This is a genomic window from Sporosarcina quadrami (genome assembly GCF_014836615.1).
GTDB lineage: Bacteria > Bacillota > Bacilli > Bacillales_A > Planococcaceae > Sporosarcina > Sporosarcina quadrami.
The window spans coordinates 57,672-115,342 of the sequence record NZ_JACSQN010000011.1 but is presented as its reverse complement, the minus strand read 5'-3'; the positions used below and the strand labels follow the sequence as shown (position 1 = coordinate 115,342).

The 57,671-nt window shown below is 41.5% G+C and carries 59 protein-coding genes, 2 riboswitches and 1 other annotated feature (2 of these 62 cut by a window edge); of the genes, 30 read left to right on the top strand and 29 right to left on the bottom strand.

Annotation, left to right across the window (positions count from 1 at the left end; all coding sequences use genetic code 11):
* The 3 genes in view from H9649_RS12860 to H9649_RS12850 are tightly spaced (at most 41 nt apart) and all read left to right on the top strand, a layout consistent with a single transcriptional unit that may run on beyond the window.
* A protein-coding gene (locus tag H9649_RS12860) for an ABC transporter permease (protein ID WP_225229864.1) crosses the window boundary here: on the top strand, nucleotides 1-482 show its 3' portion. 340 nt of this gene lie to the left of the window's left edge; the window shows 482 of its 822 coding nt (coding positions 341-822); its start codon lies beyond the left edge, outside the window; it ends in the stop codon at nucleotides 480-482.
* Between the two features lie 4 nt (nucleotides 483-486).
* Nucleotides 487-1,275 (top strand): ABC transporter ATP-binding protein, encoded by a 789-nt coding sequence (locus H9649_RS12855; protein WP_191695304.1) that lies wholly within the window; start codon nucleotides 487-489, stop codon nucleotides 1,273-1,275.
* Nucleotides 1,276-1,316: 41 nt separating this feature from the next.
* Nucleotides 1,317-2,390 (top strand): ABC transporter substrate-binding protein, encoded by a 1,074-nt coding sequence (locus H9649_RS12850; RefSeq protein ID WP_404828755.1) that lies wholly within the window; start codon nucleotides 1,317-1,319, stop codon nucleotides 2,388-2,390.
* A gap of 159 nt (nucleotides 2,391-2,549) precedes the next feature.
* Here the strand turns inward: H9649_RS12850 and H9649_RS12845 are convergent, their stop codons facing one another.
* The 9 genes from H9649_RS12845 to H9649_RS12805 form a co-directional block, all read right to left on the bottom strand.
* Nucleotides 2,550-4,559 carry an FtsX-like permease family protein gene (locus H9649_RS12845; protein WP_191695303.1) on the bottom strand — a complete coding sequence of 670 codons (2,010 nt, stop codon included), beginning with the start codon at nucleotides 4,557-4,559 and terminating at the stop codon, nucleotides 2,550-2,552.
* Complete coding sequence (locus H9649_RS12840) at nucleotides 4,549-5,316, bottom strand: ABC transporter ATP-binding protein (protein ID WP_191695302.1); 768 nt, start codon at nucleotides 5,314-5,316, stop codon at nucleotides 4,549-4,551. Before H9649_RS12840 ends, H9649_RS12845 begins: the two co-directional genes overlap by 11 nt.
* Before the next feature lie 52 nt (nucleotides 5,317-5,368).
* A complete protein-coding gene (locus H9649_RS12835) occupies nucleotides 5,369-5,782 on the bottom strand; it encodes a hypothetical protein (RefSeq protein WP_191695301.1) in 414 nt (137 codons plus the stop codon).
* A 170-nt stretch (nucleotides 5,783-5,952) separates the two neighbouring features.
* Entirely contained in the window at nucleotides 5,953-6,966 is a 1,014-nt protein-coding gene (locus H9649_RS12830; protein ID WP_191695300.1) for a sensor histidine kinase, read from the bottom strand.
* Nucleotides 6,963-7,631 carry a response regulator transcription factor gene (locus H9649_RS12825; RefSeq protein ID WP_191695299.1) on the bottom strand — a complete coding sequence of 223 codons (669 nt, stop codon included), beginning with the start codon at nucleotides 7,629-7,631 and terminating at the stop codon, nucleotides 6,963-6,965. Before H9649_RS12825 ends, H9649_RS12830 begins: the two co-directional genes overlap by 4 nt.
* Before the next feature lie 116 nt (nucleotides 7,632-7,747).
* Entirely contained in the window at nucleotides 7,748-8,719 is a 972-nt protein-coding gene (locus H9649_RS12820) for a DMT family transporter (protein ID WP_191695298.1), read from the bottom strand.
* 15 nt (nucleotides 8,720-8,734) lie between these two features.
* Nucleotides 8,735-9,961: a peptidase T gene (gene pepT, locus H9649_RS12815; RefSeq protein WP_191695297.1), complete on the bottom strand. Its 1,227-nt coding sequence runs from the start codon at nucleotides 9,959-9,961 to the stop codon at nucleotides 8,735-8,737.
* A 38-nt stretch (nucleotides 9,962-9,999) separates the two neighbouring features.
* Entirely contained in the window at nucleotides 10,000-10,659 is a 660-nt protein-coding gene (locus H9649_RS12810; RefSeq protein ID WP_191695296.1) for a lysoplasmalogenase, read from the bottom strand.
* A 58-nt stretch (nucleotides 10,660-10,717) separates the two neighbouring features.
* Complete coding sequence (locus tag H9649_RS12805) at nucleotides 10,718-11,614, bottom strand: LysR family transcriptional regulator (RefSeq protein ID WP_191695326.1); 897 nt, start codon at nucleotides 11,612-11,614, stop codon at nucleotides 10,718-10,720.
* A 111-nt stretch (nucleotides 11,615-11,725) separates the two neighbouring features.
* Between H9649_RS12805 and H9649_RS12800 the strand changes: the two genes are divergently transcribed.
* The gene (locus tag H9649_RS12800) at nucleotides 11,726-12,748 is read left to right on the top strand and encodes a YeiH family protein (protein ID WP_191695295.1); all 1,023 of its coding nucleotides are present in this window, start codon (nucleotides 11,726-11,728) and stop codon (nucleotides 12,746-12,748) included.
* 52 nt (nucleotides 12,749-12,800) lie between these two features.
* Here H9649_RS12800 and H9649_RS12795 read toward each other — a convergent pair whose 3' ends face one another.
* Complete coding sequence (locus tag H9649_RS12795; protein WP_191695294.1) at nucleotides 12,801-13,022, bottom strand: DUF2187 family protein; 222 nt, start codon at nucleotides 13,020-13,022, stop codon at nucleotides 12,801-12,803.
* 249 nt (nucleotides 13,023-13,271) lie between these two features.
* On the opposite strand from H9649_RS12795, the gene H9649_RS12790 reads away from it, so the two are divergent.
* From H9649_RS12790 to H9649_RS12760, 7 genes are all read left to right on the top strand, one after another.
* Nucleotides 13,272-13,535: a metal-sensitive transcriptional regulator gene (locus tag H9649_RS12790; protein ID WP_191695293.1), complete on the top strand. Its 264-nt coding sequence runs from the start codon at nucleotides 13,272-13,274 to the stop codon at nucleotides 13,533-13,535.
* An 86-nt stretch (nucleotides 13,536-13,621) separates the two neighbouring features.
* Nucleotides 13,622-14,101, top strand: coding sequence for a DsrE/DsrF/DrsH-like family protein (locus tag H9649_RS12785; protein WP_191695292.1), 480 nt, complete (start codon nucleotides 13,622-13,624; stop codon nucleotides 14,099-14,101).
* A gap of 83 nt (nucleotides 14,102-14,184) precedes the next feature.
* Nucleotides 14,185-14,481, top strand: a complete 297-nt coding sequence (locus H9649_RS12780) for a rhodanese-like domain-containing protein (protein WP_191695291.1) — start codon at nucleotides 14,185-14,187, stop codon at nucleotides 14,479-14,481.
* 51 nt (nucleotides 14,482-14,532) lie between these two features.
* On the top strand, nucleotides 14,533-15,096 hold the full coding sequence (locus H9649_RS12775) for a sulfurtransferase TusA family protein (RefSeq protein ID WP_191695290.1): 564 nt from the start codon (nucleotides 14,533-14,535) through the stop codon (nucleotides 15,094-15,096).
* A gap of 48 nt (nucleotides 15,097-15,144) precedes the next feature.
* On the top strand, nucleotides 15,145-16,272 hold the full coding sequence (locus H9649_RS12770; protein WP_191695289.1) for an MBL fold metallo-hydrolase: 1,128 nt from the start codon (nucleotides 15,145-15,147) through the stop codon (nucleotides 16,270-16,272).
* 30 nt (nucleotides 16,273-16,302) lie between these two features.
* Entirely contained in the window at nucleotides 16,303-16,530 is a 228-nt protein-coding gene (locus H9649_RS12765; protein WP_191695288.1) for a sulfurtransferase TusA family protein, read from the top strand.
* Between the two features lie 62 nt (nucleotides 16,531-16,592).
* On the top strand, nucleotides 16,593-17,366 hold the full coding sequence (locus H9649_RS12760) for a sulfite exporter TauE/SafE family protein (protein WP_191695287.1): 774 nt from the start codon (nucleotides 16,593-16,595) through the stop codon (nucleotides 17,364-17,366).
* Nucleotides 17,367-17,692: 326 nt separating this feature from the next.
* Here H9649_RS12760 and gabP read toward each other — a convergent pair whose 3' ends face one another.
* Together gabP and H9649_RS12750 are read right to left on the bottom strand one after the other, a co-directional pair.
* Complete coding sequence (gene gabP, locus H9649_RS12755; protein ID WP_191695286.1) at nucleotides 17,693-19,117, bottom strand: GABA permease; 1,425 nt, start codon at nucleotides 19,115-19,117, stop codon at nucleotides 17,693-17,695.
* Nucleotides 19,118-19,297: 180 nt separating this feature from the next.
* Entirely contained in the window at nucleotides 19,298-20,926 is a 1,629-nt protein-coding gene (locus tag H9649_RS12750; protein WP_191695285.1) for a PucR family transcriptional regulator, read from the bottom strand.
* A 148-nt stretch (nucleotides 20,927-21,074) separates the two neighbouring features.
* Here H9649_RS12750 and H9649_RS12745 point away from each other — a divergent pair, with 148 nt between their 5' ends.
* From H9649_RS12745 to H9649_RS12720, 6 genes are all read left to right on the top strand, one after another.
* Entirely contained in the window at nucleotides 21,075-22,541 is a 1,467-nt protein-coding gene (locus H9649_RS12745; RefSeq protein ID WP_191695284.1) for a CoA-acylating methylmalonate-semialdehyde dehydrogenase, read from the top strand.
* Between the two features lie 18 nt (nucleotides 22,542-22,559).
* Nucleotides 22,560-23,918, top strand: coding sequence for an aspartate aminotransferase family protein (locus H9649_RS12740; RefSeq protein WP_191695283.1), 1,359 nt, complete (start codon nucleotides 22,560-22,562; stop codon nucleotides 23,916-23,918).
* A gap of 120 nt (nucleotides 23,919-24,038) precedes the next feature.
* Nucleotides 24,039-24,536 carry a GNAT family N-acetyltransferase gene (locus H9649_RS12735; protein WP_191695282.1) on the top strand — a complete coding sequence of 166 codons (498 nt, stop codon included), beginning with the start codon at nucleotides 24,039-24,041 and terminating at the stop codon, nucleotides 24,534-24,536.
* A gap of 44 nt (nucleotides 24,537-24,580) precedes the next feature.
* Nucleotides 24,581-25,006, top strand: a complete 426-nt coding sequence (locus tag H9649_RS12730) for a hypothetical protein (protein WP_191695281.1) — start codon at nucleotides 24,581-24,583, stop codon at nucleotides 25,004-25,006.
* A 354-nt stretch (nucleotides 25,007-25,360) separates the two neighbouring features.
* Nucleotides 25,361-25,948, top strand: coding sequence for an RNA polymerase sigma factor (locus H9649_RS12725; protein ID WP_191695280.1), 588 nt, complete (start codon nucleotides 25,361-25,363; stop codon nucleotides 25,946-25,948).
* On the top strand, nucleotides 25,935-26,711 hold the full coding sequence (locus tag H9649_RS12720; RefSeq protein ID WP_191695279.1) for a DUF4367 domain-containing protein: 777 nt from the start codon (nucleotides 25,935-25,937) through the stop codon (nucleotides 26,709-26,711). Before H9649_RS12725 ends, H9649_RS12720 begins: the two co-directional genes overlap by 14 nt.
* A gap of 109 nt (nucleotides 26,712-26,820) precedes the next feature.
* Here the strand turns inward: H9649_RS12720 and H9649_RS12715 are convergent, their stop codons facing one another.
* The gene (locus H9649_RS12715; protein ID WP_191695278.1) at nucleotides 26,821-27,456 is read right to left on the bottom strand and encodes a glycerol-3-phosphate acyltransferase; all 636 of its coding nucleotides are present in this window, start codon (nucleotides 27,454-27,456) and stop codon (nucleotides 26,821-26,823) included.
* 140 nt (nucleotides 27,457-27,596) lie between these two features.
* A riboswitch (SAM riboswitch) is annotated at nucleotides 27,597-27,712 on the top strand.
* Between the two features lie 116 nt (nucleotides 27,713-27,828).
* Between H9649_RS12715 and H9649_RS12710 the strand changes: the two genes are divergently transcribed.
* A complete protein-coding gene (locus H9649_RS12710; protein WP_191695277.1) occupies nucleotides 27,829-29,127 on the top strand; it encodes an O-acetylhomoserine aminocarboxypropyltransferase/cysteine synthase family protein in 1,299 nt (432 codons plus the stop codon).
* A 93-nt stretch (nucleotides 29,128-29,220) separates the two neighbouring features.
* The gene (locus H9649_RS12705) at nucleotides 29,221-30,207 is read left to right on the top strand and encodes a homoserine dehydrogenase (protein WP_191695276.1); all 987 of its coding nucleotides are present in this window, start codon (nucleotides 29,221-29,223) and stop codon (nucleotides 30,205-30,207) included.
* Nucleotides 30,208-30,255: 48 nt separating this feature from the next.
* Here the strand turns inward: H9649_RS12705 and H9649_RS12700 are convergent, their stop codons facing one another.
* From H9649_RS12700 to H9649_RS12680, 5 genes are all read right to left on the bottom strand, one after another.
* Nucleotides 30,256-31,749: a glycine betaine uptake BCCT transporter gene (locus tag H9649_RS12700; RefSeq protein ID WP_191695275.1), complete on the bottom strand. Its 1,494-nt coding sequence runs from the start codon at nucleotides 31,747-31,749 to the stop codon at nucleotides 30,256-30,258.
* A gap of 239 nt (nucleotides 31,750-31,988) precedes the next feature.
* Complete coding sequence (locus H9649_RS12695; protein WP_191695274.1) at nucleotides 31,989-32,219, bottom strand: helix-turn-helix domain-containing protein; 231 nt, start codon at nucleotides 32,217-32,219, stop codon at nucleotides 31,989-31,991.
* A 46-nt stretch (nucleotides 32,220-32,265) separates the two neighbouring features.
* A complete protein-coding gene (locus H9649_RS12690; protein WP_191695273.1) occupies nucleotides 32,266-32,751 on the bottom strand; it encodes a QueT transporter family protein in 486 nt (161 codons plus the stop codon).
* A 5-nt stretch (nucleotides 32,752-32,756) separates the two neighbouring features.
* A riboswitch (PreQ1 riboswitch) is annotated at nucleotides 32,757-32,801 on the bottom strand.
* Nucleotides 32,802-33,086: 285 nt separating this feature from the next.
* The gene (locus tag H9649_RS12685; RefSeq protein ID WP_404828751.1) at nucleotides 33,087-33,239 is read right to left on the bottom strand and encodes a site-specific integrase; all 153 of its coding nucleotides are present in this window, start codon (nucleotides 33,237-33,239) and stop codon (nucleotides 33,087-33,089) included.
* 176 nt (nucleotides 33,240-33,415) lie between these two features.
* Entirely contained in the window at nucleotides 33,416-35,365 is a 1,950-nt protein-coding gene (locus H9649_RS12680) for a M28 family metallopeptidase (RefSeq protein ID WP_191695271.1), read from the bottom strand.
* A gap of 90 nt (nucleotides 35,366-35,455) precedes the next feature.
* Between H9649_RS12680 and H9649_RS12675 the strand changes: the two genes are divergently transcribed.
* Nucleotides 35,456-35,857 carry a hypothetical protein gene (locus tag H9649_RS12675; RefSeq protein ID WP_191695270.1) on the top strand — a complete coding sequence of 134 codons (402 nt, stop codon included), beginning with the start codon at nucleotides 35,456-35,458 and terminating at the stop codon, nucleotides 35,855-35,857.
* A gap of 989 nt (nucleotides 35,858-36,846) precedes the next feature.
* Here H9649_RS12675 and H9649_RS12670 read toward each other — a convergent pair.
* A complete protein-coding gene (locus H9649_RS12670; RefSeq protein WP_191695269.1) occupies nucleotides 36,847-37,950 on the bottom strand; it encodes a nitric oxide synthase oxygenase in 1,104 nt (367 codons plus the stop codon).
* A 214-nt stretch (nucleotides 37,951-38,164) separates the two neighbouring features.
* Here H9649_RS12670 and H9649_RS12665 point away from each other — a divergent pair, with 214 nt between their 5' ends.
* Nucleotides 38,165-39,025 carry an EamA family transporter gene (locus H9649_RS12665; RefSeq protein WP_404828754.1) on the top strand — a complete coding sequence of 287 codons (861 nt, stop codon included), beginning with the start codon at nucleotides 38,165-38,167 and terminating at the stop codon, nucleotides 39,023-39,025.
* Nucleotides 39,026-39,124: 99 nt separating this feature from the next.
* Here H9649_RS12665 and H9649_RS12660 read toward each other — a convergent pair whose 3' ends face one another.
* The 6 genes from H9649_RS12660 to H9649_RS12635 all read right to left on the bottom strand — a co-directional run bounded on the left by H9649_RS12660 (nucleotide 39,125) and on the right by H9649_RS12635 (nucleotide 44,571).
* Nucleotides 39,125-40,018, bottom strand: a complete 894-nt coding sequence (locus tag H9649_RS12660; RefSeq protein ID WP_225229863.1) for a CPBP family intramembrane glutamic endopeptidase — start codon at nucleotides 40,016-40,018, stop codon at nucleotides 39,125-39,127.
* A gap of 25 nt (nucleotides 40,019-40,043) precedes the next feature.
* The gene (locus tag H9649_RS12655) at nucleotides 40,044-40,604 is read right to left on the bottom strand and encodes a hypothetical protein (protein ID WP_191695267.1); all 561 of its coding nucleotides are present in this window, start codon (nucleotides 40,602-40,604) and stop codon (nucleotides 40,044-40,046) included.
* Nucleotides 40,601-41,479: a hypothetical protein gene (locus tag H9649_RS12650; protein ID WP_191695266.1), complete on the bottom strand. Its 879-nt coding sequence runs from the start codon at nucleotides 41,477-41,479 to the stop codon at nucleotides 40,601-40,603. The genes H9649_RS12655 and H9649_RS12650 overlap by 4 nt, the downstream gene beginning before the upstream one ends.
* Nucleotides 41,480-41,739: 260 nt before the next feature.
* Entirely contained in the window at nucleotides 41,740-43,380 is a 1,641-nt protein-coding gene (gene metG, locus H9649_RS12645) for a methionine--tRNA ligase (RefSeq protein ID WP_191695265.1), read from the bottom strand.
* 54 nt (nucleotides 43,381-43,434) lie between these two features.
* Nucleotides 43,435-43,692, bottom strand: a binding site (T-box leader).
* A 52-nt stretch (nucleotides 43,693-43,744) separates the two neighbouring features.
* Complete coding sequence (locus H9649_RS12640; protein WP_191695264.1) at nucleotides 43,745-43,915, bottom strand: hypothetical protein; 171 nt, start codon at nucleotides 43,913-43,915, stop codon at nucleotides 43,745-43,747.
* A gap of 119 nt (nucleotides 43,916-44,034) precedes the next feature.
* Nucleotides 44,035-44,571, bottom strand: a complete 537-nt coding sequence (locus tag H9649_RS12635) for a hypothetical protein (RefSeq protein ID WP_191695263.1) — start codon at nucleotides 44,569-44,571, stop codon at nucleotides 44,035-44,037.
* Nucleotides 44,572-44,753: 182 nt separating this feature from the next.
* Here H9649_RS12635 and H9649_RS12630 point away from each other — a divergent pair, with 182 nt between their 5' ends.
* The 6 genes from H9649_RS12630 to H9649_RS12605 all read left to right on the top strand — a co-directional run bounded on the left by H9649_RS12630 (nucleotide 44,754) and on the right by H9649_RS12605 (nucleotide 51,775).
* Entirely contained in the window at nucleotides 44,754-45,638 is an 885-nt protein-coding gene (locus H9649_RS12630; RefSeq protein ID WP_191695262.1) for an ABC transporter ATP-binding protein, read from the top strand.
* A complete protein-coding gene (locus tag H9649_RS12625; RefSeq protein ID WP_191695261.1) occupies nucleotides 45,635-46,753 on the top strand; it encodes an ABC transporter permease in 1,119 nt (372 codons plus the stop codon). Before H9649_RS12630 ends, H9649_RS12625 begins: the two co-directional genes overlap by 4 nt.
* A gap of 96 nt (nucleotides 46,754-46,849) precedes the next feature.
* Nucleotides 46,850-48,112: an ABC transporter permease gene (locus tag H9649_RS12620; RefSeq protein WP_191695260.1), complete on the top strand. Its 1,263-nt coding sequence runs from the start codon at nucleotides 46,850-46,852 to the stop codon at nucleotides 48,110-48,112.
* Between the two features lie 609 nt (nucleotides 48,113-48,721).
* Nucleotides 48,722-49,411 (top strand): response regulator transcription factor, encoded by a 690-nt coding sequence (locus H9649_RS12615; RefSeq protein ID WP_191695259.1) that lies wholly within the window; start codon nucleotides 48,722-48,724, stop codon nucleotides 49,409-49,411.
* Nucleotides 49,389-49,571 carry a hypothetical protein gene (locus H9649_RS12610; RefSeq protein ID WP_191695258.1) on the top strand — a complete coding sequence of 61 codons (183 nt, stop codon included), beginning with the start codon at nucleotides 49,389-49,391 and terminating at the stop codon, nucleotides 49,569-49,571. The genes H9649_RS12615 and H9649_RS12610 overlap by 23 nt, the downstream gene beginning before the upstream one ends.
* Nucleotides 49,571-51,775 (top strand): sensor histidine kinase, encoded by a 2,205-nt coding sequence (locus H9649_RS12605; protein WP_191695257.1) that lies wholly within the window; start codon nucleotides 49,571-49,573, stop codon nucleotides 51,773-51,775. The genes H9649_RS12610 and H9649_RS12605 overlap by 1 nt, the downstream gene beginning before the upstream one ends.
* A 105-nt stretch (nucleotides 51,776-51,880) precedes the next feature.
* Here H9649_RS12605 and H9649_RS12600 read toward each other — a convergent pair whose 3' ends face one another.
* Entirely contained in the window at nucleotides 51,881-52,540 is a 660-nt protein-coding gene (locus H9649_RS12600) for a hypothetical protein (RefSeq protein WP_191695256.1), read from the bottom strand.
* A gap of 207 nt (nucleotides 52,541-52,747) precedes the next feature.
* Here H9649_RS12600 and H9649_RS12595 point away from each other — a divergent pair, with 207 nt between their 5' ends.
* A complete protein-coding gene (locus H9649_RS12595) occupies nucleotides 52,748-53,788 on the top strand; it encodes a potassium channel family protein (RefSeq protein WP_225229862.1) in 1,041 nt (346 codons plus the stop codon).
* Here the strand turns inward: H9649_RS12595 and H9649_RS12590 are convergent.
* Entirely contained in the window at nucleotides 53,757-54,407 is a 651-nt protein-coding gene (locus tag H9649_RS12590; RefSeq protein WP_191695255.1) for a CPBP family intramembrane glutamic endopeptidase, read from the bottom strand. The two genes, H9649_RS12595 and H9649_RS12590, sit on opposite strands and share 32 nt — an antisense overlap.
* A 142-nt stretch (nucleotides 54,408-54,549) precedes the next feature.
* Between H9649_RS12590 and H9649_RS12585 the strand changes: the two genes are divergently transcribed.
* On the top strand, nucleotides 54,550-54,891 hold the full coding sequence (locus H9649_RS12585) for a hypothetical protein (protein ID WP_191695254.1): 342 nt from the start codon (nucleotides 54,550-54,552) through the stop codon (nucleotides 54,889-54,891).
* Between the two features lie 156 nt (nucleotides 54,892-55,047).
* Nucleotides 55,048-56,913, top strand: a complete 1,866-nt coding sequence (locus H9649_RS12580; RefSeq protein WP_225229861.1) for a mechanosensitive ion channel — start codon at nucleotides 55,048-55,050, stop codon at nucleotides 56,911-56,913.
* A gap of 67 nt (nucleotides 56,914-56,980) precedes the next feature.
* On the opposite strand, the gene H9649_RS12575 is transcribed toward H9649_RS12580, so the two are convergent.
* Nucleotides 56,981-57,613 carry a response regulator transcription factor gene (locus tag H9649_RS12575; RefSeq protein ID WP_191695252.1) on the bottom strand — a complete coding sequence of 211 codons (633 nt, stop codon included), beginning with the start codon at nucleotides 57,611-57,613 and terminating at the stop codon, nucleotides 56,981-56,983.
* A protein-coding gene (locus tag H9649_RS12570; RefSeq protein WP_191695251.1) for a sensor histidine kinase crosses the window boundary here: on the bottom strand, nucleotides 57,588-57,671 show its 3' end. The gene runs 960 nt beyond the window's last position; the window shows 84 of its 1,044 coding nt (coding positions 961-1,044); its start codon lies off the right edge, out of view — the gene reads right to left on this strand; it ends in the stop codon at nucleotides 57,588-57,590. Before H9649_RS12570 ends, H9649_RS12575 begins: the two co-directional genes overlap by 26 nt.

The window sequence follows — 57,671 nt, the reverse complement described above, 5'->3', positions numbered from 1 at the left end:
GGCATTTTGTCCAACCGATTGTCATGGCGCTTATGCCGATTCCGACATTGGCGTTATTGCCGATTATCATTATCCTTTTCGGTATTGGTGATTTGTCGAAAGTCGTCACGATTGCGGGAAGTGTTTTCTTTCCTGTTGTTATCAATACCGCGGCGGGCGTGCTTAATATCGATCGGATCTATTTAGACGTTGCGAATAATTATGGAGCCGGAAAAGTACAATTTTTCTTCAAGATTGCGTTACCCGGGGCTCTCCCGGTCATGTTAGAAGGGATTCAAATGGGGCAGGCAATTGCCCTGCTGACAATTGTGGCTGCAGAAATGATGGGGGCTACATCGGGAATCGGTTATTTAATATGGACTTCATACAAAGCTTTCTTGTTGAAAGATATGTATGTCGGACTTATACTGATTTCATTTTTCGGTTATCTATTCTCCTTGTTGCTTCGCAGTTTGCAGAAAAAGTTGTTACCTTGGAGGTGATCGGATGAGTAAGGAATCGAAAATTGAGATTAGAAATTTAACAAAAGCATTTTATAAAAAACAGGCAAGTGTAACGGCACTAGATGATATATCTCTTACAATTGAAGATGGCGAATTTGTCTGCATCGTCGGACCAAGCGGTTGTGGTAAGACGACACTTTTACGCATTTTGGCAGGACTTGAACAACCAAGTGTTGGAGATTTCGAAATTCATTCTGAAATGGAGGGACGCCCTCTCCAATCAATGGTTTTCCAGGAGAGGGGAGTCATTCCCTGGCTTACGGTGAAAGAAAATGTAGCATTCGGACTAAAAATGAGAAGGATGCCGAAAGCACATATTAAAGAGAGAACAGATTATTACTTAAAGAAAACGGGACTCGATCGTTTTTCTCATCTCTACCCGAAAGAGCTGTCCGGTGGAATGAAACAACGGGTGAGTATCGCCAGGGCATTTGCCAATGATCCTGAAATCCTGCTCATGGATGAACCGTTTGCAGCGCTAGATGAGCAGAATAAATTCATCTTGCAAGAAGAACTGCTTTCCATCTGGGCAGAAACGAAAAAGACTGTCGTTTTCATTACTCATAGCATTGATGAAGCATTGCTATTAGGGGATCGGATATTACTAATGAGTGCGCAACCTGGCAAAATCATTGAACAGATCCACATCGATACCCCCAGACCGCGAACTATCGAGGATATCCGTAAAGATCCAATAATGGCAGGGAAATTCGTTGATATATGGACTCATCTGCAACATGAAGTGCAACTTTCTAGAAAAGAATACGGTTGAAAAGAGGAGAAAACGTGAAGAAAGGTATCCTATATGGCTGGATGATGATATTGGCGGCTGCCTTATTGGTGATGGGTGCTTGTACTAAGAAGGAAGTCGTAACCGAACCTGTTATCGAGACAAAACCTGTAGATACAGTTGTAGAAACTCCTTCGGGTGACTTGGAACCGCTGGAGACACGCGTGAAAATCTTAATTGCGGAAGACGGGGCTGCTTCAGGCGCAGGCTTCTATATTGCAAAGGAAAAAGGCTATTTCGAGGATTATAACATCGAAGTCGATTTTGCGGATTTCGCGAACAGTGACGACATGTTGCCAGCACTAGCAGCAGGTGAAGTCGACATTGCAGGTGGCGTTTCTACCGCTTCTTTCTTTAATGCAATTGCACAAGGGATTGACGTTCGGATTATCGCGGATAAAGGACATAATATGCCAGGAAAATCCTATTTTTCCTTTGTTATTGGTAACCATATGGTAGATGAAATTAAAGAATATGCAGATTTCCGTGGAAAGAAGATCGGGGTGTCATCCCGCAACTCGATTGATGGGTATATTTACGAAGAGATGTTGAAGCATGCTGGTTTGACAGAAGAAGATGTTGAATACGTTCATATGGCTGACTTCGGTTCAATGCTTGGCGCAATAGATGCTGGAACGATTGACGCTGCGCTCAGTATCGAACCGCTGATTGCACAAGGAATTGCTAACAAGTTTCATGTGCGCTTCGGCGATACGACAGATTTTGCGCCAGAGTCACAAATCGCGATGGTTCTTGCATCCCCTAAATTTATGGAACAGGATGACATTTCCTTACGCTTCATGGCTGCCTATTTGAAAGGTGTTCGGGATTACAACGACGCGTTTTTCAAGGATATAGGAAAAGATGAAATCATCGATATAATGGTCATGCATACTGCGTTAAAAGATCATGAATTGTGGGAGCGTGTTTTTGTCACAGGACTTGATCCGAATGGAAAGATGTTTGTTGAGGATATTAAGAAGCAATATGGCACCTATAAAGCGAACGGTGTTATTTTAGGCGATATCGATTTCGATAAAGCTGTTGATACGTCGTTGACGGAAGAAGCGGTAGAAGTTATTGGCGTATATGAGTGATTTGCAAGGGTAAGTAAATAGTATAAAGACCGCTTACTTGTAAACTCCAAGTAAGCGGTCTTTATCAATTACAGCTTGTTTAGGTCTCGTAGACAAGCTCTTTTTGTTCAACTAACGCATCCGATTGTTGAAGGTCAATCAATATATATATACTTAGAATTAGTTACTGTTATTAATTATATTTTTAACACCAGCGTACGTTGCATAAAAATATGCGCCATATATTATTAGAAGGAGTGAAGAACTCACTATTATACTTTGGTAATGGAATGTAAAAATATTATTAACAGCACTAATTCCAACGATCGAATGGATAACAGCCAGACCTAGTGGTAATAGGAAATAGATTAAGCTTTGTCTCAATATTGCTTTGTTTATTAATTTTTCAGTGACACCGATTTTCTTTAGAGATTTATATCTTTCCAAGCTATCACTTGCATCAGATAACTGTTGCAATGCCATAATAGCCGCGCTGGAAATTATAAAAATGAGACCCAAAAATAGACCAAGAAAAACAATCAATGCTGCAAAACCATTGTCTTTATCTTGTATTTGATTCTTTGTACTCCCGATAACTAAAGCTGGGTTAATATCTCTATATTTGTCTTCGAAAAGGTTATTAAATAGGTTTGAAAATTTCTCTTCCGAGTTCTCATAATTATTATCATCATAAATCACATTAAAACTTGTGAACTCTAATTGCAAATCTCCACTAAAATTATCAGGAATTACGAGATAAAAGAATTCGTTACCTCCAGTGACCTTTATATTCTCTTCTATAGGAGCTTGATTTTTGATGGTGTATGCCTTGTTTTCTATGTTAATGATGTTTTCATTTTTCATATAATCAGGCAAAGCACTATTTACGCGACTGTAGTTAGATACAACTAAAACTTCATTTTTCTTTAGTTCAATAGGGTCGTATCCATTAAGTTTTATAATTGAATTATAGTCTGATATTGTAATAGCCGATATTTTACCACCCAAATAATTTTGCTCTAAATGGATTTGCTCTTGCATGCTTAAATACTTTGACAACAAGTCTTCTATAGTAATATTAAGTTTATATTCACTATAAAAGGCATGTTTTTCATTAGTACTAAATTTAAAGTTTATTGCATTTAAATATTCTTCTATATCATTCACCATTGTGTTTTCGTTTTTGTTATCAACAATGAGAAACGCGGAAGCATCATAATCTCTATTTCCCGCTGAATTTCTATCAATAGTTCCTTTTAAATCAAAGGCAGCAAAAAGCAGAGTAATCGTTACAAAAAGCATAAGACATATTAGAGTCATGGACAGAAAGTTCGTATTGATCTTGTTGTTTATCTGTCTTATTATAAATATATTTATATCTTTTAGGTAGATTCTTTTGCTCTTTTGCACAATGTGGACAAAAAAATTGGAGAGACTAAAAAAGAATAACAGAGTTCCTATAAAACCTATCGTGATAGTGACTAATAATTCTGTGTTGTCGGCATTTAAGCCGGTTTTTAATATCCTAGTGTATGCAATTGTTAATAGTACCATAGATAACATAAATAACAGCACTGAAACAAAAGCATTCTTTAGCTTTACTTCTTCATTTTTCTTTGCTGCATTAAGCATGTCAATCAGTTTGTATTTCGAAATTGTAAACTGATTGAAGATCATTACTAGAAGAAAAATTATTCCGAAATATAGTATTGATTTAATCACTGCACTTGATGAAATAACAAACTTATATTTGTCCATATCAACCGATAATATGTTGGCCACAAGGATCGACAGACCCTGTGATCCGATAATCCCGAGTAAAATGCCTGCCACAAGGGACACCGTGCCTATTAAAAAGGTTTCGAAAAGCAAGATTATTGAGATTTTCCCTTTTGACATACCTAACGTCATATAGATGCCTAATTCTTTTTTTCGCTTTTTTATTAAGAATTTGTTTGCATAAATGATTAGCCCACCAAGAACAAAAGATACAAATATGGATGTTCCAGCTATCAGTTTATTTAGTGTTAACATAAACGTGGCATTCTTATTTAATTCTAATATTGCATTTTGGGATTCAATCGAATTGAAACTATAAAAGATACATACTGCAAGGGTCAATGTAAGGAAATATATTGCATAATCCCTGAAGCTCATTTTTACATTGTTGATTGCTATTTTAGAGTACATTGCCAACATCGCCTCCAAGTAAAGTAACAACTTCAATAATCTTATTGAAGAATTCCTTTCTCGTATCATTTCCACGTATTATTTCATTGAAAATTCGGCCATCTTTTATAAACAAAATTCTATTAGCATAGCTGGCCGTAAAGGAGTCATGGGTAACCATCAGTATCGTCGACTGATACTCTTTATTCAGCTTCTCAAATGAATCCAAAAGTAATCTTGCGGACTTTGAATCCAAAGCGCCAGTAGGTTCATCGGCTAGAATAAGGGAAGGATCGGTAACTAAGGCCCTGGCACATGCTACTCTTTGCTTTTGTCCCCCTGATAATTGAAAAGGAAACTTGTTCAGTATCTCTGTAATTTCAAGTTTTTTCGCAACGTTTTTAATCAGGTGGTCTATCTCTTTTACATCCCTCTTTTGTATCGTTAGGGCTAAAGCTATATTTTCGTAAGCACTCAGTGTATCAAGAAGATTGAAGTCTTGGAATATAAAACCCAATTCATCACGTCTAAATTCTTCCAGAGCTTTTGCCTTAAGGACTGTAATGTCTTTGTTATTTATAATAATTTTGCCAGTTGTTACGTTATCGATTGTTGAAATACAATTCAAGAGGGTAGTCTTACCGCTACCTGAAGGGCCCATGATTCCTAAAAACTCTCCCTTACTTACCCTAAAGCTTATATTATCTATAGCTTTTGTAATATTTCCTTTATTACCATAATATTTTTCGATTTTTTCAACGCTTAAAATATTTTGCATTCCTCTTCCTCCAAGCTTTCCTATTTTATTTTTATTTATCATTTTAAATTTTTTACTTTACGTTAAACTCAGCTTTAGTCTCGATAATTTTCGAGCCTTTTACATAAATAGTGACACCGTAATGACCTTCTTCAAGACCCTCTGGAACAGTTAGTTTTGCTAAGAAATATTTCCCTTTGTTAACACTAACTTTTTCCTCGACTAAAAATCTGTTCTCTGGTGCGATTTCTCCTTTATACCATACGACCTTCGCTTTATTAATCCAGAATCGGTTTCTCTTTGCAGAAAAATAAACCGAATCCTCTGGTGCAAACGTAGTAGTTACTTCTAGAGGTTTTCCTTTATCATCTAACTTTTTTGACATAACACCATCTACAATTTTTGGTTCAGTAACATATTCATACCCAAAGTAAGTTCCCACTAATAAAAGAATGACTACTAGTACTGTGCTAACTGTTTTTTTCATTTCTAATTCCTCCTAAAATTTATAACCTAAATGCATCTTATCAGTTGTCATTAGAGAGACATATGTGTTTATATTTTATTAAAGTTACATTATTGCAAGGTTATAAATAAAAAACGGATTTCTAGCTACTGCAGTTTGCAATAGCTAGAAATCCGTTTTTATAAGATGAATTAGTGTATTAAGTTAACGCTTCCTAAAGGAAAAATTATACTAACTTTTGTTCCTTCGCCAGTTTTAGATGTTAATGTAAGTCCTAGACCAAGCTGTTTTGCAAGTTTTTTGCATAAATAAAGTCCTATACCGGTAGACTTTCCAAACTTCCTTCCATTCTCCCCGGTGAATCCCTTTTCGAAAACTCTATTTAAATCGTTCTCGATAATCCCAATGCCATTATCTTCTATGGTAAGTACTATATTATTTTCGTTTTGAATAGTGGATATTGTTACCTTACCATTTCTATCCTTTATGTATTTAATGGCATTTCCTATCACTTGATTTAATATGAATTCCAGCCATTTGACGTCGCTGTACACAGTGCCTTCAACAGCATTAATATCAATGGAAATATTTTTGCTAATAAAGTCTCTAGAATTTTTCTTAACGATGCTTCTTACGAGGGTAGCTAAAGAGACCTCTTTAATAATATAATCTTTGCTTACATTATTACTTCTTGAGTAATACAATACTTGTTCGATGTATTCTTCAATTTTCTTTATTTCTTGATTAATGTCTTTGGTAATCCCATTTTGATTATTTTCTATAATTAACCTTGCTGATGCAATAGGGGTCTTAATTTCATGTACCCAAGTTTCAATATACTCTCTATATTCATGTTCCATATCTCTATATTTCTTTACATGCTCATGCATATCCTTGTTTGTCCGTTTTAATAAATCATGTAAGAACTTACCCTCTATAAATTCGGGTTCTTTCACAATTTCAGACAGCAGATATTTTTTATCCAAACTCTCCATTAGGTTGTTTAACTCAGTGTAAAAGATTTTTTGTTTAATGAATTCTACAAATATATAAGAAAGGATGGGGAGAAACCATATGCAGAAAATCAGGAAAATTATTTTACTGTTACTGTTACTTAGTAATATAATCCCGCATAAGATGATGAATAATGTGAAATTGATTAGTAAAAATAAAGTTCTATCTTTTAAATAATCCTTTATGCTCATGGCAGTATATATCCTAATCCACGTCTTGTTTCTATATTCTCCTTCATGCCCAATCCTTCAAGTTTTTTTCTTAATCTCGTAATATTAACAGATAAATTATTATCATCCACAAAAACATCAGAGTTCCACATAAAGTCCATTAGATCGTCCCTCGATACGATCTTTCCTTTGTTTTTAATTAAGCAGGAAAGTATTTTAAGTTCATTTTTAGTTAGCTCTGCTGTTATCCCATTGTAAATAACGGAACCATTGGATAAGTTTAGCTTTAAATCATTATAAACAATAGTATCTCTGATGTTGGATCCGTGAACTCTTCTTAATATAGTTTCAATTCTAGCCAAAAGAATTTGAGTGTTAAATGGTTTTGAAATAAAATCATCTGCACCTAAATTCATACTCATAAGTTCGTCCATCTCGTTATCTCTGCTTGTGACGACTATTATAGGTACATCGGAAGTTTTTCTTATTTCTCTGCAAATATAATATCCATCAAATATGGGCAGGTTAATGTCTAAAAGTATTAGATCAGGTTCTTCCCTCAAAGTCTCATGAAAAATATTTTCAAAATTTGTTGGCGCTATAGCATCATATCCATATCTGATTAAAAAGGTTTTAAGTTCTTCTCTAATCTTTTCCGTATCTTCTATAATAACTATTTTTGACATAGTCTTTCACTTCCTTTTCAATATTTATGGATACCTAATTGTACTTCATATTTCGGTGGTCGAATAAAAGATATGAATACTTTGATAAAAAAATGATCCCAAGATATTGGGATCATTTACCTTGTCCTGCCGCTATATGTTAACTCTTTTTTTTCGATACTCGTCTGATAACTATGCAGCCCCATGCCAATTATAATGACCACTACCCCGATAAGTGAGAGCGTGCCAGGTAGGGCGATATGTAAAATGAGCATCTCACCAATCATAGCGAATAGAAGCTCTGTCGATTGTGTCGCTTCCACTGCGGCAAGTTTGCCCTGGTCGTTTTGGACAAGATCTGTTGCCATGAAAAACAGTGTCGTTGCAATGACGCCGGAACTGATCGCGACAATTAATGACTGACCTACTTGTGCCATGGAAGGGGGTCCGACTGTCACTAACGCATAAATCGCAAAGCCAATCCACACCGGTATCGTCATTAATGTCATTGCCAACACGCGTTGAAACGTATCGAGCCGTCCTTGCAATAAATCCATCATTTTACGATTGCCGAGCGGATAGGCAAAGGCTGCAATGATGATAGGAAGTATACCGAGCAATAAAGTCTGAGTATCTACGCTGTTCGCATTCGGAATTTGGATAATGACAACACCGGCAAAAATAATGAGTGTAATGGCTAATGAAATGAGCGGAATTCGTTGGCGAATCCGCTTCTCGCCGTCTTTCGTCTTCACGACGATGACAAACAACGGTGCCAATAATACCCCGGCGACAATCGTCAATTGCCAAGTACCTGCAAGTAACCAACCAGGGCTATAACCTGCTGAAAACGTGAGTGGTGCGTAGAAAAAGACGAAAGCGACAACACTCCAAATGAAGAAAGGGATTCGTGTCGCGCCCATCACTTTTCCTGTTTCACGTAATCCTTTGCGGTACGCCACAATGGCAAATAGGAAAGGCACCATGAAGAAATAGCGGAGTGAGGCGCTCCATAGCCAACTACCCCCAGATAGTTCCATAGATCTGTTTAATACAAATGTTACTGCGAAAAATAACGCAGAGATGATTCCTATCCAAATAGCCTTCATAGGAAAACCGCCTCCTTATGCGCGTTCTTCGTATAGCTTGACCGCCTCGATCATTACTTCTGTCGCTTTCACCATGTTGTCGACGGAAATATATTCATATTTGCCGTGGTAGTTTTCGCCACCCGTGAAGATGTTTGGTGTCGGCATGCCCATGTACGAAAGCTGGGAACCATCCGTACCACCTCGTACAGGTACAATATTCGGCTCAATATCGAGCTTGCCGAACGCATCTGAAATGATATCGACGATTTCCATGACAGGCTCGATTTTCTCGCCCATATTGAAGTATTGATCGCTAATTTCCACTTCGATTGCATGCTCGCCGTGTGTTTTTTTCAGTCGCCCGACAGTATCCACCATCAATTGTTTTCGCGCTTCAAACGTTTCGCGGTCGAAATAGCGAATGATATAGCTCAGTTCCGTCTTTTCGACAACGCCGTTTATATCCATCAAGTGGACAAATCCTTCATAGCCATCCGTCAACTGTGGAATGTCATTCGCAGGCATCGCTGCTTGGAATTCATTGGCGATCAGGATGGAGTTGACCATCTTGTTTTTTGCGGAACCAGGGTGTACATTCGTTCCATGGCAAGTCACTTTCGCACCCGCTGCATTGAAGCTTTCATATTGAAGCTCTCCGATCGGCCCGCCATCCATTGTGTAGGCATATTTTGCGCCAAAAGCTTCCACATCGAATTTATGCGGGCCACGACCGATTTCTTCGTCAGGCGTGAAGCCGATTCGAAGCTTGCCGTGCTTGATGTCCGGATTTTGGATCAGGTATTCCATCGCTGTCATGATTTCAGCGATTCCCGCTTTATTATCAGCGCCAAGCAAAGTCGTGCCATCTGTCGTCAACAATGTGTGCCCGACGTAATTTTTCAATTCCGGGAATGTGTTCACAGACATGATCGTATTCGCATTCAACTGCACATCGTTTCCGTCATAATTGTCGATTCGCTGCGGATTGACGTTAGTGCCTGTATAGTCTGTCGCTGTATCGACGTGCGCTAAAAAACCGATGACGGGAACGTCTTTATCCGTCGTTGCTGGTAATGAAGCAAAAAGATAGCCATTGTCATCCAATGTAATCTCTTCCATGCCGATTTCAGCGAGTTCCTTTTCAAGCATATGGAGCAGGTCCCATTGTCCGGGTGTGGACGGAGTAGTTGAGCTATCTGCATTCGATTGTGTATCAATTTTAGCGTAACGTGTAAGTCGTTCAATCAATTTTTCTTTCATTCCAAAACCCCTCCTATTAATTAATCTAGTACTATCTTCTATCTTATCAGATTACTTCGCTTCACGGAATATTTAACGACACGGCTTCCGATACTTGCTGCTATGAATACTTGTGCAGCATAATACGTCACCATGACAAAAGCATCGCGGTACGGAATCTCATATACGAACCGGTCAATGGCAAGTACCGAATCGGAGAACATGAACAAAAGCGCGCCAATAATGGCAAGCTTCAGCCGGGTTTTAATAGCCATCCAGCCCATCGTGAAAATAACTGCAATATAGGCGACTATCGCAATGCCAAGTACAATTTGTCCTTCTGCGAACTGAGATCCGGCAACCAAAACTGCGAAACCGACGCTGTATAACAATAACAAAATGGCGGCCCATATTGGAACGGGTTTGCGGCTTGCGCGCCTAAATGCGGCAATATAAAATAAATGACCAATGAAAAAAGTGACTAATCCTGCCATGAACCAATAGATGACACCGTCAGCAATCATACATACGAATAACCCTGTTAAAAGTATTTTTTTGTATGTTGTCGATACAAGCGGCGGCGTCATCGCAGCAAATAGAAGGATAAGCGCCATAGGTATTAGCTTCATAGTGATCTTAAAACTAACGGGTTCAGCTGGGATGAAAAAGATATAAATGGCTCCTATGATGACGATCGACGCCAATACGAAATTTCTCACTATATGTACAACTCCTTTCCCTACTAATTCATTTCGAGAAAGAGGTGTGAAATCCCTTTTAATCGAGTGTCGTCAATAATTTATTCGTCCGCAACACGTCAATGAATACTTCGAGCGCTTTCGTTTGGAAAGGAGTACTTGTCACAATGGAGAATTTTCGTGGATATGGAAGTCCAATAACAGGAAGCACCCGCAAGTCGCCACTTTTCAATTCTTTTTTCAATGACCAGTGGGAAAGCAAGCTAATGCCAAGTCCTGCTTCCACAGATTCCTTAATAGGTTGTGTACTGCTGAAATTCATGAGGCGGGTAGGAAAAATTTTGTGACATGCAAATAAATCATCAATTGCCGCCCGAGTACCTGAACCGCGCTCGCGCACAATCCACATCTCCTGTTCCAGTTCTTTTAGATCGATTGCTTTCGTCGTACTTGCAAGTGGGTGTGTGTTAGCACATACAATGACCATGGCGTCTTCTGCAAAGTCTTCAACAATCAATTTCGCTTCATTAAAAGCCCCTTCAACTATACCTATATCAAGCTGATGACTGGCGACAAGCTCCGCAACTGTTGCGGTATTGCCAATTGTCACTGTCGGCTGGATGTCGGGATAGGTGTGCTTCATATTGGCAATAATACGCGGAAGGACATACTCTCCGAAAGTGTAGCTTGCTCCGATTGCTAATGGGCCACTCGCTTTATGTGCCAAGTCATCTACAAGGTTCTGCATTTTCGTATATAAGGCAAGAATCTCTTTTGCGTGATGATAGACGATTTCCCCTGCTTGATTGAGCCGGACATATTTATTTGTTCGTTCGAGAAGTCTTGAACCGATTTGCTCTTCAAACTGTCGAATATATTGGCTCACTGCAGGTTGCGTCATATGATGTTCTTCCGCGGCACGAGAAAAGCTTTGTTTTTCCGCCACAGTGACGAAGATTTCAAGTTGAATATCGATGACGAATTCCTCCTTCTCTTTCGTATAATGAAACACTTATCATACCTATTACTATAAGTTATTTTACTTATCGTATCTACGGGTTTATTCTACAACTAGGAGGTGTTCGAGATGGCTCCGAATACTATAGGTAAAAAGGATGGCAACAAGACGGGCTTATGGCTTGCTGGAATTGCCTTTACATTTTTCATAGCATTACTTGGGTATTTATTAGCGAAAGTGCCAGGGTTCGATCATATCGGACAATTGGCGAGCGCCATTATTATTGCTGTCGTCATTAGACAGGTTTTCGGCTATCCGGAATTGCTGCGTGCTGGAATCGTTTTTTCATCAAAGAAGTTGCTTCGATTGGCGATTATTCTATATGGATTGAAGTTAAATATTGATGTTGTGTTCCGCGATGGATTAGGTTTATTAGCAAGAGATGCAGTCATCATCGCTTTTGCAATCGGCGCAATGGTGTTACTTGCAAAATGGATGAAAGCTGATAAAAATATTTCTTTGCTTCTTGGAGTCGGAACGGGCGTATGTGGCGCGGCGGCAATTGCTGCGATTGCTCCAATTGTTAAAGCGAAAGATGAAGATACTGCAATTGGTGTCGGTATTATCGCTTTAATGGGTACAGTATTTGCAATTGGCTATACGATTATCGGTCCATTATTACCGCTGATTCCAACAGACTTCGGTATTTGGTCTGGTATGAGTTTGCATGAATTGGCACACGTTGCGATAGCGGCAGAACCAGCTGGCGAGGATGCATTGGCGATTGCGTTACTTGCTAAATTGGGCCGCGTATTCCTTCTTGTGCCGCTGTGCTTTATCTTCATCTATATTATGAAGCGCAAAAGTAAAGGACAGGGAGATGAACAGAGCAAGATTGAATTCCCATATTTCCTTCTTGGTTTCATAGCTCTCAGCATCTTTGGCAGTTACGTATTAGGCCACTCCATCCCTGTAACAGACGGAGTGATGGCTGGCATCAGTACAATAACAACATGGTTATTGACTGCTGCAATGGTCGGTCTCGGATTGAATGTGAGCTTGAAGGACTTACGCGAACGTGCCATGAAACCTCTGCTTGCTATGACAATCGTATCCATTTTAGTTTCAGTATTGGCCTATTTCATCATCTGACGAAATGAAAAAGGGTTCTCCAGATTTATGGAGAACCCTTTTTACATATGATTTAGTTTACCGAATAATTCTTGTGTGCGACGACTGTTAGATTGGATGCGACTCCAATCAAGTCAGCATCTTCTTCAGAAATCTTCACGATAACCGAGTTTTCGAGAATTTTGAAGATTGTCCCATTCACTTCGTGATCATTGCGGACAAACGAAATCTCTTCATCGATATGACGAGCTGCGACAAAATCAGAAACGTCTTTCTCCTTACGTGGAAAAGCCAATCGAATCCCTCCTATTGTCATTTTTCATCACCGTTTTCTATTGGAAAAATGCTTAGGCATGTCCTAAGCAGATAGAAGTCATGATGAAACAACTAGTCGTTAGCGATGAATACCAAGTTGTCTATTACTAGTATACCATAAATTGTCGAACTTTGCAGAAACCTGATCTTGGAAATTGATTTAATTTGACGCAATACCTGAAGGGGTATAATATACAGAGTGAATGAGCAATGAAGGGAGCAATGTGAGATGAAATATGATGATAAAGTCGTCAATCGTTTAAAGAGGATTGAAGGTCAAATCAAAGGCGTATTGCGTATGATTGAAGAAGGCAAAGACTGTAAAGAAGTTGTCACTCAACTGTCAGCATCCCGTTCAGCGATCGATCGTACAATCGGAGTCATTGTCAGTTCGAATATTATTGAATGCATTCAGAATGCAGATGACAAGAATCCGATGTCACAAGAAGCGATTGTCAAAGAAGCAGTAGACTTGCTAGTAAAGAGTCGATGAATGGATTGACTCTTTTCTTTTTACATGGTAATATACCCTACGGGGTACGGTAATTTAGTAAATATGATATAGAGAGGGAGATAGCATTGTCAGAAACAAAAAAAACGACCATTGTTTTATTCAGCGGAGAGTATGATAAGGCAATGGCCGCCTACATTATTGCCAATGGAGCTGCCGCATACGATCACGAAGTGACGATATTCCATACGTTTTGGGGTTTAAATGCGTTGCGTAAAGAAGAGCTTGTATCTGTAAAAAAAGGTCTCCTTGAAAAGTTGTTCGGCAAGATGATGCCACGTGGAGCAGATAAAATGGGTATTTCCAAAATGAATTTTGCGGGTTTTGGACCTAAGATGATTAAGCATGTCATTCAAAAGCATAACGCAATGACGCTTCCGCAATTAATCGATCTGGCGCAAGAACAAGATATTAAGTTAGTAGCATGTACAATGACGATGGATTTATTGGGCCTTCAGCAAGAAGAACTAATAGAAGACATTGAGTACGCCGGCGTAGCTGCTTATTTAGCGGATGCACAAGACGGCAACGTGAATTTGTTTATTTAAAACAAGAGAATGATGGATGCTTAAAGTGGCCAGTTCATGATGGAATGGTCCTCACAAGAAACAATAATAGGAGGTTGTTAAAAATGAAAGACATCATTGCAAGTGATGTGGCAAAAAAAATGGTTGAGAAACAACCAGTGCATATAATCGATGTGCGTGAAGTGGATGAGGTAGCGCAAGGGAAAATTCCTGGGGCGGTTCATATTCCACTCGGTTTGTTGGAGTTCCGAATGCATGAATTGGATAAATCGGTGGAATATACAATGGTTTGTCGTTCGGGTGGTCGTAGTGGAATGGCGGCACAATTACTTGAAAGTCATGGCTACAAAGTGGTCAACATGACAGGTGGAATGATTGCCTGGAAGGGCGACATCGAGTAACAAAATTTTTTATTCAATAATATACCCCCACGGGCATTAAGGAGAGCTGAAATGATACAAACAGATATGGTTGTGGATGCGAAAGGATTAGCATGCCCAATGCCGATAGTGAAAACGCGGAAAGCAATGAAAGAATTGGCGTCGGGCAATGTCATGGAAGTTCAAGCGACTGATAAAGGATCAACGGCAGATTTGAAAGCATGGGCAACGAGTGCTGGGCATCAGTACTTAGGCACGACTGAACAGGATGGGACACTCACACACTATGTAAGAAAGTCGAATTCTGATGAAATACAGGACAAAACGTATCCCTATGTTGTTTCAAATGAAGAATTGGAGACGTTGCTTACGAATCGGGCGGAAATTGTTCTTTTAGATGTTCGCGAAGAGGCGGAATATGCTTTCGGACATATTCCCGGTGCAAAATCCGTACCATTGGGTGATCTTGATGCCGATTTGTCGATGGATAAAGATTCCCTGATCTATGTGATTTGCCGAAGCGGCAGTAGAAGCGATTTGGCAGCACAAAAACTGACGAATGCAGGGTTTGTGAATGTGATAAATGTTGTACCTGGTATGAGTGGTTGGAATGGAGTATTGGAAAAGTCTATGTAATGTGTGTTGATTTACAAACGAAACGAAACGTAAGAGGAGGATATAAGCATGACGGTTACAGCTATGACAGCAGGAGAACTTGCTAAAAAGGTAATTGCAAAAGAATCATTTTTCATCTTGGATGTGCGTAATGAAGATGCATTTGAAGATTGGAAAGTGGAAGGCGAAAATATTCAATACATGAACGTCCCTTATTTCGATTTGTTGGATGGAGTCGAAGACGTTCTTGACCAAATTCCGACGGACAAAGACGTTGTGGTCATTTGTGCGAAGGAAGGCTCTTCAATCTTTGTCGCAGAAATGCTTTCTGAAGAAGGAAGAAATGTTCACTATTTACAAGTTGGCATGAAAGCTTGGAGTGAGCATTTGGAGCCTGTTAAAGTCGGTGACTTGAAGGACGGGGGAGCCATTTATCAATTCGTTCGTATCGGTAAAGGTTGTCTTTCGTATATGGTCGTCTCTGACGGAGAAGCGGCAGTTATCGATGCAACGAGAATGACAGATGTGTTTATGAACTATGCAAATGAACTGGGGGTAACGATTACAAATGTGCTCGATACTCATTTGCATGCGGATCATATATCCGGTGGACGTAAAATTGCGGAGGCGGTCAATGGTGTTTATTGGCTTCCGCCAAAAGACGCAACGGAAGTGGTTTTCGAGTATGAGCCGTTAGAAGACGGTCGGACAATTTCAGTAGGAAATACAAAAATTGATATTCAAGCGTTGTATTCACCAGGTCATACAATCGGTTCGACGTCCTTTATCGTCGATGATGCGTACTTACTTTCAGGGGATATATTATTCATCGACTCAATTGGACGGCCAGATCTTGCAGGGTTAGCGGAGGATTGGGTTGGTGATTTACGTGAAACGTTGTATCGCCGTTACCGTGAACTTGCGGAAGATTTAATGGTTCTACCAGCCCATTTCATGATGATTGAAGAGTTGAATGCGGATGGTAGCGTTGCTGAGAAGTTGGGCACTTTATTCGCAAAAAATCATGGATTGAACATTGAGGATGAAGCGGAGTTCCGTGAAATGGTAACGGGCAATTTACCGCCACAACCCAATGCTTATCAAGAAATTCGACAAACGAATATGGGTAAAGTTGTGCCAGACGAAGAAACACAACGCGAGATGGAAATTGGTCCAAACCGTTGTGCAGTTAGATAAATCATACACACAAAAAGGAGCAGATTTTGAATGAATATAGCAAAAGTATTAGATGCAAAAGCGTTGGCGTGCCCAATGCCGGTCGTACGTGCAAGAAAGACGATGAAAGAAATGGAAACTGGAGAAATTCTTGAAGTCCTTACAACGGATAAAGGCTCGGTTGCTGATTTATCCGCATGGGCAAAGTCCAGTGGTCATGAAATGCTTGACCAAAAAGAAGATGCAGGTGTCTTCACGTTTTACATTAAAAAAGGTTGAGTAGAAGGGGGGAGGGTATCTGTGTAGGTACCCTTTTCCGAATGAAAAGGAGGAACAAGTAGATGGATATGGCGTTTATCATTACCATTTTCCTCATAGGGTTTGTAGGATCGTTTATATCTGGAATGGTTGGAATCGGTGGCTCGATTATTAAATATCCGATGCTGTTATACATTCCGCCATTACTCGGATTTGCGGCATTTTCTGCACATGAGGTGTCGGGAATCAGCGCTATACAGGTATTTTTTGCAACGATTTCAGGCGTGTGGGCGTATCGGAAAAGTGGTTACTTGAATAAGACACTTATCATATATATGGGTACTGCGATTTTAGTCGGTAGTTTCATCGGTGGATATGGCTCTAACCTGATTTCTGAGGGTTCAATCAATCTAGTCTACGGGATATTGGCGACAATCGCGGCGATTATGATGTTCATTCCTAAAAAGGGTCTCGATGATATCCCTGCGGATCAAGTCGTGTTCAATAAATGGCTGGCAGCTGGACTTGCATTTATTGTAGGAATAGCGGCAGGCATCGTCGGCGCAGCTGGTGCATTTATATTAGTGCCAATCATGCTCGTCGTATTGAAAATCCCGACGCGCATGACGATTGCAACGTCTCTTGCGATAACGTTCATCTCATCAATCGGCTCAACGTTCGGGAAGATTGTCACGGATCAGATTCTATATGGACCGGCAGCAATTATGATCGTTGCCAGCATAATTGCTGCACCGATTGGAGCGAAGTTAGGGCAGAAGATGAACACAAAGGTATTGCAGATGATATTAGCTGTGTTGATATTAGGAACTGCTATTAAAATTTGGTTGGATTTTTAATAAAGTGAGAAGCGATGCAGAGGGGAATCCTTTTGCATCGCTTTTTTTCGGTTATAGGGGTAATGGTGTTTTCCATAATATGGGCGAGCGGTGATGGAATGGCTTTAAGCGGTGATAGCAGGTGAATAAGCGGTGATGGAATACATATAAGCGGTGATAGACTTTTTTAAAAGCTTTAATATGGCGTTTAGTTAGCTGTAAAAAAGCGAGTCGGTGGTAAACGGCGGAGAGTCGGTGGTAACCCACTCGTAATGACAACTGCGCTGAGTTTAACGCCACAAAAAAGCACTGCAGAAGGTTATTTCCCTCTGCAGCGCTTCGTCATTTCATCGAAGTGTGCGAGACGTCGCTTGAATCATGCTATCTTTCACATGCTTCGCCGTCTTTTTCCTCTTGACGAATAGGAAGTAGGAGGCGACTGTGATTCCTGCTACGAGTAATGTGAGCACTGCTTGGACGCGTAGTGATTCGATAATGAGCATGGCTACGAAAATTCCGATGATCGCGATGATGGAGAAGTATGTGAGATATGGATAGAGCCACATTTTAATCTCCAATGCTTCAGGATTTTCCCTCTCCATTTTTTTACGCATGCGCAATTGCGAAAATGCAATGACGAGATACACTAAAAGTGCTACTGCGCCTGACGAATTGATGAGGAATAAGAAAATGACATCAGGTGACGTGTAACTGAAAATGACCGCAATGTACGAGAAAATCGTACTGAACAAAATTGCACGCACTGGCACACCTTTTTTGCTTAACTTCGTAAATGCCTTCGGTGCATCACCCTTTTTCGCCATTCCAAAAAGCATTCGTGAGTTTGCGTAGAGTGCCGAATTCAAACAAGACAATACAGCAGTCAATATGACGAAGTTCATAATTTGTGCAGCTGCCGGGATGCCGACATAGTCAAGAACCGCTACGAACGGACTGACGAGAATATTGGCAGAGTTCCAAGGTAGCAACGTGACGACGATTGCGATGGATCCGATGTAAAAAACGAGAATTCTCCAGATTACGCTATTCGTCGCAATCCGTACCGCTTTTGTCGGATGGTCCGACTCTCCAGCAGCGATAGCGACAATTTCGGTCCCCATGAATGAAAAGATGACAACCGTAATGCCTAATAACACTGCTCCAAATCCAGATGGCATGAACCCACCTTCACCAATTAGGTTAATTGTCCCAGGTGAATCAATGCTTGGGAACCAGCCGAAGATGACAGCCAGTCCTAGAACGAGGAACAATGCAATACTCACAACTTTTATAAGTGAGAACCAGTACTCAAACTCACCGAATGACTTGACGGAAAACATGTTTGTCATCGTCAACAACACAGTAAGAATCAGTGCCATTAACCAGACAGGCATACCAGGAATCCAATATTGGATGATGGCTGCACCGGCGATTGCTTCGATGGCAATGACGACTACCCAGAAAAACCAATATAACCAGCCGATTGTAAAGCCTGCCCACGGACCAATCGCCTCCGAAGCATATGTAGAAAAAGAGCCGCTTGTCGGATTGGCAGACGCCATTTCCCCAAGCATCCGCATAACCAATACGACGAGAAATCCTGCAAATGCATACGATAAGATGGCACCTGGACCGGTTGCATTGATGACCGCGCCACTTCCTACGAACAGTCCTGCACCGATGACACCCGCAATTGAAATCATACTAATATGGCGTATTTTTAAATCAGGATTCAACTTCTTCTCTTCCAATTCTTGTGGTTCATCAGACATGTACTAATCCCCCTCTTTCTTTTTAAATTCAGAAATTCTGTAAGCGATTACAAAACGACTATATGAAAATTTCTGATTACTTAAATACATTCTACATAATTAGTTCGGCTGGCGAATTGGACAAACTGTAATCGTATGCGCGTCTGTATTTCACTATTTGTTAAAAAGGGAGGTAAATAGTTAATTTTTCATTTGAATGAACCGCTGAGCATGTACCGCAACTTCGATTGCCAGTCGATTTGTCGGTTCCATGAAGTCGTTGCCTAAAATCGTTTCGAGTTTTTCCAGCCGATGATAAAGCGTTTGGCGAACGATGAAAAGGCGTTCTGCGGTCTCTTTTTTCGAACCGCCACATTCTAAATAGATACTCAGTGTTTCAAACAGCTCACTATCCATTTCGGCGTCATATGCAATGACGGGTGCTAAATGGTCGTCTATAAATGTTTGCAACTGCTCTGTCGTACTAAGTTTTGAAAGCAATCTATAAATACCAAGCTTTTCATAAAAGTACGTATTGATAAGTTTCATTTTATGTAGCGTTAATACTTTTCTTGACTCTTCGTACCCTTTTGGAATGTCGACGATAGATTGATAGACGGAGCTAATACCGAATTGGCAGCGACTTCCGATTAAGTAGTCACCATTTTCAAGTCCTTTAATTTGTTGAATTAATAGAATGAAACGCTCTGTTGATTTCATATATTCAGTAGCCGATAAGAAAGATGCAATAATGATCATTTCATTCTTCACACTTGAAACAGCCGGGAAAAATCCGTTTCTATTACATAAGGCGCGTAGTGTCATGGATCGTTGTATGCGTATTTCTTCCCAGTCGTCTTCATCTATATCTGTATTTGGTTCATTCACATCAATCGTTATAATTCTGTAATACATATTGCTACTAGGAGTTGGGAGAAAAGCACTTATTTCATCTTGATCGACAGGTCTTCCATTCAACAGATTTCTGACAAACTCACCTTCACTTTTTTGCTTGCGTTCTGCGATTGTTCTGCTTCGCAATAGCACTTGAGCAATGGCGAGTGCTGCGCGGTCCAACAGTAAAAAGGTCATATCAGCAGTTCTTGGTGGAATGAATTCCAAGCAAACAAATCCAAGTAATTGGCCAAGACCACGTATAGGCATGCAGGCAAACCATCTATTATTTGCGTTAATAAAATATTCATCAGTATGGGATTCTGTAGGCGTGCTATTGAGCTGGCGTTCAAGTTCCCTTTCTACTCCTTTCATTTCAGAAGGATAATAATACGATTTTTGAAGATCGCCTATATAGAGCACTCCTTGCCTGAAAAAGGCATGCATTTCTTGTAGGATCTTCAATATGCCGTTAGGTGATAACGACAGATCGATGAATTTTCTTGATAATGTATCGAGTTGGGACAACATATGGTGATGTTGATTGATGATTAATGTATGTAAGTCTTGCGTAATATCGACGAATTTTACAGTGTTTTCGAATACGATAATCGGGAAATCGTATTTATCCGCCAAAGTGATGATGTCGGCAGGTATTTCAGTGAAATAAGGACCGAGTTCGATACAAATGCAAGCGACTTCCTTTTCAATCAACCGTTTCACATATTTCAATTGAGTTGGCAAATCAAGTTGAAGGCCGACACCTGTCGTCAAAATCAGCTCTCCCCCATTAATGAGAGATTCAAAGTCTTTTACTTCCAGAACATGCACCCATTTTACATGCCGGTTCAAACCATCATGTCCTGCAACCACTTTTGCATTTCTGAATAAAGGCCGATCGAGCACTTTTGTTATCGGTATGTGTAATTCTTCCATTCTGCGTCCCTCCATAACGTAAAAAAAGAGTCTTCATCATTTGACATAATGTAAAGTGCCAAGAGAATGAATAGTTTGTAAAGTATATGGAGAAGTGTAACAGAAAATTGATTTAAGCCGCAAGTATAGATTAAGAGGAGGAATTGGGATGCAAACAGTGACTGAAAAGAAAATGCTTTCAAATTTTGTAAATGGACAATGGGTAAAATCAAAGACGGATCGATATGAAGAAGTACCAAATCCAGCGACAGGAGAAATCCTTGCAGAAGTCCCCATTTCAACAACAGAAGATTTGGAAGAAGCGGTAGCGGTTGCAAAGGAAGCATTTAAAACATGGAAGAAAACACCGGTTCCACAGCGCTCTCGTATTTTATTTAACTACCAGCAATTGCTTGTGAAGCATTGGGATGAGTTGGCAAAGCTGATTACGCTGGAGAATGGTAAAAACTATACCGAAGCATACGGTGAAGTGTTGCGTGGCATCGAATGTGTGGAGTTTGCGGCAGGGGCACCTACATTGATGATGGGGTACCAGCTTCCGGACATCGCTTCCAATATCGAATCGGGTGCTTATCGTTACCCGATAGGTGTTATCGGTGGCATCACACCTTTCAATTTCCCGATGATGGTGCCTTGCTGGATGTTCCCTATGGCGATTGCGACTGGGAATACATTCATATTGAAGCCTTCGGAGCGGACACCGTTGCTTGCGAACCGTCTCGCAGAATTATTGACTGAAGCAGGTCTTCCTGACGGTGTATTCAATATTGTGCATGGTGCGCATGACGTCGTAAATGGCATTTTGAATCACCCAGACATTCCTGCAGTTTCGTTCGTAGGATCCCAGCCGGTTGCAGAGTATGTATACAAGACAGGGACGGCAAATGGTAAGCGTGTCCAAGCTTTAGCCGGTGCCAAAAACCATACTATTGTTTTACCTGATGCAAATATGGAGTTAGCTGTAAAAGATATTATCAATGCTGCATTCGGTTCAGCTGGTGAACGTTGCATGGCGTGTTCGGTCGTCGTAGCAGTAGGGGATGTGGCGGATACACTTGTTGAGAGACTCGTAGAAGAATCCGATAAATTAACGATTGGAAATGGCATGGAAGAAGGGATTTTCCTCGGGCCAGTCATCCGCGACGCTCATAAAGACCGTACGCTTTCGTATATCGAAACGGGCTTGGAAGAAGGCGCGAAACTGTTACGTGACGGTAGAAACGATAAGTCTTCTTCAGAAGGCGGCTACTTTGTCGGACCGACAATCTTCGACAATGTGACGAAGGAAATGAAGATTTGGAAAGATGAAATCTTCGCGCCAGTGCTATCCATTGTCCGTGTGAGCACATTGGATGAAGCAATCGCTTATGCAAATGAATCCGAATTTGCAAACGGTGCGTGCTTATTTACAGACAGTGCGAAGGCGATCCGCCAGTTCCGCGAAGAAATCGATGCAGGGATGCTTGGCGTTAATCTTGGAGTACCAGCACCGATGGCATTCTTCCCGTTCTCGGGCTATAAAAAGTCGTTTTATGGAGATCTGCATGCAAACGGCCGTGATGGTGTCGAATTTTATACACGTAAGAAAATGCTGACAGCACGTCATTCCTACTAAGAAACGGAGATGGAGAAAATGACATCAGTACATGAGCAAACAAAATCGTTAGTTGAAAAAGACCGTGAAAACATTTGGCACCATATTTCTGCCTACAATGAAAAAAATCCACCGATGGTTATCGAAAAAGGTGAAGGAGCTTGGATTACAGACCATAAAGGCGACCGTTATTTGGATGGAATGGCGGGCTTATGGGCAGTGAATGTTGGCTATGGTCGAGAAGAAATGGCAGAAGCTGCGTATGAGCAAATGAAAAAGCTGGCATACGTTCCGATGACACAGAGTCATGGTCCTGCGATTGAACTTGCGGAGAAAGTGAATGAACTGCTTGGCGGGGACTACAAAATCTTTTATTCGAATTCAGGATCTGATGCGAATGAAGTAGCTTTCAAGCTGGCACGCCAATTCCATCAACAAAATGGAGAACATTCACGCTATAAATTCATCTCCCGCTATCGTGCGTACCACGGCAGTTCGATGGGAGCTCTAGCAGCGACAGGTCAGGCATTGCGTAAATATAAATATGAGCCACTGGCACCAGGCTTCTTGCATATTGCACCTCCTGATAATTATCGTCGGCCGGCGGGTCAGTCCGTAGGAGAGTACAATATTCAACGGGCGCAAGAATTTGAAGAGAAAATCATTTGGGAGCAGAAAGAGACGATTGCGGGGATTATTATGGAGCCGCTAATTACGGGTGGCGGTATCTTAATTCCCGATCCGATTTACGTAGAAAAGGTCCAGGAAATTTGTACACGTCATGGCGTATTGCTCATTATTGACGAAGTGATTTGCGGCTTCGGACGAACAGGGAAAATGTTCGGTCACCAGCATTTTAAGTGCAAACCGGATATCGTTACGATGGCTAAAGGGTTAACGAGCGCGTACTTGCCGCTGTCGATTACGGCGATCCGTAAAGATATTTATGACCAATTCGATACAGGAGAAGACAATAGTCATTTCCGACACGTCAATACATTCGGTGGGAATCCGGCAGCTTGTGCGCTCGCGCTTAAGAATATTGAAATTATCGAACGTGAGCGACTTGTTGAACGATCTGCGGAATTGGGCGAGAGGTTGCTCAAGGAATTGGCGGAATTGAACGAGCATCCACACGTTGGCGATATTCGCGGATTAGGCTTCCTTCTTGGCATTGAGCTTGTGGAGAATAAAGACACGAAAGAGCCTGCCACGAATGAACGGATGGCGAGAATCATGGGTGCTTGTAAGGCGAACGGCCTGATAGTCGGCAAGAACGGCGACACCGTAGCAGGGTACAATAATATCCTAGCATTGAGCCCGCCATTATCCTGTACAGATGAGGATTTTGACTTTATTGTTGCTGTGTTGAAGAAAGTATTTAACGAGAATAAGTGAGATTGAATTTACCCCAGTGCCATATAAGTATGGTTGCTGGGGTTTTGTGGTTTTGATGGATTTGACGGTATACTAAAAACAACAAGATACACGTAACGAAAGGGTAGGGGGAGTATGAAAATGAGTACTACACATTTAATCAAAATAAGAGACATCAGCATGGAGGATTATGAAGCCGTTTTAAGTTGGAGTAAGGACGAAGCTTTTTGTTCTGCGAATGGATGGGAGCTGAATAGAAGCGAGGATGAATTGCATAGATGGTGGATGTATTGTGTAAATCGTGAATCTAATGATTTTATTCGCAAGGCGATAGAATTGGAAGGCAAATTAATAGGTTATGCGGATTTAGCCGATATTCAAGGTCAGTCAGCTGAATTAGGCATCGCAATTGGTGAGAGTGGGCTTTGGGGTAAGGGGATTGGAGCTCACTCTATTAGAAGTATGATGAGCTATGCAACTGCAACGTTAGGCATTACAGTGTTCTACGCAGAAACGCATGAAGCGAATATACGAGCACAAAAAATGTTGGAGAAAGTAGGGTTCCTAGAAGTAAGTAGGATTGGAACAGAAGAATATTTAGGACAGGAAGACCGACTATTTCAATTTAGATTCGAATAAAATATGATATGCAAACAATAAATCGACAGGAGGGTGGCACTTCGTTGAAGAAAATCATTGGATTGCTTATGTTAGTTGGAATATTGCTATCGGGTTGTGCGGACAAAGATGCTCCTAATTGGGAAGTGAGCCCTGTATTTACGGATGACAACAACAAGACTTTCCATGGTGTCGAAGGGAAATTCGGTTTGTTCAAAGCAAATGGTGAACCGGATGAACCGGAGTTTTCTGCTGGTCAAGGAAGGCTGTATGATGTGTACTTTCTTGAAAGTGCTGCCGATTTTGTAGGTGAAAGATACAAGATGACTGCTACACATAAAGAGAGTGGTAAAACTGTGGAACTGTATGAATGGGATATTAGCAATGCTCAAAGTGGTGCGAAATTTGGATTTGATGAGTCGGGGGTATGGAAAATCGATGTGGCAGTAGATGACAAGCCCTATACTAGTTTTGTTATTGAGGTAAAGTAATACTATCTTAACTGAAAATGTAAATGCATAATATGAAATTTAAACAAGCCCAGCGCCAATATGTTTTGGTTGCTGGAATTTTTTTAGTGGCATGCAAACCTCGTCGAATTCATCAGAAATAGAGAGAGTCGGTGATAAAGTGTGGCAAGTCGGTGATAAGTAGTCGAGAGTCGGTGATAAAGTCGCTCAAGTCGGTGATAACCATCTCCAAGTCGGTGATAACCACATCATTACTGTTAAATGTCGTTCTATCGCTCCCTCTACGAGCCTACAAATGACCTCTACTCCTTCCCCATAATTTACGGTATGATGGAAATATGAGGAATAAAGTAGATAGATAATGAGGTGAGCCGGTTGTTGAAAAAGATTTTCCATAGGGAACGAAAGATCACACCCGAAGTGGAGAAATTGATCTTTGAGAAATATTATAATCGTGTTTACCATACAGCTTATTTCATTGTGAAAGATCCTGATTTGGCACAAGATATATTACAGGAAAGCTTTATGAAGGCATTTCGTAATATTGAGCGTGTGCATGAAATCGAAAAAATCGGGGCTTGGCTTGCGACGATAACAACAAGAACCGCCATTGACCACTTAAGAAAAATGAAAAGATGGAATGATTACGCTGTAGATGACGTCTTACTTACTAAAGAGCTACTCAATGCAGAAATCGACCAGATATCTGTCGTGGAAATTGCTGCTGAAAAAAAGCTGATCAAGAAAGTTATGTGGGAAGAAATCGACAAGTTAACGCCTGCTCATAAGGAAGTGTTGTACCTGTATTATTATGAAGACTTGACGTATGAGGAGATTTCTGTCTTATTGGATGTGAAATTGGCAACAGTGAAGACACGAGTGCACAGAGCTAAGCTGAAGTTAAAGGAAGCATTGGAACAACAAACGGAATTGATGGAGGTGGTGTTAGATGTCAAGAGCTGAAAAGCATGAAGTAGATCACATCATCTGTGAAGCATTAAACGAGCAAATAAGTAAACAACCCGCGTCAGAAATGTCAGTTGAAGATGCTTGGACAATTCTTGAGACAAAGCGGATTGCAGAAAAAGCAAGTCGACCAGTCCGTCGAAAGTTCCCTAGTAAAAGCTTGCTTGTAGTGGCTGCTGCATGTCTTCTCTTTTTTATAATCTTGTCTCCTCAGCAAGGGGCTGCATTTGATAATTGGGTTACATTTTATCAAAAGTTCCAAGGGTCAGTAATTCAGATATTTGGTGGGAACACAACGCATACGGCTGATATAGATGCACCTCATGCGGAGGGTGAAGACTCGGCTTTTCAAGTGATGGACGTTGAGTATGTGACCGAACAATTAAATCTGGAAGAAGCTCAGAAAGTAACAGCATTCACTATTAAGTCTCCGATCGTCCCTTCAGATTACCAGCTGACAAGTGTTACTGTCATCAGAGAGGAAAGTCAATTGAGTTCCGAAATCACCTTGAATTATTTAGGGAATGGCAAGCGAGTACGAATTGATCAAAAGCTACTGGAAGGCGAGTTTGGCTTAGGCATGGTCGCAGATAGAGAAGATACAAAAGTGAAAGAGTTGTTCATCAACGAACGACAAGCGACCTTGATACTATTTAAAAATGGAGTACGCCAATTGATATGGACAACGCCAAGCCGCTATTACAGTATTGAAGGAAATGTAGAGGAAAAGGAAATCGTAGCACTTGCAAAGTCGATGTAGACATAAATAGGCTGTTCTATAAAGTCGTGTTTGATGACTATATAGAACAGCCTCCTATTTTCCTGTGAAGTATCCAACACGTAAATAGTAAGAAATGATTACAGTAAATTTACGTTGAACTTTTCTTCTTTTTGAAAACCGCACTCACCCTAGGCTCCGTCCGTTCGCGAATTCGTTTAATATTTTCCCGATGTTTCCAAACAGCCATTGCAAAAAGTACCAGGGCAATAATAATCGGCCAGTAGCCAACCATCCAAATGGCCCCTGCGAGAAAAGTTACGTAGAGCATAAAAACACCGTACACAAGAATATCGGTCATCAGTGCAACGAGGATGAACAACACAAGACCTACAAGGCCAAACCGCCAATCAAGAGCGAACAGTACACCGATAACGGTAGCGGTCCCTTTACCGCCATTGAAGTTCATATAGAACGGAAAGTTGTGCCCGAAAACGACTGCTACGCCGACTAGAAAAAGCATCGCGGTCAAATGTTCAACGGGAAGGCCAAATTGTTCAGCGGCAACACGAACTGCTAAAATAGCAAAAGCCCCTTTGCCTATATCTATAATGGCGACAAGTGCACCGAATCGCTTCCCGAGAACAATCATTGCGTTAGACGCACCTGCATTCTTTACACCCGTTTCTTTCAAATTAACTCCTGAAAACCACTGCGCCACCGTGGATCCATGTAAGCATCCTATGAGATATCCAAATACGATAACGCCAATTATCCATATCCCCATAAAAATTCCCCCAATAAAAATATATACTCATCATAACACTCTGTGTACAAACAACCTTCAGAAAAATTATACATAAGTACTTGACAGATGAAAAGAAGAGCCCTATACTTTAGCACAAGATGAATAACTGAATATCCAAACTCTTATCAAGAGCGGCGGAGGGACTAGGCCCTGCGATGCCCGGCAACCGGCAAGTGATGAACTTGCAAAGGTGCTACTTCCTACAGACTTGTGCAAACGGTCTGAAAGATAAGGGGGAATAAGCGAAAGCGTAACCCTCTTCTTAGCGAACGGGGTTATTTTTTATTCCCAAAACCCCCAACGCCTCCGCATTGCACGTTCATCTTAAAAAAACTACTGGAGGTAATGACAATGACGAACAAATCACTTCAACCTGAAACTCTACTATTACACGGTGGCCAAAAGCCGGATCCGACAACGGGTTCACGTGCAGTGCCGATTCACCGTACGACCGCATTTGTCTTCCGCGATACTGAACATGCCCAAAACTTATTTGCTTTGCAAGAAGCAGGCAATATTTACACAAGAATTACGAATCCGACCGTCTCTGTTTTTGAAGAAAGAATGGCTCTGCTAGAAGGTGGGACTGCCGCTGTTGCCTTATCTTCCGGAATGGCTGCCATCGCTTTCTCTGTATTGAATATCGCAGAAGCAGGTGATGAAATTGTCGCGGCAAGCAATTTATATGGTGGTACGTATAATCTTTTCGCTGTGACGCTTCCGCGCTACGGTATCAATGTAAAGTTCGTTGATGCTTCTGACCCTGAAAACTTCCGTTCTGCAATCAACGACAAGACGAAAGCTATATTCGTAGAAACCATTGGTAATCCAAGTCTTCAAGTGCTAGATATCGAAGCAGTCGCAAACATCGCTCATGCCAATGATATTCCACTTCTCATCGATAATACATTCGCATCCCCATACGGATCGAACCCTATCGAGTTTGGAGCAGATGTCGTTATCCATTCCGCAACGAAATGGATTGGCGGTCACGGTACGACAATCGGTGGTGTCGTTGTAGATGCTGGGAAGTTTGATTGGACGAAAGGGAAATTCCCAGGCTTCACAGAGCCGGACGTAACATACAACGGATTACGTTATGGCATTGACACGGCAGCCGCTGCATTTGCGACCAAACTGCGTGTTCAATTACTACGTGACTTCGGACCGTGTCTCGATGCAGACAGTGCATTCAATTTCCTGCAAGGACTCGAAACATTGCACTTACGCGTTCCACGCCACAATGAAAATGCACAAAAAGTAGCAGCATTCCTACAGGCTCATCCGTCTGTTGAGTGGGTTACGTATGCAGGACTAGAAGAACACCCGACGCATGACAATGCGAAGAAATATTTGAAGAATGGCTTCGGCTCTGTCATCGTCTTTGGTATTAAAGGTGGCCGTGAAGCAGGTCGCAAAGTGATTGACAACATTACGCTCTGGTCTCATGTGGCCAACGTCGGTGATGCAAAATCACTTATTATCCACCCTGCTTCTACAACACATCAGCAACTGTCAGCGGAAGACTTGAAAAACTCAGGAACACCAGAAGAATTGATTCGCTTGTCTGTAGGTCTTGAATCACCTGAAGACATTATTGCGGATCTGGAACAGGCAATTGCAAAAGCGGTTCCCGTAACGTCAGCATAAAAGCGAACAGCAAGTTAGGACGCGCGTTTTCTAAATGAAACATAATGTAGTATATACCAATCGTATGGAAATGGTCTTATGGAGGTGGGCGGCATGCCGTCAATGAAAGCCGCTATAATCGGCTTCGGAACTGTCGGTGAAGGCGTTTATAAAATCGTGAACGAAAAAAAAGAACAACTCAAAAAGCAAACAGGATATACAATCGAGATTGCAGCCGTGCTCGTCAAGGATGTAACGAAGAAACGAGACCTCTCACCTGACATCGTTGTGACAGATGCGTTTGAGGACATTCTGAACACTCCTGATATCGATATTATATTTGAAGCAATAGTCGGCGAAGAGCCAGCGTACACATATTTATCACAGGCAATTGAAAAAGGAATTCACATTATCACTGCAAATAAAAAGATGTTCGCAAAGCACGGTCCTGCATTATTGAAGCACGCTGAATTTCGAAACGTGCATGTCGGTTATGAAGCGACGGTTGCGGGTGGTGTACCTATCATTCGGACAGTCGAGAATCTCTTGGCAGGAGATCGCATCAAACGGATCCAAGGAATAGTAAACGGGACGTCGAACTTCATTCTCACAGACATGAGAAAAGAGGGTGTATCTTTTAAAACGGCATTACAAGATGCAAAAGCAAGGGGATTTGCTGAAGCGGATCCCACTGATGACGTCAGCGGGGGAGATGCATTCTATAAACTGATGATCTTAAGCTCATTAGCTTTTGGCAATCAGCCGGAATGGAAAAAGGTCTCTGTCGTCGGTATTGATCATATCCAAGCCGATGATATAGTGGAAGCGACTAATGCGGATTTTCGTTATCGCCATGTAGCTGACATTCGCAAGAACGAAGATGGAAGTATAACGGGGAAAGTCGGTCCTGTCCTACTCGAGCCGGATCATCCGCTATACAATATTGACGGCGTAGATAATGCTGTCATCATCGAAACGGAGTATTTGGGCGCCTTGACCCTGATTGGTCCTGGAGCAGGCATGTACCCAACAGGAAGCGCAATGGTCGCAGATTTGCTGCACATCATCCGTCAGCAAGCGACTGAGCTTATTCTGAATTAAAATGTAACAACGAAAGAGCCATCCCTCATCTGGGATGGCTCTTTGCATCTATTTTTTCATACGTGTTGATTTCAATTCCCTGTTCAAATCCTTCAATAAAGAGAAGATCATCAGAAGGATGATAAAGGAAAACGGCAATGCTGCGATAATGATCGTATTTTGCAAAGCGTCAAGTCCATTGACGGACAGCAAGATAAGCGCGATTGCAGACTGGATGATCCCCCAAATGATCTTGACGTTGTTGGGCGGGGTCAATGAGCCATATGTTGACTGCATCCCGAGCACGAATGTCGCTGAATCTGCAGACGTGACGAAGAAGGAAGCGATCAGCAGGATAGCGATCAATGAAATGAAGAATGACCACGGCATTGTGCTGAACATGTTGAAAATCATCAGCTCTGTAGAAGCTTCAGCTAAATTTGCCAAACCCTCACGCTGGATATTGATAGCGGTAGTTCCGAATGAGGAAAACCAGAACGCACTCAATAGTGTCGGTGCTAATAAAACCCCGATCATGAATTCACGGATGGTACGGCCTTTTGAGACGCGGGCGATGAACATGCTTACGAATGGTGCCCATGAAATCCACCATGCCCAGTAGAAAATCGTCCAGGCATCCAGCCATTCCCGGTTCCCTTCATTCAGCGGGGCAGTCCCGAAACTCATTTGCACAAGATTCGCTAAATAGCCGCCCACTGAATCCGTGAACATATTGAAAATAAGCAGTGTCGGTCCAAGAATCACGACAAATCCGAGCAGAGCCAGTGCCAATACCAAGTTCGTATTGGACAAGTACTTGATGCCTTTGCTGAGACCGGACCAGGCGGACATGATGAAAAGGACAGTGACAATCGCAATGATGATGAATTGGGAGCGAATTCCGATCTCGAAGCCGAACAGATAGTTCAGGCCTGCGTTAATTTGAACAGCACCGAAGCCGAGTGATGTTGCAACTCCAAAAGCGGTTGCGAAAACGGCAAGTACATCGACAAGGGTGCCCCACGGACCTTCCATCTTCTTGCCGAAGATCGGCTTCAATGTTGCTGAAATTAACCCCGGTTCCCCTTTGCGGAACTGGAAATATGCGAGCGCGAGTGCGACAACTCCATACATGGCCCAGACGTGGAGTCCCCAGTGGAAGAATGATTGTCTGAGTGCTTCCTTGAATGCTGCGTTTGTGTTCGGCTCGGTTGTTGCCGGGCTAATGGCATAATGTGATAGCGGTTCAGCTGCCCCATAAAAGACGAGACCTATTCCCATACCGGCAGAAAACAGCATGGCGATCCAGGAGATAGTAGAGAATTGCGGCTGATCTGTATCTTTCCCCAACCGGATTTTCCCGAACGGGCTGAATATGAAAAAGACACTGAGTGCAAGCAGAAGGGACAGTAACATCATATAATACCATCCGAATGAAGAGGAAACGAAGTTTTTAATTGTGCCTGTGACGGTCTCGAAACTGTCTGAAGCGAGAACGCCATAACCGACGGCCAAAATGATGAGACCGATTGTGATGTAAAATACATTTGATATTTTTTTCATGTTTCCCCCTATGGAACTCCAGTTTTTTAACGACTATAAACTATACCAACCATTTTGTAGGAAAGCAAAAGCAAGGGCTACCTTGTAAAAATGCTAAATAGTATACTTTACTTTTTCATTAAACCGTATAATCTACATAGCACCAACAGTTAGAAGGTTATCCAGCCGTAAGGAATTGATAGGCAAAACCATGCGGATAAATAAATTAATGGGGTCTTTATAACTATCTGCCGAGAAGTTTAATCTTCATCTTTTATATCCCTGTCAGGTGGAATTTGTTCATTCAAATAATCCTCAATTTGACGTTTTACGGTTTCCAATTGCTTGAAATAAAGTTCAAACTGAGATTGATTCACTAAATATTGTTCTCCATCATGTATCCCTTTTATACGCCCTTCCAAAACATAATTCTGTACTTGGCGGACAGGCATTCCTAGATAGTCAGCAGTCTCTTCGATTGTCATGTACATAATAAGCCTCCTAGTAAAAGAAAAAGGGACGGAATTCCGCCCCTTTTTAAATCAGTTTATCAAGATGTAAACGTTTATTCAACGCGATCATTACAGGAATTCCAATCAGCATGACAGCAAATTCTCCAACAGATACGAAGAACCATGTCAATAGGAAAGGAAGTTTCAACACGATATTCAATTCCCATGCGATGATAAACATCGTGAAAGTGAATACCGCAGTATTGAACAGCATCCTAGCATATATTCCTTTAATGAACTTCGCTGAGAAAATCGTGATGGATAACGCCAACAAGGATTGTCCGACACCAAAGACCAAATCGATCGGTCCAAGTTCAGAAAACAGCAAGTTTGAAACAAATACACCAAGCACAATCCCGATTATATATTTTTTGTTGAAAACAACAAGATGATTGAACATCTCAGACAAGCGGAACTGGATGTTTGTGAAGCCGAAAGGGGCTATCAAAAACGTCACAACGACATACAACGCAGCGATAATACCGCTCGTTGCCATAGTTTTAACTTTCATATGCATTTCTCCTAGTTTTTTTTCGTGGGATGGTTACGAACCACGTTTAACAAGAGCTATAATACCAGTGTTTATAAGGATTTGTAAATAGCAATGTGTAAACCATGTGTGAAATGGTTTTAAATCACTTCAAAAATATCCATCGTTTCTGCTCATCGCGCTTCTTCATTTCTTTGATTAAGTGAGCATAATCTCGAATGGAGATTCCTTTATATAACGAGACACTGGCGTGCGTGTGCCTTAACCCATGAATTGAGATGTGATCTATTTTCAATTCATCCAATATTTTTTTAGTGCTTTGTTTGGAGTAGTATCGAAATAATCTTCGAAAAGAATCATTGTTTTTTGTTGATTTCAATAACGCGTTCGGAAGCTATAGATTTTGTTTCTTGCTCACCATCGCCCATATTCGATGAGTAACCTCTTGCCTTTGAAATAGTCATCAAGTTCTTCTCGAAATCGAAGTCTTTTCTTTTAAGTGCAATCATTTCGGAAAACCTCATCCCGGACACAAATGCCAATAACAATAAATATAGCACTGGCCGTTTCTTTACTGCTATTTTATCGAGCACTCCCTCGTCTTTTTCTATCAACTGCTTGCATAAAAAAAAGAGAGAGAGTCGCTCCCTTTTTTCGTTTATCCTATAGCTTCTCTAAATGATAACTAGAAGGATTTTATAGTTTTTTGAACGAATTCATGAATTTTGATATCCTCAATTAAGCCTCTAATACCTTCCTTAGTCAATGTCGTCTCCATACCTGTTGTTTGGCGGCCTTCGAACTCACTAACTACCTCTTCTCCTTTTACAATGCTTACCACATAAGTAAGCCCATTAACTTCTTGGTGATATGAAAACCCCAAAAGATAGTCTTTGTTTGAACTGTAAAGAAGTGTATATGGTATATCCTTAATAACCATCACTTCATCAAGCTCCGTGTTTTCCCTTGAAGTTTCCTTGCTTATATCTACATGAAGCTTTTGCTTCTCATCATTAATGCTTGAATATCGAAACGAAAACAACAATACATCGTCAGAACTCAATTCCTGCGTGTACACTTTTTCTTCTTCCAATTCACCCATGTCAATTCCTTCGCTATATAAATTGAAGACACTTATAGAATTTATATGATATTCATCAATTATTGGATTATACTTAATCTTTGGATAGTATTTCTTGAATTCCAGAAGATCTGTAAATGTGTAATCCTCATTTGCTATAAAGTAATAAATATCATTTTTAGGGTTTTGCTTATACACATATTCATTGTGATTCAGTTTCGCCCTTTCTGTTTGATAAAATTCACTATGAATTTCCTCGTCTTCTTGAGAAAGATTTTCGTGATCATGGTCGTGGTCATGTGAATCGGGGTATTCTTTATGGTGACAATCATTGATGAATTGGATGATACTATCGGTTATCTTCAATAATGAAGGGAAATCAATTTCTTCAATTGTATCCAAGGGATGATGTATTTTTGGGGTCACATTCTGGCTGGAAATCGTCAAGGCATTAATATGATTGAAGAGGAAGTTGGAATGATCGCTAGTTAACCCTCCACTCAAATCAGTGTTGAGATCCACGCTATTTTCTTTTAAGACAGAAATCAGGTCTCCCAACAAATCATCTGAAACTTCACCCTCCCGTGAAACAATACTTATTGGAGCTTTATACAAGGAATCTAAATTAATGTTATAAATGCTATTATATTTGTCGCTCAACTCTTTTGCTAAATGATAACTACCTTGAAGCCCTGATTCTTCACCGTTAAAGGCAACTATGATAATATCACTATCAAATTCTTCTGGAGAGCTTCCTAATGCTTTGGCTATTTCAAGTAGCACTGCAACTCCGGACGCGTTATCAATGGCACCCCGATAAATGGAATCACCCACAGTTCCTACATGATCAAAATGAGCAGACAGAACAATTGCATTATCATTATCTTTACCAGGAATTTTACCTGCTATGTTGAATGCATCTATCATTTCTTCTTCAGTAGACATATTTATCATAATTTGTCCGCTAGAAATCTTTTTTAATCTGTTGTACACATCCTTAGAGATTTGAATAATGGGTTTGTCTACAGTGTCAATTAATAATGACTTGGAAAAAGCTTCTTCAACAATAAATACCCCTTGAGATTTCTCAAAAGCTTCCTGGAAACTATTTCTGTCTTTCACTACAACGTAAGCTTGCTCTATTTCCGGACTTTGAACATCAAAGGTAAAGGGCAAAGTTTTTTCATAGCTGCTATAACCGGTCCTCTCCAAATAATCAACGCCACGTATCATATCTGTTGCGTCTCCACTGTCGGAAATCATTTGTATTTGAAATTTAGCTTTTTCCAAATCATGAAATTTATGAGGATACTGCAATAGTAGCGTCTCAGCATCCGCAATAAGAGGCTCTAACCCTATTTCTCGGAACTTTTCTTCAATGAAGGATAGAGCTAGGTCATTTCCTTTTGTCCCGGTGAGACGACCATCCATTTCATCAGATGTGAGGATTTTTATTGTTTCTTCTAATTGTCCATAGTCAGATTCTTGACTGCACCCCACTAAAAAGATAGTCATTAAAATTGAACCAATTAAGATACTGCGTAAATTCATCATATTTACCCCCAAAAAATAATTTTTGTTAAATTTCCCCTTGTCTAAATCTACTGACAATAGTAGTATAAATATAGAAAGGAGGTGTAGTCAATGAAAAATACACTATTTGTAGAAATTGATGGAATGAGCGGTATAAAAAAACTATTGATCTCCCTTTTTGTTGCTGCTCTGTTCATCACAGCTCCATCAGCTAGTTTTGCTTCAGAAGACAAAGCGGATGTCATTAGCGAAGAGACTGATGAGTTTTTTGACAGCATTGTAAATCCTATGTACATTCCATGTAGCTACTGGCCTGATGAACATCATAGGTATAACGCAGGGAAGGTTACTACTAGAGAAGAGTATATGGGCCTGCATACTCATGTAGTGAGTGAGAATATCACAAAATTAAACTGTAAACAATATTGGACATTTAGAGTGACCGATTATGTTTGTATTTGCGGTGACCGATATGAGCAGAAAGTCAAAATTAGCGACAGACACGTTTGGTAATAGTAAGTCAGTATGTTCATTAAAAAGGTTGTCCAGAAAGTCAGTTTTACTGACACTTGGACAACCTTTTTTAGCTGATTTTATATTTTTCGGGATATAGTTGGATTGCAACATAAAAAGGGGATTGAGAATTCTTGTTCGAGACGCCTTGAACCCATCCACCTCTTTGTGTTTCCTTTCCAAGATAAAAAGTGCCATATCGGCTAGTTCCATGATCAGATTATATTGTCAATATTAGGTGACCACCAGGAGTGTTTAGAAAATATTGAGGAAGACCCCATTATGATGAAAAAGTGATTGTTTATAATTGTTATAGCTTTAATGCTCGTGACTTTGTTCGGAACATATATACCTAATAAAGCAGAAGCGATTTGTAGTCCAACGTAACTTAAACATGAATATGAGATGTTTTTTTTTGTTTTTGAACCCGAGTGTTGGTTCTGTGCATGGTGCTTAAGAAGAAGGTGATATCGTACTCATCCATGGTGATCAAATAGTCAAAATGCTTGAGCGATAAACAGAAGACAAAAACGAAAAAATTAAACTAGCTTACTTGAAAAACTGAAAACAAAAAAAGAGGGACTGAAGCCTCCTCTTTATATTTATCATTTTAATCTTATGTGTAAAAAATGTGTAAAATGAAATCGGTTTTCAGTTTACTTTATTCGATTCTAGTTGAACTATTATTCTCATGAAATACCATTCAAACCTTGATACGACAGATTTCAGAAGTAAATGTTGTTTTTTCATCTGACTTTGAATAATTCGATTTTTTTCGTGGGATGGTTACGAACCACGTTTAACAAGAGCTATAATACCAGTGTTTATAAGGATTTGTAAATAGCAATGTGTATAATAGTGTTCTGTATATGAATCAGGCATCACTACTAGCATTATTCTGTCGTGAAAAAAATTACTTTTATAGGTGAGTAAATTGACCGTATGGCTCTACTAACTGATGGCTTTTTCAATGAATCTGAAGCATCCGACTAGTCTTCCTGTGGGTCCGGTTGATAAAAATAGTTCGGAGTTAGAATTTCATTGTTATAAGGTTTATGGTAAATATGTGTTGAAGCCGGTGATAGTGGAGGAATAAGCCAGGGCCAATTCCCTGTAACAGAGCGTCCGTTTTTTTCTTCGTTTTCTTCAAAACTATTGAATTGCTTTGCAGCTGTATGGTGGTCAATAATGGTCACACCCGACTGTTGATAAGAATGCAACACCGCAATATTTAATTCGACTAAAGCTTTATCTATCCACAGTGATCGGTTTAGCTTCGTATCTAAACCCATTAGTTCTGCAACTGCTGGCAATAAATTATACCGATCTGAATCTGCCAAGTTTCTTGCTCCAATTTCAGTACCCATATACCACCCATTAAACGGAGCCATTGGGTAATCAATTCCACCAATCTCTAAACGCATGCTTGAAATAATTGGAACAGCATACCACTTAACACCCAACTTGTTAAACCCGTCAAGATGCGGGTGGATAATAGGCACTTCTTTAACAAGTTCATGAGGAATCGTAAATAATTTAGGTTTTTCACCGAATGCTTGAATGACAAGAGGAAGAATATCAAAGGGAGTCTTATTTCCTTGCCATCCCAATTTTTCACACATTCTTGTGAAGTTGAGTGATGTTGAATCGCCAATTATGTTATCGCCTTCTTTGTATCCAGCATAACGCAGCAATTGGTGGTTCCAAATTCTAAGAGGATCTTTTCCATTATTACGTGGAGGGAAAATGGTGATTACAGACCGGATTTTCCCGTCATTTGTTGCAAATTCAATATGATTAACTAATTTTTCATATGCAGCGTCTGCTGTATGCACATCTCGCGCATCAAAAATATGTAATGTATTCCAAAGTAATCTCCCTATACAACGATTACTATTCCGCCAAGCCATTTTTGCTCCATGTGCTAATTCAAACGATTGATGAGTATAAGTTCCAGTTGTGTGTATTTCGTGTTTGATTTCTTCAATACGTTTCAATTGTGTTTCTTCAGATTCGCCAAGTTCGTCGTAACAATTTTTTATAAATTGCGTTGCTTCCATTAATAATTTACTTGCTGCAGTAGATTGAACCATTCGTTGCAACTCCTTTTATTTAGTTTAACATAGGACGTAAAATCTTCGGATTATATATTGAGGAAATTAGGTGAAAGTCTGGAAGTAGCTACTCTCTCTCAAATATGAAGTTGTAAAAGTAGATTATTTTTCTCTGAAAAGATGATATATTCAATGTATTGGGGGGATTACTTTGTCAAAGCGAATTGCCTATTTGACGGTCCTGCTTGGCGCCATGCTATGGGGTACTACAGGTACCGCTCAAACATTCATGCCGCAAACGGTTCATCCGTTGGCAGTCGGCGCTTCGAGACTAGCGGTAGGTGGATTTACACTGCTCTTCATTATGCTCATATTACGTAAAATCAATTTCCGTGATTGGCCATGGAAATCGACAGTCTTAGCGGCATTGGCAATGGCGATTTTCCAATACTGCTTTTTTACTTCCATTCGATTAACCGGTATCGCCATTGGAACAGTAGTCGCTATCGGAAGCGCACCGATGTTTTCTGGTCTTATAGAATGGCTGATTCTCAAAACGAGGCCGACAAAGATCTGGCTCACTGCAACATCCATGGCAGTTGTCGGATGCATTTTACTGTTTTCAAATAAAGAAGGGCTTGTTGTGAATCCTATCGGGGTATCACTGTCTCTTTTCGCGGGTCTGTTATTCGCTTTTTACACCTTATTTAACAAAGAGGTATTGAAAAAAGCAGAAGCAATCCCGTCGGTGGCGGTCATCTTCTCAATAAGCGCTTTCATGCTTATGCCATTCTTATTCTTATTTGAAACGAAAGGATTGGTAACGGTGTCCGGCATTTCGACAGTGGTTTACCTCGGCATTTCGACAGTGGTTTACCTCGGCATCGCGACGACGAGCATCGCGTATATTCTATTTTCAGTCGGTCTTCGGAAAATCCCATCTTCATCAGCTGTCACACTGTCACTGGCTGAACCGCTTACGGCAGCTGTTTTAAGCGTAGTAATTGTCGGAGAAAGATTGGATCTTCTATCCTGGACAGGAATCACTTTATTGCTCGGAGGCATCCTCGTTTTGACGTTCAGCGGAAGACGAAAAAAGGCTGCCGTTGAATAGGCAGCTTTGTAATAGGAAATGAAACTTCTCCTGGATGGTTTTTTCACTTATCGCTTGGATAATTGTATATATAAAATTGGGACTGTCACATTAGTCCAATTACGCTTGTACCTTGTTCTTCGCATACATTCTTGTCACGAAGTACCCCAATACAATGAGTAATGTCGCCAACAGTCCGCCTTCGAGTCCAAATGCGCCCCCTGTCAATAAATCATTGCCGCCTTCAACAGACACATTATAAATGCCATGTGGCGTTATTCCACTGACAGCGAATCCGAACACATTCCCTTGGAAGTAATTCCATGTAATATGGTACCCGATCGGCAGCCACAAACTATTTGTCGCAATGAACATATAGGCGAAAAGAACACCGACTAACGCAATATTAACTAACCCTAAAATACTGACATTCGGATTCATCCCGTGTGCCAAACTGAATACGACGGCAGAAACGACATACATGAGCCAACGCGGATTTCCCCGATTCGCCATCGTCGACATCACATACCCTCTGAAGAACATCTCTTCAGAGAAACCGACGATAATGAACAAAATGAGGAATGTAACTGTATACGTAGAGAATTCAGGGGTTGTGAAGGTATTCAGCAACTTGGCATTCCCTGTCACATACAAGAGAACGAAAATGACGAAAATGGACAACGCGCCAAGCAACAGACCGAAGCCCAGATCTTTCAGAATACCTCTGAATCCAAGATCTTTCAACGTTCTTTTATTCATGAACTTCCATAATAATAGGGTAATGAGCATTCCGCCAATTGTACCACCCCCTTGCGTCAGAAGGAAAATCCACGGGTGACTATCGAGGGAATTCATGACTTCCGCTTCTGAACCGCTCCCCAAGCTTGAAAAGTCAACGAGCATCAATGCAAATATACCTGGTAAAGCAAACAACTGTTGAGCAATGAACATCGCTACGAATGTAATCAGAATTAGCCAGCCGGCTCTTACTTGATTTCTTTCATTTTTAAACAAATTATTAACCCCCAAAATTTTCTTTTTAAATTGTAACATCAATTCGAACACTATCAGGAGCAACCTTTCGAATCGCCCTCAGTAGAAATAAAAACAGGATATCCATTAGAAGGACACCGATTGTTGCAATTATATTCAAAACTATCCAGCCATCTCCGGAAGTGTTGACGTAAAAGGACATGAGTGCGAATGCGGTTAGATGAAATCCTATCAAGTACTTAAATGTATTCCGCGTTCTATGAATTAACGCGGGTTCGCTGAGTGTATTGACGATTTCCATTAACAACAAGAATAAGTAATAGGCTGCAACCACTTTTATAATGAATAACCCGATACTGTATACCGACCAACTATAGGCAAGGGTAGGTTCTGATAAATTCACAAAGACGGAAGGGATGGAAACGACCATTCCGACAAGTGCAACGGCCATCGGTTTCTTCGACTGAGGATAAGCAACGGCCATTTTCTTGCACCCTGAATAAATCAATAAGTAGCCGACCGGGTCCATAAGTAGATCAATACCAATATGGATACGGGAAAAAATGAAGAGATAGCCCCAGAAAAATCTCTGCAATGCACTGTTCAATCCGCATCCCTCCTTGTTTTAGCCTGAATAATCGAATTGACATCACTTTGCGTCAAATACGGCTGATAGTTGTACCAGGCAGACGTTGTGAATGCCTTTTCTTGCTTAGTTGTTCCGGAAATTTCGAGGAAGAATGCAATCGGATTTTGAATGTATTTCTCTTCGCGGGTCTTGAAGTTAATTCTAAGTGTTTGCCCCTTGTCAAGATAGATGGGGTACACAATATCTTCTAGATTGACGTCGGTTGAATTCGAATCCGACCTTCCCGACCGGTTGCTTGTAATCGATATATGCTCTATTAAGTTCTCGTAAAAAGGATATGATATGGCTTCTATTGTCAACGGTTCTGTCGCAACATATCTATAATTGCTGTTCCCTGATGTGTCCATGCTGGACGATGTGCTCATAAGCGGCAAATCTCCGGAAATTGAGTTGTCTTCTTTTGGATGAATAACAACTTCTCCAATCGCAGCATTTATTCCTGTACTATCGGAGAATACCGCAAATACATCCGAAAAAATAAGATCTTCATCAGGGTAGTGATAATCAAAATCAATACTGCTCAGATTGATTGTTTTGCTTCTAAGTACATGATGCGTGAACGTCTGTAGATTATATGGCGTATCTGGCAAGTAGATGAATTCATTTTCCGCATAGGCACTCAAGCCATTGATCGTAAAATAATTGAGATGCCTCTGGTCGTTTTTATTTGCCAAATAATAAAAAGTGAGATTATTATAGTCATCCGCTGTCGTCTCGATATAATGATCGAGAAAAATAGGCTCTTTCAATTGTTTGGATTGCGCATAGACGGAGTTGGTAATCCAACTGATACCGATAAGCGCTAGAGCCAACCAAAAATAACGTTCCTTCACCCGAATCCCCCTTTCCAACCTTTTCCTGTATACACTTATTGTCTCAAAAAGGTGCGTGAATTGCATGCATTTTATGAAATGCTTTTTTGGAAGGTGGAATTAGTCTGATTGGCATGGGGTGTAGGATTGGAAAGGACTTTGCCGACTTTACCACCGACTCTCACCGATTACACACCGCCGCTCCAAAATCTTGCCCAAATCCGCTCTGTCCACCCCTAAAAAAAAGCCTCCACTCCTAAGAGTAGAGACCCATCCAACCATTATCCGATTTTCCCACTATGCAGTCTCTCCAATTCCTCCTCAATCCGCGCAACGTCAATCCGCTCGAACAACGGTGACACACCTGGCAACACACGACTACCGACCGTCACTTCTTGCCATTCAAACTGTTGTATTCGCAGCATTTTCCCTACATCCTCACTTGAAAACGGCAGGAAAGGGGAGAGGAGTTGCGCAAAGTTTGCAATGAGATAGACGCATGTCGCCATTGTTTGTGCACAGGTTGCTTCCTCGTCCTTAATTTGAAGCCATGGCTTTTCATCATCAAAGTATTTATTCGCCTTGCGGATCGCTTCGAAAATAATTTCAATAGCTTCTTTGAAATGGCCTTTTTCAATTTTCTCTCCAACGATCGGATAAAGGCCTATAATCAGGTCTTTCATCGCCAGATTGATTTCAGCCTGCGGCACAACACTCGCAAATGATTTTTCGATGAACTTCAACGTCCTGTTCACGAAATTCCCGTACGCGCCAAGCAACTCGGAGTTATGACTATATATGAACTCGCGCCAGGAAAAATCAGCATCGCGATTTTCAGGCGCATTGGCCGTCAAAAAGTAGCGCAGGGAATCAGGATGGTAGCGGTCCAGCATATCTGGCACCCATACCGCCCAGTTTTCGCTCGTCGACAATTTACGTTTTTCCAACGTCAAGTATTCATTCGAAATGACATGTGTCGGCAAGGCGTTATCCTGGTCAATCCCCATAAGAATTGCTGGCCAGATGATTGTATGGAAAGGGATATTATCCTTACCATGCACGTAATAGGAAACCATCTCTTCGTTCCAATACTCATCGAGATCGGTCCGATTCAAAGCAGCCCATTCACGGCTTGCGGAATAATAACCTGTGACGGCCTCAATCCACACATACACTTTTTTACCTTCGTAACCAAGAACGGGAATATTGACGCCATTCGCCAAATCCCTTGAAGCAGCACGGTCATGAAGTCCTTCGCGCAAATAGCGTTCCGACTGGTTGATGGCATTGTCGCGCCATCTGTCTTCCTGTTTGGCTTTCGCAACATACGTATCGAGTTGCTCCTGAAAATCACTTAATTTAAAATAAAAGTGTTCCGTTTTCTTCGTGGTCGGTTCATTGCCGCAAAGATTACATGTTCGGTTAAGCAGTTCGGACGGATCCAATAGTGACCCGCAATGATCGCATTGATCGCCACGCGCCTTACAACCACAATGCGGACAAATCCCTTCGACGAAGCGGTCTGGAAGAAATCTTTCGTCAAACTCACAATACGTCTGATCCGTTTCTTTCTTGAAAATTAACCCCCGATCCACCAGTTTCAAAAAGACTTGCCGGACAATCTGGTGGTGGAACGTCCCGTCTGTTCGTGTATAAATATCGTACGTGAACCCGAGTCTCGCGAATGAAACAACAAATTCCGTATGAAAACGGTCCGCAATCTCCTTCACTGTAACATTCTCCGCATTGGCCCGTATCGAAATCGGTGTCCCGTTACAATCACTGCCTGACACATATAAAACTTTTTCACCTTTCAATCGGTAATACCTTGCTAAAATATCCCCTGGCAACAATGCCGCGATATGACCAAGATGTAATGATCCATTCGCATACGGCCAAGCGCCTCCAATAAAAACAGCCATGTCCATTCCCCCTAAATTGAGTACAAAAAAACCCCGCCCCTATCGATAAAAATCGATAAGGACGGGGTCTTTACCCGTGGTACCACCTTACATCACAACCAGTTCACACTGATCATCTCCAAAAGTACGCGCCGAAAAATCGTATACTCTGGCGTAGATAACAAGTGCCAACTCTCGTCGCAGCCTACTGGTCCGTAGATGTTCAGTGCGAAGCTCAAGGATCATGTTCGGATGATTTGTCCGCTTCATTTCCACCGTCAGAAGCTCTCTATGCGACATCCTCTTCCTACTTTTCCCTCTCACAGCTTTTGTAAGATGTAGTTGTTTTTATTATAGTCACTTTATTTGAAGAAATCAATAGTTATCAATTTGTAGGCGGTCGATTTTTCTCCGGCTCCTTCACTTGTTCCTTCTGCTTGGCAGCCTGGTTGTTCTTGCCGATGACTTTCAAATCATCCGTACTGATGTCGAATCCGTACCCGAACTCTTCTCGATCCAACGAATTGCCCTTTTTGATCTTCTTTTCTTTAGCCATGCCCAATCACCTCCCGTTATAGGGGAAGGATGTTCATTTTAAGAAGGATTATTCAGAATGATAAATTTGAAACGAACGGAATAATCAAACTCTCGACAATGAATCATTGAAAATACTGATCACTCTTTGACCATCAGTGAAAACGCATAAATCGTTTCACCTTTCAACTCACTGTCCCATATCGCTTTGACGGACATGTAATATTTACCCGGGGTCAGAGGTGCTTGGATAGTATTGTTTTTAACTTCTATCGGTTTCATCTCATCACCTTCTTGCATATATGCGATAAATGAATCAGGAGTGGGGAAATCGAAGTCATTCCCCGGGACGGCGAACTGGAATAGAATATCATCTCCAGGTTTAATAGGATTAACGATATAACTGTCCAAGAATTCTGAAGGAAGCGTAGGCTCAAGGGAACATTCTTTGTCTTTTTCTTCCCAGCAGTGTTTATCTCGGGATGCCCTTGCGCCTCCTTTATCAAAACCAATCATTATGTCAATTTCAGGTCTTATCGTAATCGTTTTATCCACTTCTGCTTCCTCAGGGGGCAATGCGATGATTTCTTCCTCTTCTTTTTCATCATCCACACAGCCTGCGAGCAGTAAAGCAATCAGCAAAAAATACAGCAACAACAATTTTCTAATTGGAATCAATCCTTCCCTTAGTTCCGTAAATTCGAGTGAAACAATCTTCCTAAAATTATCCCAGTAATTCTTACAGTATACCATTGGCTTTTATTTTTCAATATGTTATATTCAGATAATTGGAGATTTACATACTATTTTAAGTTGCTAGGGTAGAAGTAGGAACTGAGATAAAAAAGGGGTGTGTGGGCATGATTGTACAAGTGAAAGGATTGAAGAAAAAGTATAAGAAGGATTGGGTGTTAAAGGGGATTGATATTACGATTGATGAGCCGCAAATCATTGCACTTGTTGGGCCGAATGGTTCAGGGAAGACGACACTATTGAATTGCATGATGAATTTATTGACGTTCAACGAGGGGAGTGTCGAGATTTTGGGAAAACCAAATGGTGACCCTTCCCTATTCAATGAAATTTCATATTTGCAGGATAATCGAATCCTTTACGGGAATCTGACTGCTTACGATCATTTGAAATTCATTTGCCGTGTACAAAAGATTTCTTTTGACCGTATTCAGGAAGTTGCCGAAAGGGTTGGAATGACAGGCTATTTAAAAAGACGCGTTCGGAGTTTTTCACTCGGGATGAAACAGCATCTATTGCTTGCCATGGCCATCCTCAATAAACCCAAACTGCTCATTATGGATGAACCTTTGAACGGGCTTGACCCGACGAGTGCCATTAATGTACGGACCATTTTATTGGAATTATATAAAGAAGGGACGACAATCATCATTTCGTCACATGTCCTTGATGAAATTGATCGATTGACGAATACGATTTACTTCATGAAAGACGGAGCTTTGCTGAAAGAGTCACTGGAGAAGTTGACCGTCACCAACTATGAACTGACTGTTAGTGAACCGGAAAAGGCGAAAAGGATATTGGACGAGTCCGGACTGCCAGTTACAATGAACGAGCTGGGCCATCTAAATTTCAAAGAGACAGACGTTCCCTTACAGACAATCATTGATGTGCTCTACCGGCATGATGTTGTAATCGCTTACATCGATAACCATAAAGCCGGTGCAGAGAAGCGGTATCGCGAACTGTTCGAGGAGAGGTCTCCGGTATGATGCAATTTGCGTTTGAACTGAAGAAAATCATTTTCAGCAAGAAATTGCTTTATATCTATTTGTTGCTCATCGCTGGGGTGGCGCTTCTCTTCGTCCGGAATGTGACGTTTCAGTCGTATATTGAAAAAGAGGAAACCGAGCGAATTGGTATACTCGTTCAGAACTCACAGAATTTAAACCGGATGTATTCAAGCACATTAGAACAGGATCCTGAAGACAAAGACACACAAAAGTTGAAAGTCATAAACTCATCGATGCTAGAAAAGCTGTACGAACTTCGCGGTATGAGCATGGATAAGTGGAAAAATCGTGCGACGATTGAAAACGCATTTTTGGAACAAGTACTCCATTTCAAAGAGGAGGGAGGGGCATATGACCTTCCTGTCGGGGAAATTAATAAAATGCTTGCCAAGAATGAAAAACATCTTGCGGAAAATATTAAGCCCCGACATGCGACTTATAGTATGGCACTGCCAAATTTCTTGAAACTCGTAGTAGATCTGTTTATGAACTTTGGAGCAATGATCATTCTTGTCATTCTAATCGGAGAGATTTTGGCAAGCGAGTTTGAGACGTATTCCATTAACTTTTTGTACACGCAGCCTATAAAAAAAGGGACTATTATTACGAGCAAGTTTTTCAGTTCGGTTCTCGTTTATTTCCTGACGCTTTTTGTGTTGCTAGGTGCCGCGGCATTGGTCGGCCTGTTCGGCTTTAAAGGGAAGTATAAGTATCCCGTTATGATTGAACGGAACGGGGAAGTCGATTTTATCACGATTGTGCAGTATATGGTCCAAGGACTGACGGTCGTCAGCGTTACAGTTATCATGGTGATTGCACTCTTACTTGTGTATAGCCTACTGTTCAAACATACGCTGTCCACAGTGTTTGCTTTGCTTGCGACGATGCTTGCCGGTTATGGACTTTTCGCTTTCATAAAATGGCCATCGTTCTTTTACTGGCTGAATCCGTTCCAGTATCTGTTGCCGGAAGAACGCCTATTAGTGAGGAATGCCGGTGTCGACTGGTACCAAGGTATTCCTGTCATCTTGCTATTGACAGTCATACTGCTTTTAATTGCCAGGAAAAAGATTGAAACGAGCCGGATCAGTTGAGGACGCCTTTATGTCAATTCGTCTATCAAAGCATGTCAGATCATAGCAGAAAGCAAATGGATAGAACAGAGACAGTTCATGTTTGGAGGGGAAGTTATGTTGCCGCTTATTCAGTTTGAGGCGATCAAGACAGTCAAATCCACTTTTTTTAAGGTGGTTCTGTTAGCACTTACTGCGTTCATCATCGGATATTACGTGTTTGTTTATATGAATACTACTAGAGCGGAAGATTTATTGGCAGAAGCGGATGAGTGGCTGTTCATGACTCAAAGTCAGTTGGAAGAGTTGGAAGCAGCCGCTGCATCCGGCCAAAGGGACAAGGATAGCAAGGAATATAAAGAGGAAAAAAAGATGTTGGAGGAGTTCTGGTTACCACGTTATATGGATGAAGTAGAAGCGTTCAAAAATAAAGACTACAATCGAATGCTAGAAATGGAAATTGAACATCGTAGAACAACCCTCGTGCAGAGACTTGCCCAAGGGGATTACTGGTCGACACTATGGCCATCCCTCTTTACAGACGAGTCAGGTTCTGCAAAATTAGAATGGATGTATGAAAAACACATCCAACCTGTTTTGCCGATCAGCGTGTTTGCTGACTTAACGCTTCATGATAAGCATTTTGATGATCCTCAAGTCGGGGAAAGCATCAAAAAATTCAGCGTGCGGTACGCTTCAGACGGCATCCACTTCATGGAGCATTTGACGACACTTCTGTTTGGCGTATTTGGTGCAGGCATTTTCATTTTCCTGTTCGGAGATATCGTGACGAGGGAAGGTCTCGGAGAAAATGGGCCAATCCATCTGTTGCGGACTCAGCCGATTCGTGGCTATCAGATCCTTGCCAGCAAATTCATCATGGTGCTCGTTGGTACCGTTTTGTTGCTTGCTTCCATAAGCGGGTTGGCATTGTTGATTGGTACAGTGTTTGACAGGTTTGGAGACATGGATTATCCGGTACTTATTTACGGTGAAGACTATGCTTTCACATTTATGGAGATGAGTACATTCCTGCTGAAATCAGCTGCCCTCTTTTTCATGGTGCTCGTATTTTGTTATTCTTTACTCTTCTTATTCTCGCTACTCGTTAAGAAAACGGCTGTTGCCATCGGACTCATGCTCGTCACCTTGTTCGCCGGCTTGAAATGGTCAGAGCAATCGGTCGCCTCCACATGGGCCCATTACCAGCCGTTCCAATATTTCAGCGTTCCAAAAGTTGTGACAAACGAACTTGCCCTCACAGCCGGAAACTTTGCATTTTCATTCTCAAACGGCTTACTTGTATTAGTCGTCGCAAGCGCGGTCGTTTGGGCAGTGATTATTGCTGTTTCAATGCTTCAATATCGTTTTGCGCGATAGGGATGGATAGAGTAGTTAGCTGCTCGTCGGACATAGAGTCGATGGGCAGTTTTTTTGTGGAGAAAATAATTATCACCGACTTAGAGGGGGATATCACCGACTTGAGGACATATATCACCGACTCGACCGATTTTAGACAATTTCATCAATGAATTCCGCTGAGAATCTAGACTTGAACCATCCCAAAACCGTTACCACCGACTCTCAGCAAATTACCACCGCCTTTCGCCCATTTACCACCGACTTTCCTCTGTTTACCACCGACTCGGCCAAATCGAGGCCATTTCGGAGGGGAAATTCAATAGAAATCTCTATAGAGCCAGGCGAAAACCCGCTATCACCGCTTGTCACCGTTCTATCACCGGTTATCGACATTCTATCACCGCTTAAGCCGTGTCTATCACCGGTTATCGACACTCTATCACCGCTCAACTCGTTTCTATCACCACTCGCCCATTTATTAGGAGATATATCCGCCTCAAACAAGCAACTCACACACACAACGAAGCCCAATCCACCCATCTTAAGAATTTCTTCATAATTCCCATCATCAAATGTTAAGATTTAAGCACTACAATTGGTATCATAGAGGAAAGTGAGGTGCGGACGATGGCGAAGTTTACGGTTCTGGTGGCGGATGACGATAAAGAGATCCGCGATGGGATTGAAATCTATTTAAAAAACGAGGGGTATGCTGTGCTGAAGGCAGCGGATGGCAAAGAGGCGCTCGATCTGCTTGCTGCAAACGAAGTCCATCTGCTCATTCTCGATATTATGATGCCGAACATGGACGGAATTACGGCGACATTCAAAATCCGGGAAGCGCAAAATATCCCGATCATCATGCTTAGTGCGAAGGTGGAGGATTCTGACAAGATCCACGGATTGTCGGTCGGCGCGGATGATTATGTGACCAAGCCGTTCCATCCTCTTGAACTGATGGCGCGCGTTAAATCGCAGCTTCGTCGATATGTCCAGCTAGGCACATATGACGGTCAGAAAAAGATCGAAATTGACGGGCTTGAATTGGACGAAGAGGCGAAGGAATTATCGGTCGATGGGAAACCGGTGAAACTGACGCCAATTGAATACAAAATCACGGAATTGCTCATGAAAAACGCAGGGCGTGTATTTTCCATCAATGAAATTTACGAACGCGTGTGGAATGAACAAGCGTACAACGCAGAAAACATCGTCGCGGTCCACATAAGGAAAATCCGGGAGAAAATCGAGGCAGATCCGAAAAATCCGAGGTATGTAAAGGTGGTGTGGGGAATTGGCTACAAAATCGAGAAGTAGTTTCCTGCCACTGTTCATGTCCATCGTAGCAATCAGTATCGCGCTTATCAGCATCGGTTATTGCTTTCCTCATATAATCGACATCGTGACGGACGGATGGGAACGTTCGACACGCACAATTGCCTATTTCACACGCATAATTAGAGGGGGCACGGCTTGATGAAAAACAGATCACTACTATATATATGGGCGGCGCTCGTCGTTATTGTGCTTGTATCGATTCTTTCATTGAACAGACAAGGATTTACTATGATTGGGCAAAGTTTCTCTGAGTCAGAGCATGTCCGTTGGGGAATGGAAGAATTCTATTCCAAAATCGGTCCGGCAAAACTGAATCCTGTTAACATAGAAGAAGCGAAAAAGCAGATTACGATTTCGGATGAGGAAATTGAGGAACACCGGACGCGATATGGATCGCTATCCAACCAGCTCGAAGATATCCATGGGCAGTATGTGGACAGGATTGAAGAAGCTAAGAATGAGAAGAATGAAATCGTAAGAAAAGCGCTCATCGAAGAACGGGATATGAAAATTGAAGACATCAAGATGAACTTCAAAGATGATGCTCATATCGAAGCGAAAATCCGTCAGGAAAAAGAACAGTCACTCACTCAATATTTGAATGAAGTCAAAAGCAGTACGCATTCATTGCCGATTGCCTATGAATTGATAAACGCAGATACAGGAGAACTGTTTTCATCTGGAGACGTCTTGGTGCCTTCCATTTATAAAAAACAGTTCAATTCTGCAAAGGGATATTTGAAAGCACATTCCCTTCCTGGTCAAAATAATGATGAATGGACTACGTATTATGCCTATGGAAATAACGCGATAAACGAGGATAACATCAATGCGATGGCCAATCCTGTACAATCTTTTGAAGGAACTGTCATCATTCCTAAAACAGCTGTTGAAAAAGGCGGCGTCCTATATCCCCAATACAAAGATTTCAATAGAGGGAAGTATGCACTCTATACCTTTTGGTTGCTGAGCGCCTTGGCGTTAATTGTGCTCTTCACCGTCTTGAAATTCCGCAAAGAGTGGGTGACTGGCACAGACTACGACGCTAGATATGCAACTCTGAAAATCGACATCAAAGTGATCGGGATGCTTGCTACTGCACTGATTCTCTTCATGTATGTAGATAGTGCTTCTTCAAGTGTCGTGAACTTGTTGCAATACCCGCGGCTAGGTCGAATCGGCAGCTCGTTCATCGGATTCATCCTATTCGGAGTCCTGCCAACAGCGCTGCTTGCATTCCAGATTGTTCATGCAACAGAACGGTGGAAGAAAAAAGAAGCAATTGAAGCCGATATCAAAAACAGTTATGCAATCCAGTTCCTGAAAGCCTTACAGACAATGTTCCTAAGGAAATCCATAGGAAGTCAGACATTCATTCTGCTAATCGGCTTTTTCCTGGCGGGTGTCGGGTTTATAGGAATGTTTATGGATCCGATGCTGTTTGTCATCTATTGTTTATGTGTGTTATTCTTCGCCCTTCCGATCAGCTTCATATTTGTCAGAAGAGCGGCATACTTGAACAAAATTATCATCGCAACTGAAGCGATGGCGACTGGCCGTTTGAATGAAGAAATCAAAATCGAAGGGAAGTCGCCGCTCGCGGATCATGCAAGAAATTTGAACAATCTTCGTGAAGGCGTGCGTAGCTCCATGAGTGAACAGGCGAAAAGTGAGCGGCTTAAAACGGAATTGATCACAAATGTCAGCCATGATCTCAGGACGCCACTTACGTCAATCATCACGTATACCGATCTGCTAAAAGATGAAACAATCACGCCGGAAGATCGTGCGAAATACGTCGATATCCTCGACAAGAAATCGCAACGTTTAAAAACGCTTATCGAAGATTTATTCGAAGTATCGAAAATGGCGAGCGGCAATCTAGAGTTGCACAGACAGCGAGTCGATCTGACACAGCTCTTGCAGCAAGCTCTCGCGGAACACGCCGATGATATTGACCAATCGGGACTAGACTTCAGGACAGATATTCCGGAAGAAATGCTTACGGCTTACGTGGATGGGCAAAGATGGTGGAGAGTGCTCGACAATCTGATTGTCAATGCCATCAAATATTCGTTGACTGGAACACGTGTCTACGTGACGCTTCGAAAAACAGGTGATACAGCTGAGTTTATCGTGAAAAACATTACGAAATATGAGCTCGGTGAAAACGTCGACGAACTGTTCGAACGCTTCAAACGTGCTGATACTTCGCGACATACCGACGGCTCGGGACTTGGCCTTGCCATCTCGCAATCGATCGTCGACATGCACGGCGGGACGATGAAAATCGAACTGGACGGCGATTTATTCAAAGTTACCGTGACCGTGCCAGTAAAATAAAATAATCCGCATGCATTGCCCGAGAAAATGGCATGTATGCGGATTATTATCGTCAAGATAATCATATGAGTGTTACTAGATTTTTTATAATTTCTAACTAAAGAATTACTGTGAGGTATTAAGTTTATTAGTAATATCTATAATATCCTCTTTAGTAATAACTTCATTCGGATCGTTTTCTAAGTAAAATCGTCCTTTTCCTTTAGATACAAACTTAGAATTTGGGCTGAATAAGAAGTACTGATCAGGTTCAAAACCATTTGGCACTTGAGTGACATTTTCCGGTTTTTCTAGTCTTGTTAATATAATTTCTTCACCCACACTCAGGTTTTCCATATCAGTAGAATGAACTGAATTGCCAATACGACCACCTTGTCGTCTAACAACTACTTCATTAAAATCAAGTTTCTTTTCACCGATGTATTCAAGAACTTCAATGATTACATCGGTGTGTACGTACTTATAGCCTTTTTCTCTAGCTTCCAAAATACCTGAATCGATTAAGTCATTCGTTTCAACAGTTGGCAAGATATCAACTACTTTACCCACAAATAGTACATCTGACTGTCCTACCTGTTCTTGAACACTCATATTTTCTATCAAGAAACTTTGTCTAGTGTATAAATCACTTGATGTAATTTCAACGTAGGTTGTATCATCACTTTCTTTTAAAGACGTGGAACTGGCAAATAAATAGCTTGTTGACCAAAAGAGAGATATACAAATTGCAGCACCTAAAAGATAAACAACTATTTTTTTTATCATGTTCACCTCATTGTTTTGAATTTTCCGACTGGTCAAATCTTAACTCTATAATAACACATTTAAAGTAAATTGTTATTTGGCAAAATACTAATTGCTAAAACCCGCATGCCAATCACATGCGGTTTTTTCATTTTGGATGCACAGGTTTATACAATTCCATACAAAGGAATACTACAAGCAACAGAGCTGAATCATGGAGGCGGTCGCTTGTATAGGCATTGGTTGAATATAAATATCCGTTACAGACGGCTAATATTCTTAATAGCTACGACAATTTTACTTGTCGCAACGGCTGTGATCGGGTTCATGTACTTTGAAGGACTGTCCTTTTTCAATGCGCTTTGGATGACGGTCGTTTCTATAATGACAATTGGTTACGGCGATATTTATCCGACAACCGAGGAGGGAAGATGGTTTGCACTCATTCTAGTCCCGCTTGGGGCAGGAATCGTTACATACGGCCTTGGAATGGGTGCTTCCTATTTCATCGAACAGCATTTATCAGAGAAAGTGTGGGTGAAGAGGATGGATAAACAGATCTCCAGTTTGAGCGGACATATTGTCATCTGTGGCTTCGGCCGTGTTGCGCAGCAAGTGTACAAGCAACTGAGGGATGATGAAGAGGATCTTCAGCTATTGATCATCCATGACAATGAGGAAGACTTGAAAGAAACGATCGAGCCCCATGTCCTTAGGATAATCGGGGATCCGACAGATAAGGAAACCTTGAGAAAAGCTCGTGTCGATCATGCACGTGCGCTCATAACGGCTCTGTCGAGTGATGCGGATAATGTTTTCATTACACTGACCGCAAAAAGTCTGAACGAAGACATTGAAATCGCTGCAAGAGCCGAGCGCGACGATTCAGAAGACATTCTGACAAAAGCAGGTGCCACGAGTGTCATCAATCCTTCCATTATAGGTGGCCGTGAACTTGCCATGTCGATTATTAAACCGACCGGTACGGATTATATTAACGATCTGATCCGGTCTGAAAAGAAAGAATTCATGGTCGGTGAAATCGACTTAGGACAGGATGCAGCGATTATCGGTTCGACGATTGATGACGCGGATCTCCGGAAGGAATTTGACATCACCCTCGTCGCGATTTTACGAAAAGAGGAACTGATCAGCAATCCTGACCTCGATGAACAGCTGCAAGCGGGAGATAAGCTCATCGTTATCGGGAACCAAGAGAAAATCGAAGCCTTTACGGTCAATAAAAATAAAGGACGTAAACCCCGATGATCAAAATCCCGAAATCGGCGAAAAGATGGATAATCCAGGATGGCAAAATCGTCCTGCTTTTTTCGTTCGCCCATTGAAAGATCAGTCCGCCTGCCCAGAGTCCGGCTACAGCAAGGGCGAGAATAGGCGGGCTAAACCAAGGCAAAAAGATCGCTATGTGATAAATCGCGAAAAAGAGTGGCGGCAGTAGGAAGCGCAGCCGCGTTCCACCGAAAAGATCAGGCAAGATGCCGCGAAAGAAGAACTCTTCCATCATTGAATTGCCAAAGAGGATATACAAAGCAATGAATGGGAAGACTGAACGGGTGATGCCGGACAACGTGAGATCCGCGATGAGTGCATCCAAATCGATGCTCGATTTCAGTAAAAGGAACGTCCCGATTATCGCAACCATAATGGAGAAACCAATTCCCGTCGCAATAAGGATACTGCGGCGATCGGTTTCCCGAAAACGCAGAAAGGCAAAGCGTGTCGCACGGAATAGCAGAAAAGGGATGACGAGGAACAGTACCGCTTTCGCGCCGGTCTTCCATATGTATGAAACGTGCATTCCTTGTTCAACCCATAACAATAGAAAAATACTGACAATCGGGAACACCGCACCAAACACTTTCCGCATACTGCCACCTCCTATAAAACAGGACGAAATTACAGATAATTTAGTTTCTCAAATTAATTGCTGCAAATAGGTTTAGCGCGTTTAAAAGAGGGAATAGATAACTACTTATGGCTAGTTATTTGTAGAAAGGGTGGAATCCACGATGACAATAAAAGATGGAAAATATCCAAATAAAAAAGACCTTGAACCGAAAGTATTGCACCCGGGCAAAGGAATGGAACCTACACACGAATTACCGCTGGCCGATCCATCCGACTCCAATTGGACAAATGATTTCAGAGAAAACGCAGAGGATAAAACCGGCAAACATGAACCATCTATATATGGTCAAAACAAATCGCCGATGAATCCAAACTATCATACCCTCAAACCAGGTGAACGTTTCCCGTTCGGTGATCAGGAAGAATATAACCGTACATTCAATGATCAGGCTCATGAACAATGGAATGAAAACCAAGATAAAAAACAATCGAAACAAGTGTAAGCAGCCGGAATCGATGGGCTGCTTTTTGTGTGGGGAAAAGAGGTGAATAGCTAAGAAATAGGCACGTTTTCCAATTTTACAAGAATAATAGGTTTAGCCTCTCTCGTTTACAGGAATAGTGCTAAATAGATTACTTAAATGAATGGAGGACGCTTAATGTTTAGAGACTTATACTTTGCCAACCTATTAAGTTGGCTGCCAGAATTGATCCTCGGACTACTTGTGCTGCTTGTAGGCTTTTTCATCGCCAAAGCGGTCGAAAATGCCGTTTATAAACGTTTGAAGAAATCGAGGGTCAATGAACGGCTCGATGTGAAAGAAGATAAGTGGAATGTCGAAAAAATCATTAGTAAAGTTTTCTTCTTTGGTATTTTATTGCTGGCATTCCTGTTATTCTTCAACATTATGAACGCATCGATGATCGCAACACCGTTCATGACGATGTATTCAGGTATTGGAGGAGCCATTCTTAGCATCGTGAAAGCCGGCCTGATCCTTCTATTAGCTTGGATTCTGGCAATGGTCGTCAAAAAAGTTATTTTGGCGCTTGGCCGCAAATTGAACCTCAATAAGTATGTCGCTAAAGTCGGTGCATCACCTGACGAAATCGACAAATCCAAATGGGTGGAAACAGCAGCAAACATTGCGTTCTACATTATTTTGCTATTGTTCGTACCCGCTATTTTACACGCGCTCGGTTTAAGCGGAATTAGTGGACCATTTGAAGGAATGCTTGCAAGCTTCATGAACTTCATTCCGAAACTTGTCGGAGCAGCATTGATCTTCGCAATCGGTTGGATTGTTGCGAAAATCATCCGAAGCATTGTGACGAAATTACTTGAAACAGTCGGAGTCGATCGTTTCGCAACGAAACTGAAAGTCACGTCTCCAGGTACGACTACTAGTATTTCAGGAATCATCGGAACGATTGTCTTCATTCTGATCATGTTGCCGGTAACAATTTCTGCACTTGAAGTACTGGATCTTGAAGGTATATCTCAACCGGCAATCGCCATGCTGAACGATATTATGACAATGCTGCCGAAAATTGCAGTAGCGATTGTGCTTGTACTCGTCGGTATTTACTTGGCGAAATGGGTTAAAGGCGTTGTCGTTTCCCTTCTTGACAACTTAGGCATCAATTCGATTTCCGGGAAGATGGGCATGCGTTCAAGCACATCAGCTTCAATGCCGTCATTCTCGCAGATTATAGGAACGATCGTACAGATTGTCGTTATTCTGTTGTTCGTCGTTGAGGCGCTTCAAATTCTCGACTTGAACTTCATGGTGACTTTGGCAACTGGCATCTTCGCATACTTGCCAATGGTCATTGCGGCCGTTGTCATCTTGGCAGTCGGCTTCTGGCTTGCAAATCTCGCGGAGAAATTTGTCGGCAGCATTATGACAACGAAATCAGGACAGCCACATGTATTGCGCTATGTTGCGAAATACGCGATTCTTGCATTCGCATTTTTCATGGCACTAAGCCAACTTGGCATTGCACCTGCAATCATTAACGCGGCATTCATTCTCACGCTTGGCGCAGTTGCACTTGCAGTCGGTCTAGCATTCGGTTTAGGTGGTCGTGAACACGCTTCACGCTACTTGTCGAAAATGGAAGGCAGCTTGCAGGAAGCAGATGTTTCTAAAGAGAAGTGGGAGCAGGAAAAGCAAGATATGAAACAAGACGCTAAACAATCCGCGCAAAATGCACAACAAGCCATGCATCAAACGGCTCGTCAAAATAAAGTGAACCCAGCGGCACCGTATCCGACGCAGGCTGATTATGAGCCGCGTACTGGTCATCTTCCTTCTGACGAATTGCCTTTATCTGATCCGGCAGATTCTGATACGACGGATGGTTTCCATACTCAAGGTTACCGACCGACTGACTTGAATAATCCATCTACGTTCGGTCAAAACAAAACGGACGATGGTTTCAACACACCGGATCCTGGTGAAGAATATCCGTACGATCCGAATCGTGGAGAAAATCCAGATAACGGTCCATTCAGACCATAATCATGTGAATGAAAACAACTGCCATGCTATCAGCAAACACGATAGCATGGCAGTTTTTCTCTGTCCATTATTCGACAAGATTATTCTTAAACGCATAAATCACGGCTTGCGTCCGATCTTGTACTTCGAGTTTGGACAGCAAATTACTCACATGTGTCTTAACCGTTTTGAGCGCAATGAACAACTCATCGGCAATTTCCTGATTCGTTTTGCCTTTCGCCAGCAACAGAAGAATCTCCCGTTCGCGTTCCGTTAAATCATCATGAAGCCGATGATCATTACCAGTCCGCATCTTCTGCATCATCTTCGTCGTCACTTCAGGCTCAAGAACCGTCTGACCTTTCAGCGTGTCTCGAATGGCATCCGCAATCCGTTTCGCATTCGACGTCTTCAAAATATAACTGACGGCACCTGCTTCGAGCGCAGGATACACTTTATCGTCATCGAGGAAACTTGTTACGATGACAATTTTCGCTTCCGGCCATTGTTTGATAATATTCGCTGTTGCTTCTGCGCCGTTCATAACCGGCATGACCATATCCATCAGGATGATATCTGGTCGCAGTTCAAGCGCTTTGACGACCGCTTCTTGACCATTCACCGCTTCGCCGACGACTTCCATGTCGGCTTGCGTCTGCAAATACGTTGAAACCCCAAGCCGCACCATTTCGTGATCATCCACTAATAGAATCCGAATCATGTGCAACCTCCTCCTTTTTCGCCGGCAATTTCACTTCCACAATCGTTCCTTGTGAAGG

Bases quoted from the DNA above. Each gene is read 5' to 3' on its own strand.
- H9649_RS12855 (WP_191695304.1), top strand. From the start codon at position 487: ATGAGTAAGGAATCGAAAATTGAGATTAGAAATTTAACAAAAGCATTT.
- H9649_RS12850 (WP_404828755.1), top strand. From the start codon at position 1,317: ATGATGATATTGGCGGCTGCCTTATTGGTGATGGGTGCTTGTACTAAG.
- H9649_RS12845 (WP_191695303.1), bottom strand. From the start codon at position 4,559: ATGTACTCTAAAATAGCAATCAACAATGTAAAAATGAGCTTCAGGGAT.
- H9649_RS12840 (WP_191695302.1), bottom strand. From the start codon at position 5,316: ATGCAAAATATTTTAAGCGTTGAAAAAATCGAAAAATATTATGGTAAT.
- H9649_RS12835 (WP_191695301.1), bottom strand. From the start codon at position 5,782: ATGAAAAAAACAGTTAGCACAGTACTAGTAGTCATTCTTTTATTAGTG.
- H9649_RS12830 (WP_191695300.1), bottom strand. From the start codon at position 6,966: ATGAGCATAAAGGATTATTTAAAAGATAGAACTTTATTTTTACTAATC.
- H9649_RS12825 (WP_191695299.1), bottom strand. From the start codon at position 7,631: ATGTCAAAAATAGTTATTATAGAAGATACGGAAAAGATTAGAGAAGAA.
- H9649_RS12820 (WP_191695298.1), bottom strand. From the start codon at position 8,719: ATGAAGGCTATTTGGATAGGAATCATCTCTGCGTTATTTTTCGCAGTA.
- pepT (WP_191695297.1), bottom strand. From the start codon at position 9,961: ATGAAAGAAAAATTGATTGAACGACTTACACGTTACGCTAAAATTGAT.
- H9649_RS12800 (WP_191695295.1), top strand. From the start codon at position 11,726: ATGGCTCCGAATACTATAGGTAAAAAGGATGGCAACAAGACGGGCTTA.
- H9649_RS12790 (WP_191695293.1), top strand. From the start codon at position 13,272: ATGAAATATGATGATAAAGTCGTCAATCGTTTAAAGAGGATTGAAGGT.
- H9649_RS12780 (WP_191695291.1), top strand. From the start codon at position 14,185: ATGAAAGACATCATTGCAAGTGATGTGGCAAAAAAAATGGTTGAGAAA.
- H9649_RS12775 (WP_191695290.1), top strand. From the start codon at position 14,533: ATGATACAAACAGATATGGTTGTGGATGCGAAAGGATTAGCATGCCCA.
- H9649_RS12770 (WP_191695289.1), top strand. From the start codon at position 15,145: ATGACGGTTACAGCTATGACAGCAGGAGAACTTGCTAAAAAGGTAATT.
- H9649_RS12765 (WP_191695288.1), top strand. From the start codon at position 16,303: ATGAATATAGCAAAAGTATTAGATGCAAAAGCGTTGGCGTGCCCAATG.
- H9649_RS12760 (WP_191695287.1), top strand. From the start codon at position 16,593: ATGGATATGGCGTTTATCATTACCATTTTCCTCATAGGGTTTGTAGGA.
- gabP (WP_191695286.1), bottom strand. From the start codon at position 19,117: ATGTCTGATGAACCACAAGAATTGGAAGAGAAGAAGTTGAATCCTGAT.
- H9649_RS12750 (WP_191695285.1), bottom strand. From the start codon at position 20,926: ATGGAAGAATTACACATACCGATAACAAAAGTGCTCGATCGGCCTTTA.
- H9649_RS12745 (WP_191695284.1), top strand. From the start codon at position 21,075: ATGCAAACAGTGACTGAAAAGAAAATGCTTTCAAATTTTGTAAATGGA.
- H9649_RS12740 (WP_191695283.1), top strand. From the start codon at position 22,560: ATGACATCAGTACATGAGCAAACAAAATCGTTAGTTGAAAAAGACCGT.
- H9649_RS12735 (WP_191695282.1), top strand. From the start codon at position 24,039: ATGAGTACTACACATTTAATCAAAATAAGAGACATCAGCATGGAGGAT.
- H9649_RS12720 (WP_191695279.1), top strand. From the start codon at position 25,935: ATGTCAAGAGCTGAAAAGCATGAAGTAGATCACATCATCTGTGAAGCA.
- H9649_RS12715 (WP_191695278.1), bottom strand. From the start codon at position 27,456: ATGGGGATATGGATAATTGGCGTTATCGTATTTGGATATCTCATAGGA.
- H9649_RS12710 (WP_191695277.1), top strand. From the start codon at position 27,829: ATGACGAACAAATCACTTCAACCTGAAACTCTACTATTACACGGTGGC.
- H9649_RS12705 (WP_191695276.1), top strand. From the start codon at position 29,221: ATGCCGTCAATGAAAGCCGCTATAATCGGCTTCGGAACTGTCGGTGAA.
- H9649_RS12700 (WP_191695275.1), bottom strand. From the start codon at position 31,749: ATGAAAAAAATATCAAATGTATTTTACATCACAATCGGTCTCATCATT.
- H9649_RS12695 (WP_191695274.1), bottom strand. From the start codon at position 32,219: ATGTACATGACAATCGAAGAGACTGCTGACTATCTAGGAATGCCTGTC.
- H9649_RS12690 (WP_191695273.1), bottom strand. From the start codon at position 32,751: ATGAAAGTTAAAACTATGGCAACGAGCGGTATTATCGCTGCGTTGTAT.
- H9649_RS12685 (WP_404828751.1), bottom strand. From the start codon at position 33,239: ATGATTGCACTTAAAAGAAAAGACTTCGATTTCGAGAAGAACTTGATG.
- H9649_RS12680 (WP_191695271.1), bottom strand. From the start codon at position 35,365: ATGATGAATTTACGCAGTATCTTAATTGGTTCAATTTTAATGACTATC.
- H9649_RS12675 (WP_191695270.1), top strand. From the start codon at position 35,456: ATGAAAAATACACTATTTGTAGAAATTGATGGAATGAGCGGTATAAAA.
- H9649_RS12670 (WP_191695269.1), bottom strand. From the start codon at position 37,950: ATGGTTCAATCTACTGCAGCAAGTAAATTATTAATGGAAGCAACGCAA.
- H9649_RS12665 (WP_404828754.1), top strand. From the start codon at position 38,165: ATGCTATGGGGTACTACAGGTACCGCTCAAACATTCATGCCGCAAACG.
- metG (WP_191695265.1), bottom strand. From the start codon at position 43,380: ATGGCTGTTTTTATTGGAGGCGCTTGGCCGTATGCGAATGGATCATTA.
- H9649_RS12640 (WP_191695264.1), bottom strand. From the start codon at position 43,915: ATGGCTAAAGAAAAGAAGATCAAAAAGGGCAATTCGTTGGATCGAGAA.
- H9649_RS12630 (WP_191695262.1), top strand. From the start codon at position 44,754: ATGATTGTACAAGTGAAAGGATTGAAGAAAAAGTATAAGAAGGATTGG.
- H9649_RS12625 (WP_191695261.1), top strand. From the start codon at position 45,635: ATGATGCAATTTGCGTTTGAACTGAAGAAAATCATTTTCAGCAAGAAA.
- H9649_RS12620 (WP_191695260.1), top strand. From the start codon at position 46,850: ATGTTGCCGCTTATTCAGTTTGAGGCGATCAAGACAGTCAAATCCACT.
- H9649_RS12615 (WP_191695259.1), top strand. From the start codon at position 48,722: ATGGCGAAGTTTACGGTTCTGGTGGCGGATGACGATAAAGAGATCCGC.
- H9649_RS12605 (WP_191695257.1), top strand. From the start codon at position 49,571: ATGAAAAACAGATCACTACTATATATATGGGCGGCGCTCGTCGTTATT.
- H9649_RS12600 (WP_191695256.1), bottom strand. From the start codon at position 52,540: ATGATAAAAAAAATAGTTGTTTATCTTTTAGGTGCTGCAATTTGTATA.
- H9649_RS12590 (WP_191695255.1), bottom strand. From the start codon at position 54,407: ATGCGGAAAGTGTTTGGTGCGGTGTTCCCGATTGTCAGTATTTTTCTA.
- H9649_RS12585 (WP_191695254.1), top strand. From the start codon at position 54,550: ATGACAATAAAAGATGGAAAATATCCAAATAAAAAAGACCTTGAACCG.
- H9649_RS12580 (WP_225229861.1), top strand. From the start codon at position 55,048: ATGTTTAGAGACTTATACTTTGCCAACCTATTAAGTTGGCTGCCAGAA.
- H9649_RS12575 (WP_191695252.1), bottom strand. From the start codon at position 57,613: ATGATTCGGATTCTATTAGTGGATGATCACGAAATGGTGCGGCTTGGG.